56 protein-coding genes and 1 riboswitch (1 of these 57 running past the window's edge) are annotated in these 57,671 nt (G+C 48.0%); of the genes, 53 read left to right on the top strand and 3 right to left on the bottom strand.

Annotated features, from left to right (window positions below):
• Nucleotides 1-509, top strand: the 3' portion of a protein-coding gene (locus AAIH57_RS28230) for a tRNA1(Val) (adenine(37)-N6)-methyltransferase (protein WP_430023805.1). It extends 280 nt beyond the left edge of the window; only the last 509 of its 789 coding nucleotides appear in the window; the start codon falls outside the window, past its left edge; its stop codon occupies nt 507-509.
• On the top strand, nt 510-1,391 hold the full coding sequence (gene rsmI / locus AAIH57_RS28225) for a 16S rRNA (cytidine(1402)-2'-O)-methyltransferase (protein WP_430023804.1): 882 nt from the start codon (nt 510-512) through the stop codon (nt 1,389-1,391).
• 278 nt (nt 1,392-1,669) lie between these two features.
• Here rsmI and AAIH57_RS28220 read toward each other — a convergent pair whose 3' ends face one another.
• On the bottom strand, nt 1,670-1,924 hold the full coding sequence (locus AAIH57_RS28220) for an AbrB/MazE/SpoVT family DNA-binding domain-containing protein (RefSeq protein ID WP_024633700.1): 255 nt from the start codon (nt 1,922-1,924) through the stop codon (nt 1,670-1,672).
• 318 nt (nt 1,925-2,242) lie between these two features.
• Here AAIH57_RS28220 and AAIH57_RS28215 point away from each other — a divergent pair, with 318 nt between their 5' ends.
• The 13 genes from AAIH57_RS28215 to AAIH57_RS28155 all read left to right on the top strand — a co-directional run bounded on the left by AAIH57_RS28215 (nt 2,243) and on the right by AAIH57_RS28155 (nt 15,187).
• Complete coding sequence (locus tag AAIH57_RS28215) at nt 2,243-3,520, top strand: HD domain-containing protein (protein ID WP_430023803.1); 1,278 nt, start codon at nt 2,243-2,245, stop codon at nt 3,518-3,520.
• Nucleotides 3,521-3,818: 298 nt separating this feature from the next.
• Nucleotides 3,819-4,589, top strand: a complete 771-nt coding sequence (locus AAIH57_RS28210) for a TatD family hydrolase (RefSeq protein WP_175394631.1) — start codon at nt 3,819-3,821, stop codon at nt 4,587-4,589.
• 241 nt (nt 4,590-4,830) lie between these two features.
• Nucleotides 4,831-5,084, top strand: a riboswitch (cyclic di-AMP (ydaO/yuaA leader).
• A 272-nt stretch (nt 5,085-5,356) separates the two neighbouring features.
• On the top strand, nt 5,357-6,541 hold the full coding sequence (locus AAIH57_RS28205; RefSeq protein WP_430023802.1) for a ubiquitin-like domain-containing protein: 1,185 nt from the start codon (nt 5,357-5,359) through the stop codon (nt 6,539-6,541).
• A 152-nt stretch (nt 6,542-6,693) separates the two neighbouring features.
• The gene (gene rnmV, locus AAIH57_RS28200) at nt 6,694-7,239 is read left to right on the top strand and encodes a ribonuclease M5 (protein ID WP_175394629.1); all 546 of its coding nucleotides are present in this window, start codon (nt 6,694-6,696) and stop codon (nt 7,237-7,239) included.
• A 4-nt stretch (nt 7,240-7,243) separates the two neighbouring features.
• Nucleotides 7,244-8,146 carry a 16S rRNA (adenine(1518)-N(6)/adenine(1519)-N(6))-dimethyltransferase RsmA gene (gene rsmA, locus AAIH57_RS28195; protein WP_430023801.1) on the top strand — a complete coding sequence of 301 codons (903 nt, stop codon included), beginning with the start codon at nt 7,244-7,246 and terminating at the stop codon, nt 8,144-8,146.
• Nucleotides 8,147-8,207: 61 nt separating this feature from the next.
• The gene (gene yabG, locus AAIH57_RS28190; RefSeq protein ID WP_175394628.1) at nt 8,208-9,104 is read left to right on the top strand and encodes a sporulation peptidase YabG; all 897 of its coding nucleotides are present in this window, start codon (nt 8,208-8,210) and stop codon (nt 9,102-9,104) included.
• 153 nt (nt 9,105-9,257) lie between these two features.
• Nucleotides 9,258-9,533, top strand: a complete 276-nt coding sequence (gene veg, locus AAIH57_RS28185) for a biofilm formation stimulator Veg (protein ID WP_175394627.1) — start codon at nt 9,258-9,260, stop codon at nt 9,531-9,533.
• 230 nt (nt 9,534-9,763) lie between these two features.
• Nucleotides 9,764-9,940, top strand: a complete 177-nt coding sequence (locus tag AAIH57_RS28180; RefSeq protein ID WP_175394626.1) for a small, acid-soluble spore protein, alpha/beta type — start codon at nt 9,764-9,766, stop codon at nt 9,938-9,940.
• Between the two features lie 147 nt (nt 9,941-10,087).
• Nucleotides 10,088-10,942 carry a 4-(cytidine 5'-diphospho)-2-C-methyl-D-erythritol kinase gene (gene ispE, locus AAIH57_RS28175; protein WP_430023812.1) on the top strand — a complete coding sequence of 285 codons (855 nt, stop codon included), beginning with the start codon at nt 10,088-10,090 and terminating at the stop codon, nt 10,940-10,942.
• A 98-nt stretch (nt 10,943-11,040) separates the two neighbouring features.
• On the top strand, nt 11,041-11,868 hold the full coding sequence (gene purR / locus AAIH57_RS28170) for a pur operon repressor (protein ID WP_095293352.1): 828 nt from the start codon (nt 11,041-11,043) through the stop codon (nt 11,866-11,868).
• A 188-nt stretch (nt 11,869-12,056) separates the two neighbouring features.
• Nucleotides 12,057-12,341, top strand: coding sequence for a septation regulator SpoVG (spoVG, locus tag AAIH57_RS28165; protein WP_017691372.1), 285 nt, complete (start codon nt 12,057-12,059; stop codon nt 12,339-12,341).
• A 397-nt stretch (nt 12,342-12,738) separates the two neighbouring features.
• Nucleotides 12,739-14,130, top strand: a complete 1,392-nt coding sequence (gene glmU, locus AAIH57_RS28160) for a bifunctional UDP-N-acetylglucosamine diphosphorylase/glucosamine-1-phosphate N-acetyltransferase GlmU (protein ID WP_217506329.1) — start codon at nt 12,739-12,741, stop codon at nt 14,128-14,130.
• Between the two features lie 103 nt (nt 14,131-14,233).
• Nucleotides 14,234-15,187, top strand: coding sequence for a ribose-phosphate diphosphokinase (locus AAIH57_RS28155; protein WP_017691370.1), 954 nt, complete (start codon nt 14,234-14,236; stop codon nt 15,185-15,187).
• 111 nt (nt 15,188-15,298) lie between these two features.
• Here the strand turns inward: AAIH57_RS28155 and AAIH57_RS28150 are convergent, their stop codons facing one another.
• The gene (locus tag AAIH57_RS28150) at nt 15,299-15,499 is read right to left on the bottom strand and encodes a hypothetical protein (RefSeq protein ID WP_024633712.1); all 201 of its coding nucleotides are present in this window, start codon (nt 15,497-15,499) and stop codon (nt 15,299-15,301) included.
• A gap of 140 nt (nt 15,500-15,639) precedes the next feature.
• Between AAIH57_RS28150 and pth the strand changes: the two genes are divergently transcribed.
• The 37 genes from pth (at nt 15,640) to AAIH57_RS27965 (ending at nt 56,009) form a co-directional block, all read left to right on the top strand.
• The gene (pth, locus tag AAIH57_RS28145) at nt 15,640-16,200 is read left to right on the top strand and encodes an aminoacyl-tRNA hydrolase (protein ID WP_175394625.1); all 561 of its coding nucleotides are present in this window, start codon (nt 15,640-15,642) and stop codon (nt 16,198-16,200) included.
• A 101-nt stretch (nt 16,201-16,301) separates the two neighbouring features.
• Nucleotides 16,302-16,532, top strand: coding sequence for an anti-sigma-F factor Fin family protein (locus tag AAIH57_RS28140; RefSeq protein ID WP_175394624.1), 231 nt, complete (start codon nt 16,302-16,304; stop codon nt 16,530-16,532).
• A gap of 276 nt (nt 16,533-16,808) precedes the next feature.
• Nucleotides 16,809-20,336, top strand: coding sequence for a transcription-repair coupling factor (gene mfd / locus AAIH57_RS28135; protein ID WP_175394623.1), 3,528 nt, complete (start codon nt 16,809-16,811; stop codon nt 20,334-20,336).
• Complete coding sequence (locus AAIH57_RS28130) at nt 20,320-21,495, top strand: peptidylprolyl isomerase (protein ID WP_430023800.1); 1,176 nt, start codon at nt 20,320-20,322, stop codon at nt 21,493-21,495. Before mfd ends, AAIH57_RS28130 begins: the two co-directional genes overlap by 17 nt.
• A 283-nt stretch (nt 21,496-21,778) precedes the next feature.
• Nucleotides 21,779-22,321, top strand: coding sequence for a stage V sporulation protein T (gene spoVT, locus AAIH57_RS28125; RefSeq protein ID WP_175394621.1), 543 nt, complete (start codon nt 21,779-21,781; stop codon nt 22,319-22,321).
• A 189-nt stretch (nt 22,322-22,510) separates the two neighbouring features.
• Complete coding sequence (locus AAIH57_RS28120) at nt 22,511-24,223, top strand: putative polysaccharide biosynthesis protein (protein ID WP_430023799.1); 1,713 nt, start codon at nt 22,511-22,513, stop codon at nt 24,221-24,223.
• A gap of 154 nt (nt 24,224-24,377) precedes the next feature.
• Nucleotides 24,378-25,871 carry a nucleoside triphosphate pyrophosphohydrolase gene (gene mazG / locus AAIH57_RS28115; RefSeq protein ID WP_430023798.1) on the top strand — a complete coding sequence of 498 codons (1,494 nt, stop codon included), beginning with the start codon at nt 24,378-24,380 and terminating at the stop codon, nt 25,869-25,871.
• A 306-nt stretch (nt 25,872-26,177) separates the two neighbouring features.
• Nucleotides 26,178-26,450 (top strand): HU family DNA-binding protein, encoded by a 273-nt coding sequence (locus AAIH57_RS28110; RefSeq protein ID WP_017691362.1) that lies wholly within the window; start codon nt 26,178-26,180, stop codon nt 26,448-26,450.
• A complete protein-coding gene (locus AAIH57_RS28105; protein WP_095293361.1) occupies nt 26,450-26,728 on the top strand; it encodes an RNA-binding S4 domain-containing protein in 279 nt (92 codons plus the stop codon). The genes AAIH57_RS28110 and AAIH57_RS28105 overlap by 1 nt, the downstream gene beginning before the upstream one ends.
• A 175-nt stretch (nt 26,729-26,903) precedes the next feature.
• Entirely contained in the window at nt 26,904-27,188 is a 285-nt protein-coding gene (gene yabP / locus AAIH57_RS28100; protein ID WP_175394619.1) for a sporulation protein YabP, read from the top strand.
• Nucleotides 27,185-27,754 carry a spore cortex biosynthesis protein YabQ gene (yabQ, locus tag AAIH57_RS28095; RefSeq protein ID WP_175394618.1) on the top strand — a complete coding sequence of 190 codons (570 nt, stop codon included), beginning with the start codon at nt 27,185-27,187 and terminating at the stop codon, nt 27,752-27,754. Before yabP ends, yabQ begins: the two co-directional genes overlap by 4 nt.
• Nucleotides 27,755-27,766: 12 nt before the next feature.
• Nucleotides 27,767-28,102 (top strand): FtsB family cell division protein, encoded by a 336-nt coding sequence (locus AAIH57_RS28090; protein ID WP_175394617.1) that lies wholly within the window; start codon nt 27,767-27,769, stop codon nt 28,100-28,102.
• Between the two features lie 199 nt (nt 28,103-28,301).
• Complete coding sequence (locus AAIH57_RS28085; RefSeq protein WP_095293365.1) at nt 28,302-28,826, top strand: S1 domain-containing RNA-binding protein; 525 nt, start codon at nt 28,302-28,304, stop codon at nt 28,824-28,826.
• Nucleotides 28,827-29,352: 526 nt separating this feature from the next.
• Entirely contained in the window at nt 29,353-31,860 is a 2,508-nt protein-coding gene (gene spoIIE / locus AAIH57_RS28080; RefSeq protein ID WP_430023797.1) for a stage II sporulation protein E, read from the top strand.
• Nucleotides 31,861-31,944: 84 nt separating this feature from the next.
• Nucleotides 31,945-32,697: a VWA domain-containing protein gene (locus AAIH57_RS28075; protein WP_175394614.1), complete on the top strand. Its 753-nt coding sequence runs from the start codon at nt 31,945-31,947 to the stop codon at nt 32,695-32,697.
• A complete protein-coding gene (locus AAIH57_RS28070; protein ID WP_175394613.1) occupies nt 32,681-33,628 on the top strand; it encodes a serine/threonine protein kinase in 948 nt (315 codons plus the stop codon). Before AAIH57_RS28075 ends, AAIH57_RS28070 begins: the two co-directional genes overlap by 17 nt.
• A 44-nt stretch (nt 33,629-33,672) precedes the next feature.
• On the top strand, nt 33,673-35,112 hold the full coding sequence (gene tilS, locus AAIH57_RS28065) for a tRNA lysidine(34) synthetase TilS (protein WP_430023796.1): 1,440 nt from the start codon (nt 33,673-33,675) through the stop codon (nt 35,110-35,112).
• Between the two features lie 52 nt (nt 35,113-35,164).
• Nucleotides 35,165-35,704, top strand: a complete 540-nt coding sequence (gene hpt / locus AAIH57_RS28060; RefSeq protein ID WP_430023795.1) for a hypoxanthine phosphoribosyltransferase — start codon at nt 35,165-35,167, stop codon at nt 35,702-35,704.
• Nucleotides 35,705-35,805: 101 nt separating this feature from the next.
• Nucleotides 35,806-37,851, top strand: a complete 2,046-nt coding sequence (gene ftsH, locus AAIH57_RS28055) for an ATP-dependent zinc metalloprotease FtsH (protein WP_175394610.1) — start codon at nt 35,806-35,808, stop codon at nt 37,849-37,851.
• Nucleotides 37,852-38,151: 300 nt separating this feature from the next.
• Complete coding sequence (gene nadA, locus AAIH57_RS28050) at nt 38,152-39,090, top strand: quinolinate synthase NadA (protein ID WP_175394609.1); 939 nt, start codon at nt 38,152-38,154, stop codon at nt 39,088-39,090.
• Nucleotides 39,091-39,125: 35 nt separating this feature from the next.
• Entirely contained in the window at nt 39,126-40,745 is a 1,620-nt protein-coding gene (gene nadB / locus AAIH57_RS28045; RefSeq protein WP_175394608.1) for an L-aspartate oxidase, read from the top strand.
• On the top strand, nt 40,742-41,608 hold the full coding sequence (gene nadC / locus AAIH57_RS28040; RefSeq protein WP_430023794.1) for a carboxylating nicotinate-nucleotide diphosphorylase: 867 nt from the start codon (nt 40,742-40,744) through the stop codon (nt 41,606-41,608). The genes nadB and nadC overlap by 4 nt, the downstream gene beginning before the upstream one ends.
• A 6-nt stretch (nt 41,609-41,614) precedes the next feature.
• Nucleotides 41,615-42,385 (top strand): type III pantothenate kinase, encoded by a 771-nt coding sequence (locus tag AAIH57_RS28035; protein WP_175394606.1) that lies wholly within the window; start codon nt 41,615-41,617, stop codon nt 42,383-42,385.
• 181 nt (nt 42,386-42,566) lie between these two features.
• Complete coding sequence (hslO, locus tag AAIH57_RS28030; protein WP_281366010.1) at nt 42,567-43,457, top strand: Hsp33 family molecular chaperone HslO; 891 nt, start codon at nt 42,567-42,569, stop codon at nt 43,455-43,457.
• A gap of 23 nt (nt 43,458-43,480) precedes the next feature.
• Nucleotides 43,481-44,431, top strand: coding sequence for a peptidyl-prolyl cis-trans isomerase (locus AAIH57_RS28025; RefSeq protein ID WP_175394604.1), 951 nt, complete (start codon nt 43,481-43,483; stop codon nt 44,429-44,431).
• 347 nt (nt 44,432-44,778) lie between these two features.
• The gene (gene cysK / locus AAIH57_RS28020; protein WP_175394603.1) at nt 44,779-45,717 is read left to right on the top strand and encodes a cysteine synthase A; all 939 of its coding nucleotides are present in this window, start codon (nt 44,779-44,781) and stop codon (nt 45,715-45,717) included.
• 140 nt (nt 45,718-45,857) lie between these two features.
• Complete coding sequence (locus AAIH57_RS28015; RefSeq protein ID WP_430023811.1) at nt 45,858-47,438, top strand: anthranilate synthase component I family protein; 1,581 nt, start codon at nt 45,858-45,860, stop codon at nt 47,436-47,438.
• Between the two features lie 48 nt (nt 47,439-47,486).
• A complete protein-coding gene (gene pabA / locus AAIH57_RS28010; RefSeq protein WP_175394602.1) occupies nt 47,487-48,062 on the top strand; it encodes an aminodeoxychorismate/anthranilate synthase component II in 576 nt (191 codons plus the stop codon).
• Nucleotides 48,063-48,064: 2 nt separating this feature from the next.
• The gene (gene pabC / locus AAIH57_RS28005) at nt 48,065-48,949 is read left to right on the top strand and encodes an aminodeoxychorismate lyase (RefSeq protein WP_430023793.1); all 885 of its coding nucleotides are present in this window, start codon (nt 48,065-48,067) and stop codon (nt 48,947-48,949) included.
• Nucleotides 48,946-49,809, top strand: coding sequence for a dihydropteroate synthase (gene folP / locus AAIH57_RS28000; protein ID WP_430023792.1), 864 nt, complete (start codon nt 48,946-48,948; stop codon nt 49,807-49,809). The genes pabC and folP overlap by 4 nt, the downstream gene beginning before the upstream one ends.
• A gap of 109 nt (nt 49,810-49,918) precedes the next feature.
• Nucleotides 49,919-50,281, top strand: a complete 363-nt coding sequence (gene folB / locus AAIH57_RS27995; RefSeq protein WP_095362233.1) for a dihydroneopterin aldolase — start codon at nt 49,919-49,921, stop codon at nt 50,279-50,281.
• Between the two features lie 9 nt (nt 50,282-50,290).
• Complete coding sequence (gene folK / locus AAIH57_RS27990) at nt 50,291-50,839, top strand: 2-amino-4-hydroxy-6-hydroxymethyldihydropteridine diphosphokinase (protein ID WP_430023791.1); 549 nt, start codon at nt 50,291-50,293, stop codon at nt 50,837-50,839.
• Nucleotides 50,791-50,994 carry a helix-turn-helix domain-containing protein gene (locus AAIH57_RS27985; protein WP_175394598.1) on the top strand — a complete coding sequence of 68 codons (204 nt, stop codon included), beginning with the start codon at nt 50,791-50,793 and terminating at the stop codon, nt 50,992-50,994. Before folK ends, AAIH57_RS27985 begins: the two co-directional genes overlap by 49 nt.
• 138 nt (nt 50,995-51,132) lie before the next feature.
• The gene (gene dusB / locus AAIH57_RS27980) at nt 51,133-52,152 is read left to right on the top strand and encodes a tRNA dihydrouridine synthase DusB (protein ID WP_175394597.1); all 1,020 of its coding nucleotides are present in this window, start codon (nt 51,133-51,135) and stop codon (nt 52,150-52,152) included.
• 244 nt (nt 52,153-52,396) lie between these two features.
• Nucleotides 52,397-52,876, top strand: coding sequence for a transcription elongation factor GreA (greA, locus tag AAIH57_RS27975; protein ID WP_095293395.1), 480 nt, complete (start codon nt 52,397-52,399; stop codon nt 52,874-52,876).
• A 126-nt stretch (nt 52,877-53,002) separates the two neighbouring features.
• The gene (lysS, locus tag AAIH57_RS27970; protein ID WP_430023790.1) at nt 53,003-54,514 is read left to right on the top strand and encodes a lysine--tRNA ligase; all 1,512 of its coding nucleotides are present in this window, start codon (nt 53,003-53,005) and stop codon (nt 54,512-54,514) included.
• 157 nt (nt 54,515-54,671) lie between these two features.
• The gene (locus AAIH57_RS27965; RefSeq protein ID WP_430023789.1) at nt 54,672-56,009 is read left to right on the top strand and encodes a TrkH family potassium uptake protein; all 1,338 of its coding nucleotides are present in this window, start codon (nt 54,672-54,674) and stop codon (nt 56,007-56,009) included.
• A 139-nt stretch (nt 56,010-56,148) separates the two neighbouring features.
• Here the strand turns inward: AAIH57_RS27965 and AAIH57_RS27960 are convergent, their stop codons facing one another.
• On the bottom strand, nt 56,149-56,748 hold the full coding sequence (locus AAIH57_RS27960; protein ID WP_430023788.1) for a TetR/AcrR family transcriptional regulator: 600 nt from the start codon (nt 56,746-56,748) through the stop codon (nt 56,149-56,151).
• Nucleotides 56,749-56,834: 86 nt separating this feature from the next.
• Between AAIH57_RS27960 and AAIH57_RS27955 the strand changes: the two genes are divergently transcribed.
• On the top strand, nt 56,835-57,383 hold the full coding sequence (locus AAIH57_RS27955; RefSeq protein WP_430023787.1) for a 2TM domain-containing protein: 549 nt from the start codon (nt 56,835-56,837) through the stop codon (nt 57,381-57,383).
• Nucleotides 57,384-57,671: the final 288 nt, after the last annotated feature.

Below are 57,671 nucleotides of genomic sequence, written 5' to 3'. Positions count from 1 at the left end.
TACAGCTGAATGCTCTGGATCAATCCATTACCATTCATGAGGGTGATCTGCGGGAACTGGTGAAAGAAACAGGACATGCTGTGTACGATGCAATAACAGTGAATCCACCTTATATGCCGCTGAACGGAAGTGACCTCAAGATGAATACACACCAAGCCATGGCCCGTCACGAGTTAGGCTGTACATTGGAGGAAGTCATTCAAGCCTGCAATCGTCTGGTACGTAATGGAGGTAAAGTATCCATGGTTCACCGTCCACAGCGTTTGGGTGAGATTATCTCTCTGATGAGAGAGTACAAGCTTGAGCCGAAGCGGATTCGAATGGTGCACCCACGTGCTCACCTCGAAGCCAATATGGTGTTAATCGAAGCCTTGAAGGATGGTAAACCAGAAGTACGAATGCTTCCACCACTCATTGTCTACAATGAAGAGGGAACCTATTGCGATGAGATTATGGATATTTATTACGGCTCACAACATACAACACCAATGTCGAAAGGAGGAGCGTAAATGACACTGCACATTCAAAAAAGCTATGCTGAAGCACATGATGGCATGGGGAAGTTATATTTGGTTGGGACACCGATTGGAAATCTGGATGATATGACATTTCGAGCAATTAAGACATTACAGAGCTGCGACATAATTGCTGCAGAGGACACAAGGCAAACCCGAAAGCTGCTGACCCATTATGAGATTACACCATCCATGTTATTTAGTTATCACGAGCATAATAAGGGGGCAAGTGGTCCTGAACTGATACGCTATATAATAGAAGGAAAAAATCTGGCGCTGGTCAGTGATGCTGGTTTGCCGGCCATTTCCGACCCGGGTTCTGATCTGGTACAACTAGCTATAGAAGCCGGAATTACGGTCATTCCAATTCCTGGTGCCAATGCAGCATTGTCTGCCTTGATCGTATCCGGACTACCGACGGAACGCTTCACGTTCGGCGGCTTTTTGCCGCGCGAGAAAAAGGATATGCGAAAAGTGCTGGAGGCTTTTGACGAATCCAATGGTACATTGTTGTTTTATGAGTCTCCCCATCGCATTCGCAAAACGTTAGCGTATCTGGAAGAGATTCTTGGCGATCGTTCCGTTGTACTGGCCCGAGAGCTGACGAAGCGACATGAGGAGTTTGCACGAGGCAGTGTACGGGAATGTATGGACTGGCTGGAGGAACATCCACCACTAGGTGAGTACTGTCTGCTTGTGGAAGGCATCAAAGAGGAGGAGCGGAAGGCAGAACGTGAAGCTTGGTGGCAATTAATGTCCTTGGAGGCGCATGTAAGTCATTATGAGAATGAAGGGCTCAACCGTAAAGATGCAATGAAGAAAACCGCGACAGACCGTGGATTAACAAAGCGTGATGTATATAATGCGTTGATCTGATCCTTATGATTACACCAAACAACTCTTGAATAGGGGAACATAACCTGAAAAGTACCTTATTGGAAAGCTTAATGAAATATTAAATGTCATAGGGCGGTGCAAAATATTTTTTGAATTTTTCACCGCTTTCCGATTTAAGGTGAACTGCTCCATGATGAGTCGGATAGGGGTAATAAAAAAAAGACCTTCCAACGGTGGGGTTCACACCGGGAAGGCAAGTAAGGAATATAAAAAGGTTAGAATTAACAATTGAATAAGTCCATTATACCTGATTTTTTTTATTTTGTCACAGGTGCAGGGATTTCGGAAATACATTCGTTACAAACAATTTTACCTTTGAAGTATGTCACGTTCTCAGCGTTGCCACAGAAGATACAAGCTGGCTCGTATTTTTTCAACATGATGCGCTCACCGTCAACATAGATTTCCAGAGCATCTTTTTCACCGATACCCAGTGTACGGCGCAATTCGATTGGAATAACTACCCGTCCCAGTTCATCTACTTTTCTAACAATACCTGTTGATTTCATCATTATAATCAGTGCTCCTCTCAGCTAACTATCATTGTCATTATTCGACATTATTTTATGTTTTATGATACTCATCATACCAACGATTCCCAAAACAGTCAACCTTAAAATTAGCTTAAAATTAAGGCTGTTTTTGATAAGATTACGGGTGGTAAGGGATTGGGAGCGATTTTTCACATTTAAACATCAATGGCAGGTTTGTCGATTTGGAAAACGTTAAAAGTGCTTTATTCGACAAAATTCGTCATTCTATGTCGAATTATCGGGCGGAATAAGGCTGGAAGCGACAAATAGAGATTAAATATAAGGGAGCGAAGCGACATGGAACAGCGATTAACGGAAGAAAAAGTGTTTAAAGATCCGGTACATAATTATATTCATGTGCAAGATCCGATTATATGGCAGTTGATCAATACACCAGAGTTTCAGCGATTGCGGCGGATTCGCCAGTTGGGCACTTCATACCTGACTTTTCACGGTGCAGAACACAGCCGATTCTCACACTCGCTTGGTGTTTATGAAATTACACGGAAGATCATCTCCCAATTTGAAAGAAGTCACTATTCCGATTGGCCTAAGGAGGAGAAAGCAGTCGCCCTCTGTGCAGCCTTGTTGCATGATCTAGGCCATGGACCGTTCTCTCATTCCATCGAAGAAGCCTTCGACATGAATCATGAAGACTGGACCTGCCGGATTATTCTGGGTGATACCGAGGTTGGGGCGATCCTGAGAAGGTATGCTCCCGATTTCCCAGAGAAGGTAGCCTCTGTTATTCAAAAAACATATGAGCAGCCCATTGTCGTAAATCTGGTCACTAGTCCACTTGATGCAGATCGGATGGACTATTTACTGCGGGATGCTTATTTTACAGGTGTGAACTATGGAACCATCGACCTTGACCGCATCCTGCGGATGCTTCGTCCATATCACGGAAGAATTGTGGTCAAGGAATCGGGAATGCATGCGGTGGAAGATTATCTGATGTCGCGCTATCAGATGTATTGGCAGATCTACTTCCATCCGGTAACCCGAAGTTCCGAGATCATCTTACGACAAATTTTTAAGCGGACCAAAGAGCTGGTGAAGCAGGGTTTCAATTTCCGCTTTATGCTTGAGCCATTGCCGCAGCTTTTTGAGGGTACACTCTCAGTTGATGAATATTTGCAATTGGATGAAGCACTAGTACAGACAGCATTCATGCAGTGGCGCAAAGAAAACGACCCTGTTCTGAGTGAGTTGTGCGAACGTTTTATGGATCGCAGGTTGTATAAGTATGTAGAGGTTGAACAGATCGATGTGGAGACGATTGAAGAAATTCGGACTGCCTTTGCCAAAGCAGGTCTGAATCCTGAATATGATCTGGAAATTGATTTTCCGACGGATCTTCCGTATGATGTTTTTCGTCCGGATGAATCAACAGACAAACAGATTTTGCTGCTTGATCGACAAGACAAGTTACATGAATTGTCCGAGGTGTCAGACATTGTTCGTTCAATCAGCGGAATACATCGTGGAAAGCATCATCTGTACTATCCACAAAATAAGGTGGATGCGATCATTCAAGAGCTGCCGTCTCATATACGTCCCTATTTCTCATGATCATGAGGTGCAAATTTTTTACAATTTAGCTATGAGAGAAAGAGTTTCTAATTAGAGATGTTCTCATGATACAGTAATCTGCTTTAATGGAGAGTATATGTAGATCGACATAATTTTGTAATGTACACTTTTTTTGAAATGTTGGACTTATGAAGTCTCCTATATATAGTAGAAAGTTATGCTTTTGTAGTCCATATATGGTACTTCCAGAAAATCAAATGAGAAGAACAACATTTGCGGATTTTAAATATTTGTTTGGGACAATAAACAGTTATTCGACAGGAAGGGAGAAATAAACATGATGTTATTCGACACACATACACACCTGGATGCACCGCAATTCGACGAGGACCGCGAGGAGATGATACAACGTGCAGTGGATGCTGGGGTTGGCCGCATGATCAATGTCGGTTTCAATCGGGAGACCATTCCTTCTACGATGAAACTTGCCGAAACGTATGATTTTATATATGCTGCTGTAGGCTGGCACCCACAGGATGCCATTACGATGCAGGACGGTGACCTCGAGTGGATTGCGTCTCTGTGCAAACATGAGAAAGTAGTTGCCATTGGTGAGATTGGCCTGGATTATTATTGGGACACTTCACCAAAGGATGTACAGCATCGTGTATTAAGACAACAGATCGGACTAGCTCGTGAGCTTAATATGCCGATTGTCATTCATAACCGGGATGCACATGAGGACATTGTGAAAATTTTACGCGAAGAGAAAGCCGGGGAAGTCGGAGGTGTGATGCACTCTTTCTCAGGAAGCTGGGAAACAGCAAAACTATGCCTGGATCTGGGGTTTCATCTATCCTTTGGCGGGCCGATTACGTTCAAAAATGCGAAACAGCCCAAAGAGGTACTGGCGAAGGTGCCAATGGACCGTTTTTTTATCGAAACAGACTCCCCATATCTAACACCACATCCTTATCGTGGAAAACGAAATGAAACAGCGCATGTACGTCTGGTTGCAGAAGCAGCTGCGGAAATTAAAGGCATTTCGGTAGAGGAAATTGCTGCAATAACAACCAAAAATGCCATGGAACGATTTGGGATTCGTTAAAAAACGAAGCAAAACCGGTGAAAAAGAGAGGTAGACGGAGCGAATTTGCTTTTTGATCCAAATAAATGAAGAATATTACAATATTTTAACCAAATATTTAGAAAAACGTACTTGAACAACGCTTTACAACATGCATCGAAACAGGATATCATCTTTTCAGTGAATTGTTGTGCGGAAAATTGGACAGATGTTCGGGGGATGAACAAAGGGACACTTTCCGATGACACAACAATACTTTCATGAACCGATCTCGCTGAGTCTCCGTTAACGGAGAGCGGGGGAACCAATAGGGCTTAAACATCAGCGAAAGCAGCTGATGCGCATCGTTCGCTGACCCAAAAGCAGTGAATGCATTTGCGAAGCGCTATTTGATTTCTTCTTTGGGTCTCGGGGTGAATTCAAGGGCATCCGCCATGAGCGGGTGACCGGAGATAGGGCGGCTCTCTTTCGCCCGAACCCGACAGCTAACCTCGCAAGCGGAAAAAGAGAGGCAACCTCGTGCATGAATTTCCGATATTCAAAATCATTCGGAAGCCACGAAAGAGTTCCTCTTACACTCTTTCTTTGGCTTTTTTGTTTTTGAATAAAAGAAATAGGGTCGTCATACGGTAAGTATTCAGGTGATGACATCATGTTGCGAAGAGCGGTTCATGGTGCAGAACCGGTCAATGAGATATCGACCTGTGTTCTGTAGAAAATTTGGTATAGTCGCGTCAAAGACATCATGCATTACTTTAGACGGCGAGGCTATGAAGGAGGACGGAGAAGTGGGCACATTCCAACCAGAAGAGACCCATGAGTCACGATCATCCAGTAAGTCTTACGCGTTGCGGTGGAAGCATGAGAACTTGCGTCAAATGGCACTGATCGCTATTTTCTCAATCGCACTTACAATCATGATCTTGTTAGTCGTTTACGGTCAAGCCGGAAAACAAATTTCACTGGTTATTGATGGCAAAGCTCAAGCGGTAGAGACTCGTACAGGAATGCTTCAAGAAATGCTGGAGGAGCAGTCAATCACAGTCAGCCCCCATGATGAGGTATCGATGCCTTTGAACGGAGCAATCGCAGATGGAGACCGCATTGTTATTGAGCGGGCCGTTCCAGTCAACATTACGGCAGACGGAGACACCAAGACTCTGTATACAACCGATTCATCGGTAGAAGATGCAATTCAGAAATCGGGAATTGAAGTTGCCAGTGAGGATAAAGTCTATCCTTCGCTCACAACACCAATCAAAGCAGATATGAAAATTCGTGTAGTGCGTGTAACAAAGCGTACAGTGGATGTGGAACAGCCGATTGCCTACAAAGTGATCAAAACGGCTGACCCCAGCTTGTACACAGGCGATAATCGTGTCATCGTAAATGGTAAAGAAGGTACACTTGTACAGCATATCGAAAAGGTGTTTCAGGATGGAGAATTGGTCTCCAAAAAGATGGTGGGCAAGTCGGTCTCGACCAATCGTGTCGATAAAGTGATTGCTGTCGGAACCAAAGCCAAACCTGTTGTGAAAGAGCCGGAGATTCAGACGGTATCGGCACAAACTTCCACAACCAAAAAAACAGCAACAACGAACTCGAAGAAAACCGCTGCATCAGGCAGCAAAGTGATTACCGTCTCAGGCAATTCTTTTAAATATTCCAAAGTACTTAAAAATGTATCGATGACTGCTTACTCCTCTGAGGAGCCTGGCATTGGTACAAAAACAGCTTCCGGTACCCGGGTGACCGAAGGACGGACCATTGCGGTCGATCCAAAGGTGATTCCGATTGGCTGGTGGGTGTATATCGAAGGCCTCGGCTTCCGTCGTGCGGAAGATACAGGCGGTGCCATTAAAGGCAACAAAATCGATGTGTATTATGACAGTGTGAAGCATGCCCTGAATTTCGGACGTAAGAAAGGCAAAACGGTATATGTAATTGGTCCGGTGAAGCCGGAAGCGAACTAAAATCGTTTTACTTTGAATGGGGAATGCTATAAAATAGTTGCATGAATGATTCATGCGGAATATGCGGCGGCGGAGTCTGAAGAGGCTCGCCGCCGTTTGGCAGAGAAGAGGATATTCCTCTTCTTTTTGCGTTAGAAAGGAAGAAATGGAACATGATAAAAGAAGTCATCGTGGTAGAAGGCCGCGACGATACCGTAGCCATCCGAAGAGCCGTTGAGGCTGATACAATAGAGACTGGCGGATCTGCCATCAACCAGCGTATCCTGAAGCGAATTGCACTTGCACAGGAGAGACGAGGCGTGATTGTACTTACCGATCCGGATCATGCAGGTGAGCGGATTCGCAAAATCATTGCGAATAAGGTCCCTGGCTGCAAACATGCTTTCATTCCGGAGGCTGATGCAACCCGCAAAGGAGACATTGGGGTCGAGAACGCCTCGCCTGAGGCAATTCGTCATGCACTGGCTCGTGTCCATACCTCGTATGAAGGTGCACCGAGCCTGATCGATTGGGAGGACTTGATTGCAGCAGGACTGATCGTACACCCACAGGCAGCCGCAAGGCGCATGGAAATGGGGAATCTGCTGGGCATAGGCTATTGTAACGGCAAACAGTTTTACAAGCGGCTGAGTGTATTCCAGATTACTCGGGAAGAGTTCTCTGCAGCATTATCGCAAATTGAACGTGAAGGATTGTGAGCGTATGAAAGGCATGGACGAGACTTTGGAAATTGCAACACCCAAGCGGACGAAAGAGATTATTCAAAGACATGGATTCTCATTCAAAAAAAGTCTGGGTCAGAACTTTCTGATTGATCAGAATATATTGAATAAAATTGTGAATGCAGCCGATCTGGACGAGTCCAAGGGCGCACTGGAAATCGGTCCGGGTATTGGAGCACTTACAGAGCGGCTGGCTCGGGTGGCCGGCCCTGTAACAGCTGTGGAAATTGATCAGCGCTTACTGCCGATCCTGGGCGAAGTGATGGAACCTTATTCTAACGTCAGAGTGCAGCACGGAGATGTGCTGAAGCTGGACTTGGCAGAGCTCTTCCGTACGGACTTTGCCAGTGTAGACAAAGTGAGTGTTGTAGCTAACCTGCCCTATTATGTGACAACTCCAATTATGATGAAGCTGCTGGAAGAGAAACTGCCGGTAGACAGTATTGTCGTCATGATTCAGAAGGAAGTGGCGGAACGTATGGCAGCAGCACCTGGCTCGAAGGACTATGGCAGTCTGAGCATTGCAGTCCAGTATTATAGTGTGCCGGAGTTGGTCTGCGTTGTGCCGCCAACGGTATTCATTCCGCAGCCTAATGTGGAATCTGCGGTCATCAAGCTCAAAGTGCGGGAACAGCCGCCTGTCGAAGTTCCAGATGAAGCGCATTTCTTTGAAGTGGTACAAGCTTCTTTTGCCCAGCGGAGGAAAACAATCTCGAACAACCTGAAAGCTCGCTTCTTCACCAAGGAAAATCGGGAGCAGGCAGACCAGTTGCTGGAGCAGGCTGGCATACAGCCATCCAGACGCGGGGAGACGCTCAGTCTGCAGGAGTATGCGACCCTCAGCACGGTGATGTGGGAAGCAGGCGTCCGTGCCGGCCTGTAAATAAATTCGGATGAACCAATCCGGGTCCCTGCCCATACGATGGGGTAGAGGTGATTATGTTATGAATATCGGAGACTTGGTCGTTCGGAAGTCATACGGCGGAGATGTGACTTTTCGGGTGGAAGGCCTCCAGTTGGATAGTGCGGTCATTAAAGGGACCGAATTCCGGCTGCTTGCCGACGCCCCGGTGGATGATTTGATACAGGTTCCTTACGAACCACAGAGTGCCAAGACCAGGCAGGCACATGTAAAGGCGCATCAAACACTGTCAAGGCTGCAGCAAAACAGAATGGAGCAGGCAGAACGCAATCGCGAAGGTCTGGCTCAGGATTGGTCTGTACAGCGGGAGCCGGCTTATTTTGAAATGCCAGGCAAGGTACTGCATTTGGATGGGGACCCAAATTATCTGAAGAAGAGCATGAATCTCTATGAACAGCTCCGTGTCCCGGCAGAGGGGCAATATGTACATGAGTCGGCTATGGCTGATACGCTATATCGTCTTCTCCCCAAGGTGCGGCCTGACATTGTAGTCATTACGGGCCATGATGGGGTGCTGAAGACCCGTCAGCCTTATGACTTATACAGTCTCGGGAGTTATAAAAATTCGCAAAATTTTGTAGCCGCAATTCAGGTGGCGAGGCAATATGAACGTCATCTGGATGCACTCACGATTGTTGCAGGTGCATGTCAGTCCCATTTTGAAGCCCTTCTGCGGGCAGGTGCGAACTTTGCGAGCTCACCCGGCCGTATTTTGATTCATGCACTTGATCCGGTATATGTGGCCGCCAAGGCAGCCTTTACTTCAGTAAGGGAAACGGTGAACATGAATGATATTCTGCATAACACCATTAGTGGCAGCCAGGGAGTCGGTGGTGTCGAAACACGCGGTAGCTACCGCGTTGGTTTGCCTGGTTTGAATGATTTATCCACGCTAAAAGTGAACCCATCGGCAGTTTGATGCCGACCAATGAAAGTCCCAATGCGGGGCTTTTTTTGTTTGCAAAAAAATTCATTGACAGCAACTTTTCCATGCTGATATAATATTTAGTTTTGATTTGACAGTGACTGTAAATTCAGGTATAATGGACAAGAAAAGAGGTGGTCGTCGACAATGGCTAAAAATACGCTGTTGGATATCAAACGCAATCTCGATGCTCATATAGGTCAAAAAATTATGTTGCGGGCTAATGGTGGCCGCCGTAAGACTATTGAGCGTACGGGTGTATTGGAAGAAACGTACCCTTCTGTTTTTATCGTCAAGCTTGATGAGGAGCAAGAAACCTTCAAGCGAGTATCTTACAGTTATGCAGATATACTTACGGAGTCGGTGGAAGTCATGGTATTTGATCCAGGCAGCCAGACGCCTAACTCCTATATGGAGACGTAAGCATTGTTTTACAGGCGGTCCGCTCTTATGGCGGATCGCCTTTTTATTTTATACAAAACTGCCCAGGTGGGCTTGTTCAGGAATGAGGTTTAACCAGAAACGGCATACTACTTGAACAGGCCGCTAACGATATGCTGAAACAGTTTATCGGAAAAGTGTGTCTGTCGTCGTCAAGTATCGATCCGGTTGATTGGACTTATCAGAACAGCTACTTCAAGGAGGATGGTTTCATGAGCCGCAGAAGAAGAAGTGTGATGTCGGATGAACTCAAGAATGAGCTGGCAAAAGACCTGGGCTTTTATGATACCGTACAGCAGGAAGGCTGGGGTGGCATTAAAGCAAAGGATGCGGGCAATATGGTGAAGCGGGCCATTCAGCTTGCTGAACAGGCAGCACGCAAATCCTAATTCGTTCTAACGGTTTGGAGAGCGGGGCCTTCCACTGGGTTGACCTCGCTTTTTCCCCATGGATTCGGAATAAAAATGACTTGACAGTCCCATTTTGATATAATATGTTAAGTTGTCTTAGGGAAAAGGTGAGGACGGGTGAACGCCTTGAAAATTTACGAAAAAGCGCCTGCTAAAATTAATTTGATGCTGGACGTTTTACATAAAAGAAGCGATGGCTTCCATGAGGTCGAGATGATCATGACCATGGTCGATCTGGCTGACCGACTTGAAATGTCGGAACTGCCTCGAGATACCATATTTATCTCCAGTCAGGCTGGGTATATTCCACTTGATGAGAAGAACTTGGCATTTCAGGCGGCCAGATTGATTAAAGAGCGTTACAATGTGCGTACAGGGGTGCATATTCATCTGGACAAAAAGATTCCGGTGGCTGCCGGACTGGCGGGAGGCAGCAGTGATGCCGCAGCTACGCTGCGTGGATTGAACCGGCTCTGGCGTCTGAATATCCCGGATCATGAGCTGCAGGAGCTTGGAGCGGAACTTGGGTCGGATGTACCCTTCTGTATAACGGGTGGAACAGCACTCGCTACAGGTCGTGGAGAGAAGCTGACACCGATGCCTAATCCACCACAATGCTGGGTGATTCTGGCCAAGCCTCCGATCAATGTGTCGACAGCAGACGTGTACGGACGGTTCCGCAGTGATAAGATCGTTCGGCATCCGAGCGCTGCCAAAATGGAGCAGGCCATACGCAACCAATCATTTGCAGACGTATGTGGACAGATGGGCAATGTGCTTGAGGATGTTACGCTTAAGCTGTACCCGGAAGTGCAGCATTTGAAAGATGCCATGGTTAAACTGGGTGCAGATGGAGTACTTATGTCTGGTAGCGGTCCAACCGTTTTCGGACTGGTCTCCAAGGAATCCAAGGTGGCACGGATCTATAATGGGCTGCGTGGCTTCTGCAAAGAAGTGTATGCAGTACGCATGTTGACTTAGAATTCGCTTTTATAATGTACAAACACGTATAAAGGTGGTATATTTTTAAATAATTATTCGGATTTGGATGTTTTCCGTGATCGTGAGGATGGATCTCTGTGAAGAAATTAAAACGAAGCGCTAGGCTGGTTGAAATGACGCAGTATTTATTGTCAAGACCGCATACGGTTATTCCGCTGACCACTTTTGCCGAACGTTATGGTGCCGCGAAGTCGTCAATCAGTGAAGATTTGGCGATTATCAAGGAAGTGTTCGAAGAAGGTGGGTCGGGAGAACTGCAAACACTGGCAGGGGCTGCGGGGGGAGTTAAATGGATTCCGAAGGTATCCAGAGAGCATGCTCTGGCTTTTGCTGAACGACTCAGCAACCAGCTGGAACAGCCCGACCGTATTCTGCCTGGCGGATATCTCTACATGTCTGACTTGCTTGGACAGCCTGCATTGATGAATGAGGCAGGCAAAATATTTGCGACTGCTTTTGGCAACATGGATATCGATGTAGTCATGACAGTAGAAACGAAGGGGATCCCCCTCGCATATGCGACCGGAGCCCAACTTAACCTGCCTGTTGTGCTCGTTCGCAGGGACCATCAGGCTACGGAAGGATCAGCCGTAAGTATCAATTATGTGTCCGGGTCCCATAAAAGTCTGCACACGATGTCCCTGTCCCGCAGAGCAATGCGTGAACATTCCCGGGTGCTGATCGTGGATGATTTCATGAAAGCTGGAGGAACGGTACAGGGCATGATCGATTTGCTGGCCGAGTTTAATGCAACGGTAGCTGGCGTAGGGGTATTGGTGGAATCCGGTTCGGTTGATTCGGAAGAGCGCTTGCTGACCGATTACGTATCCCTCGCCCAGCTGACAGCGGTGGATGCAAAGAGCAGACACATTTCGGTGAAGCCTGGAAACTATTTTGACTTGTAGAAAGTTGACGAATGACATGTCGGGAAAGGTTCTATTCCATCGACCCGGCTCTAACGTTGTCGAATTGTGTATTAAATAAAAAAATTCCTGAAATTAGGACATTTTTGTGGTTATAAAAAGAAGGAGTTCGTATAGGCTGTGTGGAATTATACACCAAGTTCTGATGGAAAAAGGTGGTGAACACACACATGCAAATTACGGATGTCAGACTCCGCCGTGTTAACTCGGAGGGGAGAATGAAGGCTATCGCATCCATTACCATCGATAACGAATTCGTCGTTCATGACATTCGCGTCATTGATGGGAACAACGGAATGTTTGTTGCTATGCCGAGCAAGCGGACTCCTGACGGAGAATTCCGTGATATCGCCCACCCGATCTCTTCCGGTACTCGTGAGAAGATTCAGGCTGCTGTTTTGACTGAGTATGATCGCGCTGCAACTGAGGAAGAAGTCATTGAAGAAGGTGCCTGAGAACATTATTGGGGTTCGAAGGAAAAGAGAGCCATGTCTTATGGCTCTCTTTTCTTTTTGACCGGAATAAGATATATTCAGTATTGAGTTTATTCAAAGAGGAACATTTTGCAGCTTCATTGCTGGAAAATGTTGAGGAAAACAATAGCGCAGCGTGCGCTTGGTGACAGGGCGGCATCTTAAGAGTCATTGGGATTCGGTTAAGGCTCGCAGGTACACGGCGTATACATATAGGTCACGATTGCTCGTGTCCGCGTTGTTACGTGTGATTACAGAGACAGCAGGCGATGAACAAGACCGGCTTCAGGCCGGCTGAACGATACTCATTGAGAATGATCCATGAAGATGGGCATTTCGATGGGGTTTTCAGAACAGGAGGTCGTGAATTTTGAAACGAATGGCAATTGTACTTGCTGCAGGGCAAGGTAAACGAATGAAATCGAAATTGTACAAAGTGCTGCATCCCGTATGTGGTAAACCTATGGTGGGTCACGTGCTGGATGCGGCTCTTCGCGCAGGCGTTGAACGCAGTGTAGTCGTGGTCGGTCATGGGGCTGAAGCGGTACAGTCATTTTTGGGTTCCAAGGCAGAGTATGCACTTCAGGCTGAACAGCTCGGGACAGGTCACGCAGTGAAGCAGGTTAAGTCTCTGCTTGGCAGTGAGGAAGGGTCTACCATCGTTGTTTGTGGGGATACACCTCTGGTAACCAGTGAAACACTGGAAGGACTGATGAAGCTTCATGAGAGTCGCGGTGCTGCTGCCACAGTGTTGACGGCTCAATTGGACAACCCTAAAGGCTACGGCCGCGTCATTCGCGGAGAAGACGGTTCTGTACAACGCATTGTGGAGCAGAAGGACTGCACGGAGCAGGAAGATGCTGTGAATGAGATTAACACAGGGACATACTGCTTTGATAATGCAAAATTGTTTGCTGCACTGGAGAAAGTGACGAACCAGAACGCCCAGGGTGAATATTACCTGACAGATGTTGTTGGGATTTTCCGCAACGATGGAGAAGTGGTTGAAGCTTACATGTCAGATGATATCGCGGAATCCATTGGGGTCAATGATCGACTCGCCCTTTCCCAAGCCGAAGCATATATGCGTGAACGTTTGGCAGTGAAACATATGTTGAACGGTGTTACAATCATTGATCCGACATCGACATATATCGGAGCGGATGTTACGATTGGATCAGACACGGTATTGTACCCGGGAACTATTTTGAAAGGGACAACTTCCATTGGCGAAGCTTGCCATATTGGTCCTCAGGCCGATATTGAAGATAGTATCATTCAGAATGGTGTTACCATTAAACATTCCGTGTTGTCCCAAGCCGAAGTTGGCGAAGAGACAACGATAGGACCTTTTGCTTACCTGCGTCCAGGTACTAAGCTGGGCCGTAAAGTAAAAATTGGTGACTTTGTCGAAGTGAAAAATGCTACAATTGATGAAGGATCCAAAGTATCACATCTCAGCTATATTGGGGATGCTAAAGTAGGTAAGAACGTAAATGTTGGATGCGGGGCAATAACGGTTAATTATGATGGATATAATAAAGCTGTAACGACAATCGAAGATGATGCGTTCGTAGGCAGCAATGTCAATCTGATTGCACCCATCACGGTAGGAAAAGGCGCATATGTGGTAGCCGGCTCCACCGTTACACATTCCGTTCCGGAGAACGATCTGGCTATTGCTCGTCCTCGCCAGGAGAACAAACCTGGGTACGCGGAGAAGATTCGCGGACGTGCCAAAGCTAAGAAACAAAATGCCAAACCCGAATAAGGGGTTTTGATAACAAGATTTTGCCTCCTGATCTATCGGGAGGTGCCGACATGTCGCAGACGCTTATAGATTCCAATGAACCAGCACGGAGGGTTTTTATTTTATGACTTATTTTGATTCGAAATTAAAAATATTTACTTGCAATTCTAACCCCAAGCTTGCCCATCAAATTGCTGATTATATCGGAATTCCTATGGGCGAATCTCACACAACCAGCTTCAGCGATGGTGAGATTCAAGTGAAGCTCTCCGAGAGCGTTCGGGGCTGTCACGTTTATATCGTGCAGTCCACTTGCTTGCCGGTTAATGACAACCTGATGGAAATGCTCGTCATGATTGATGCACTGAAACGGGCATCAGCCAAGACAATTAACGTTGTAATTCCGTATTACGGCTACGCAAGACAGGATCGTAAGGCACGTTCGCGTGACCCAATTACGGCAAAACTGGTAGCGAATCTGATCGAAAAAGCAGGGGCAACCCGTGTTATCGCAATGGACTTGCACGCCATGCAAATCCAGGGATTTTTCGATATTCCAGTGGATCATCTGCTTGGGGTGCCTATTCTGGCTCAATATTTCCGTTCCAAACAGATCGAAAATCCCGTTGTTGTATCGCCTGACCACGGTGGTGTAGTTCGTGCACGGAAGCTGGCTGATTTCCTGAACGCACCTCTGGCGATTATTGACAAGCGTCGTCCGGAGCCGAATGTAAGTGAAGTTATGAACATTATCGGTAACATTGAAGGCAAAACGGCGATTTTGATCGATGATATCATCGATACGGCGGGGACGATTGTGCTGGGTGCAAACGCACTGATGGAAGGCGGCGTGAAGGAAGTATACGCATGCTGTACGCACCCGGTTTTGTCCGGACCAGCGATGGAACGTTTGGAGAATGCACCGCTTAAGGAAGTTATCGTAACAGATACCATTCCAATTACGCATGCCAATCCGACAAGCAAACTCAAAGTGTTGTCTGTAGCACCTTTGCTCGGAGAAGCCATTATCCGGGTTCATGAGGAATTGTCAATCAGCAAGCTGTTTGAAATTGAATAAGGATGTCTGCACAAAGTAGTAGAGGGGTTACGTTTTCCGGTAGAACGGAAAATGTAACCCCTGTCGGCGTGCCATTTTAATGCAAAGCATGAAGAGCCGGATGGATTGATGTTAATATCCCGGCCGTGAAATGAAGCGGAAGCGCCGCCGATGAAAAAGAGTGTCGGCAATTTCGACAAATTGATTATCGAAACGTGTAATTAATCCGATCTCAATATGGGTGTCGCGGTCATATACCTGTACAGGTACATGGTATTCGAGATGATAGATAAAATCGCTATGTTGAGTCAGTTGTCCGTTATCTTCGCGCAAAACCCGCTCACCTTCCTGGGTTAATGAAATAATAATCGTGAAAATTACAGTAAATAGGAAGTTCACTTTCTTGATATTATATGAAATATAACATTCGAAGTCTATGCCTCACCTCATGGTGATCCGAAGGAGGGAATAAGATGAAGTGGATTGTAGGCCTGGGGAATCCCGGCCCAAACTATGCCAAAACACGACATAATATCGGATTTATGGCACTGGATCAACTGGCCAGTCGTCATGGAATTTCAATTACCCAGAGCAAGTGCAAGGCGTTAATTGGGGAAGGGAATATTGGCGGTGTCAAAACCGTACTGATCAAACCCATGACGTTCATGAATCTGTCCGGTGAATCGGTACGGGCATATATGGATTTTTATAAAGTTAGTCTGGAAGACCTGATTGTCGTTTATGACGATATGGACACTGAAATTGGCAAAGTTAGACTGCGCTATCAAGGCAGTGCCGGAGGTCATAATGGAATCAAATCCATTATTCAGCATACAGGCACACAGCAGTTTAACCGGGTACGCATGGGTATATCCCGTCCAGAGCCAGGACATGCCATTGTGGATTATGTGCTGTCGACATTTATGAAGAAAGAGAAGGAAGCACTTGAGCATACTATTGAGCAAACCTGTGATGCACTGGAGCACAGTCTGAACCATACGTTTGAGCAGACAATGGCCAAGTTCAACGGGTAGGACTTGTAAGGAGAAGACACTGGAAAAATTGATCAAAGTCGGGTTCAATTCAGTCATAATGGGCATACTGGACGTATAAACCGTGTTCAGGAGGCATAGACATGTCAGTGAATTATGTATGCAGGCATTGCCGTACTTTTATTGGACGAATCGATTCTACCCGAATATCAGAAGCCCAGTTAGGCTTTCATTTCTTGACCCCCGACGAGCGGAGGGATATAATAGCGTATAATTCCGGTGGCGATATTACCGTTCGGATTACTTGCGATTACTGCAAGGAAGCAATTGAACTCAATCCTGAGCTCAGCCTGCTTGCGAGCCCGCTTCAATAATAAGCCTGGTTCGCAGCGAAGTATTGATAACAGATGATGGCGGGTGCGGAATACCGCTCCACCTTTATAGCCTTGGCAGCCTGCTGAGGCTTCTTTTCAGTTTTGAAATGAAAATGACCATCATGAAATCAGTTAATCGGTTCAACCTGTTGTGGCAATGAAGCGAGTAATCCTATATGATGAAACAGGACAAAAAGGAATTTGTATCCAATTTAAAATGATGATGCTGCGCCTAGGCGTAAGGTAATCAAGTAAGTTATAAGAGAGGTGCCCCTTTTGTTACAAGCACTTATACAGGCTTTTTCCAAAGATCCCGATTTTGGATCCATTACTGCCGGTATTACGTCCGGTATGAAGGAGCAGCTGGTTTCAGGATTGTCCGGATCGGCGCGCCAGATCATGTTGGCAGCTCTGCATCAAGAGATGAACCGACCACTGCTTGTCGTTACACACAATATGTTTTCCGCACAAAAAATTGCAGAAGATTTACAGGAAGCGCTTTCACCAGATCAGGTTCTGCTCTATCCTGCCAATGAACTTGTTGCCGCTGAAGCCGCTGTTTCCAGTCCGGAAACATTGGGTCAGCGTATTGATGTGTTGGTCCGCTGCGCCCAGGGTTTTAGGGGCGTTGTTGTTATTCCATTTTCCGGCGTGCGGCGTTATGTCCCTCTTCCGGAAGTGATGGCGAGTGCCCAAATTACAATTAAACAAGGCAGTACACTAGACTTGGATTCGTTCCTTCTGGAGATGGTGAAGCTTGGATATGAACGTGTAGAGCGGGTTGAATCTCGCGGCGAGATGAGCGTACGCGGCGGAATTATCGACTTTTATCCTGTGACTTCATCCATTGCCTATCGGGTGGAACTGTTTGATGATGAGATTGATTCCATACGAACGTTTGATCCGGCGGATCAGCGCTCCATTGAACGAATTGAAGAAGTTACAGTGCTGCCATGCAAAGAGTTAATTGCTGACCGTGAACGCATGGAGAAGGCTGCAGATGCGGCTGTTGTCCTGCTGGATCAGCAGCTCGAGAAAATGACTGACCGACAAGCCAAGCTGCGTCTTCGTGAAGAGATTCACCGGGAGATTGAGCTGCTGAGGGAGCATGTATATTTCTCTGAAATGTACAAATATATATCACCTCTATATCCGGAACATAAGACAATCTACGACTACATGCCAGAGGACACGCTGCTTGTTCTTGATGAGCCTGCACGACTGGCCGAAACCTCCAAGCAGCTCGACAGGGATGAGTCGGAGTGGAACCTGCATTTGATGCAAAACGGGAAAACTCTTCCTGATCTTCATTTATCGGCAGACGGGGATGAACTGCTGTATGAACGTCCATTCCAGACACTGTTTATGTCGATCTTTTTGCGTCAGGTTCCGCATACACAGCCTCAGAACATTCTGAATTTTATCAGTCGTGGCATGCAGGATTTCCACGGTCAGATGAATGTGCTTAAGGCAGAGATGGAACGTTGGCAGAAGGCCGGAGTGCATGTACTCATGCTGGCAAGCGGGGAAGAAAGACTCGACCGCATGCGGCGCGTGCTTATGGATTACGATATACCGGAACCGGAAATGCTCATCGGTAACTTGCAGACTGGATTCGAGATGCCGTCCATACATCTGGCAGTTGTAACCGAAGGTGAGATGTTCTCCCAGAAGCAGCGCAAAGCGCGCAAACCAAGCCGTAATGTCGATAATGCTGAACGGATTAAATCATATAGTGAGCTGAAAGTGGGCGATTATGTCGTCCATCAAAATCACGGGATTGGTAAATATCTTGGCATCGGTACGCTCGAGGTTGGCGGCATTCATAAGGACTATATGCATATTCTCTACGCCGGTGGGGATAAACTGTCGGTACCGATCGAGCAGATCGATCTGATTCAGAAATATGTCGGGTCAGAAGAGAAAGAACCCAAAATCTACAAGTTGGGCGGTAATGAATGGACACGGGTCAAAAATAAAGTTCGTACATCCGTACAGGATATCGCTGACGATCTGATCAAGCTCTATGCGGAACGTCAGACTTCGAAAGGTTTTGGCTTCGAGAAGGATTCTGCCGAGCAGCAGGAATTCGAAGCGATGTTCCCTTATGATGAGACCCGTGATCAGGTGCGTGCGATCGAGGAAATTAAAAAGGACATGGAACAAAATCGTCCCATGGACCGTCTGCTATGCGGAGATGTCGGTTACGGGAAAACCGAGGTCGCCATTCGTGCTGCCTTTAAAGCGGCAATTGAGGGCAAACAGGTTGCTGTACTCGTTCCTACCACAATTCTGGCACAGCAGCATTATGAAACATTCCGCGAGCGCTTCTCGGGTTATCCATTCAATATTCATGTCCTTAGCCGTTTCCGTTCACGGAAGGAACAGAATGAGACGGCCAAAGGCATTAAAAGTGGTACGGTTGACATCGTCATCGGTACACACCGGTTGTTGTCGCAAGATCTGGTATTCAAGGATCTTGGACTGCTCATCGTCGATGAAGAGCAGCGCTTCGGTGTAACACATAAAGAAAAACTGAAGAAGCTGAAAACAAACGTGGACGTGCTCACGCTGACGGCTACACCGATTCCGCGTACGCTCCACATGTCCATGCTGGGTGTCCGTGATCTGTCGGTTATCGAGACACCGCCAGAGAACCGTTTCCCGGTGCAGACCTATGTTGTGGAACACAGTCAGGCCCTTGTTCGGGAAGCGATTGAGCGGGAACTGGCTCGTGGGGGTCAGGTTTATTATTTGTACAACCGTGTCCAAGGAATTCAGGAGATGGCGGCTGAAATCTCGGAATTGGTTCCGGGCGCCAAAGTTGGCGTAGGACATGGTCAGATGTCGGAGACTGAGCTGGAGAAAACCATTCTGGACTTCCTGGATGGTGAATATGACGTGCTTGTCAGCACAAGTATCATCGAGACAGGGGTTGATATTCCGAACGTGAATACCCTGATTGTCCATGATGCGGACAAAATGGGCCTTTCCCAGCTGTACCAGCTCCGTGGGCGCGTAGGCCGGTCCAATCGAATTGCATATGCTTACTTTACCTACCAACGGGACAAGGTGCTGACCGAAGTCGCAGAGAAACGACTGCAATCGATCAAGGAATTTACCGAGCTCGGGTCAGGTTTCAAAATTGCAATGCGCGATCTGTCGATCCGTGGTGCAGGGAACCTGCTGGGTGCAGAGCAGCACGGCTTCATTGCTTCGGTTGGATTCGATCTGTACTCTCAGATGCTGGCTGAGGAAATTAACAAACGCAAAGTCACCATGCTTGGTGAAGAGCCGGTACCGTCTGATCAATGGAACACCACGCTTGATCTCAGTATCGATGCCTATTTGCCGTCGGATTATATCTATGACAGTATACAGAAGATTGAAATTTACAAAAAAGTGGCGGTTATTGCCTCTTTCGACGATGCCATGGAACTGGAAGACGAACTGGTTGACCGATTCGGAGATCTTCCGGAAGCCGTTATTAATCTCATGGCCGTTGCCAGGTTAAAGGTTTACGGTAAAATCTACGGAATTGAGTCCATTACTCAGCGTGGTGATGATCTTACCGTGAAGTTCTATGAAGGCCGTGAACATGCATTTGAGCTCTCGAAAATTGCGCACATTGGAAATCAGTTCGAAAGACGTGTACAATTTGAACAAGGACCCCATATGCTTATACATGTCAAAGGCAAAGGGCTTGGGGACAAGCAACTGATGGAACTGGTAGAGAAATTCCTGGAGTCCATGAAGAGTGCTTTTAAATCAAAGGGGGAACTAAAGGATGTTACCAAAGTATAAAAAAGTAGGGAAAGTACTCTCCGTGAGTATGGTCGCAGTATTATCCCTATCATTGCTTGCTGCATGCGGCAAGAAGGAAGAAGCAGCTACACCGGAAACGAATGATACAAGTGCTGTTGTGGCTACTTACGATGGTGGTACAATTACAGCCAATGAATTCGACATGGAGCAACGGGTCATGAAATTCCTCTATCCGGAATATGCACAAATGATGGAGATGGATGATTTCAAGGACTACCTGGTGCGCCAGGAAGTTGCTTATGAATATTTGAGTGGCAAGGCGAGCAAGGAAGCTAAAACAGAAGGTGCAAAAACAGCAACTGAACAATTCGATAAAATGAAAGCTTCTGTTCAAGCTGATCAATGGACTGAAATGTTGAAAGCCCAAAACCTGACAGATCAAAACATCAAGGATTACATGACTCGCATCATGACCGTAATTAAGGACAAAGAGACTGGCGTTACGGAAGATGCCATCAAAAAGGAATTTGAAACGAATAAGGATCAGTTCACAACGGCTTCGGTTCGTCACGTCCTGATTAATTTCACCGATCCGGATACACAAAAAGAACGTAAAAAAGAAGATGCATTGAAAATTGCAAAAGAAGTTAAAACCAAACTGGATGCGGGTGAGGACTTTGCAAAAATCGCAAAAGAATACTCCGAAGATCCAGGTTCTGCGGAAAAAGGCGGATTGTACGAAAATACCCCTGTATCCAACTGGGTAGACGCGTTCAAGGAAGCTGCAAAAACATTGCCTCTCAACAAAATCAGTGATCCGGTTGAGACCGAATACGGATATCACGTGATGAAGGTGGAATCCCGTACGGAAGCGGATTACAGCAAATTGACGGATGAACAGAAAGAAACACTCAAAAGTCAATTGGCAGCTGCAGAGATCGATACGTTCATGACGAACGAACTGGACAAGGTCGTCAAAGAAGTAAACCTGCCAAAAACAGACAAAGCTGAAGAAGGTACAACTGAAGGTACGGATGGTACATCGGGTACTGGCACGGGAACTGGAACCGAAGGTGATCAATCTACGGAAACCAAAACCGATGAATCCACTAGCACTGACAAGAAGACTGACCAAGGTAAAACTGGTACAGATGCAGATGCAACAACAGGTGATAGTGCAGATACAAGCAGCAAGTAAGAATCAAGACGGGGTAAAGGTACCTTTTGGACAAGCATAGAGAGAAGCAAGGGGAGGACTAATGGCCTGCCCCTTGCTTTTTTTTGTGTGTACTGCAGCGTACTGGGTACATGGTCACCTTCTGTGGAATGAACACAACTATATTCTTTAATGCATGTATAAGGAAATGGGAACAGATGAATACTATGGTCAAGATATCACACTAAACGTTCTGGGACTTTCCTCTACCCATTATGGAACAGTAGTTGAAAAATCTTCTCGAGAAAGTGGGGCAACATGTGAAATGAAAGCTACTGGTATTGTCCGCCGTATTGATGACCTCGGCCGTGTGGTCATTCCAAAAGAAATTCGTCGTACGTTACGGATTCGTGAAGGAGATCCACTTGAAATCTTTGTGGACCGTGACGGAGAAGTCATTCTGAAAAAATATTCGCCAATCGGCGAACTGGGCGATTTCGCCAAAGAATATGCTGAATCGTTGTACGAAAGTACAGGTCATGTAACCATGATCTCTGACCGTGATACCATTATTACGGTAGCTGGTGGCTCCAAGAAGGAATATTTGGACAAGCAGGTAGGTCAGCTGGTGGAGAGCTGCATGGAAAACCGGAAGACCATTGTGGAGACAGGCAGTGGCTCCTACGAGCTAAGCAAGGATCATGACGAAACGTTATCCTCTTTTGTCATTGCACCCATCATTTCGGGTGGAGATCCCATTGGAACCGTTATTCTGTTTAACAAGGATGAATCGGTGAAAATGTCCCAGATGGAAGTTAAAATGTCTGAGACGGCTGCCGGCTTCCTTGGCAAACAGATGGAACAATAAACAGCAGATCAACTCCTGGTGCCTTTCTGGCAGACAGGAGTTTTTTGCGTTTGGAGACATGTTTCCGAGCAAGAAGTGAGAACGGAAAAAGCTGATCTATGCAGAAGGTTAGTCTGTGCGGCTTCAGGCAGGTATAATAGCAAGGTATGCTTACAGGATATAATGCTTGGACAACCGCAGGAGGGACTTATGAAACAGCCGTCTACTGGCTCTAGATTGTTACAGGGTGCATTTATACTAGGGCTTGCTGCCATTATTTCCAAAATCATCGGTGCTTTTCAGAAGATTCCGTTACAGAATCTAGGGGGAGACGGTGTTTTTGGTATTTATAACACGGTATATCCGTTCTATATGCTTATCATTACGGTGGCTGCCGCAGGACTGCCTGTTGCAGTATCCAAGTTTGTTGCTGAGGAAAATGCGCTGGGAAGACCGGAGGAGGGCAGACGGATTATCCGTCTGTCTTCCATCCTTCTCGGAAGCATCGGACTAATTCTGGCATTATTGATGTACATGGGTGCACCCTTTATAGGTCATCTTATTGGTAATGGACATGTCATTCCTTCCCTACGGGCTGCTTCGCTCGCGCTGTTATTTGTCCCATTGATGATGGGTCTCCGCGGATATTTCCAGGGGTTACAGCAGATGGTGCCTACCGCTGTATCTCAAGTCGTGGAGCAGACGATCCGTGTTACGGTGATGATTGTGCTGCTGCTATGGCTTATGAGGCATGATGCATCACTGGAGACGATTGCTGCGGGAGCCATGCTTGGTTCCGTTGCAGGAGGGATTGTCGGTTTGGTAACCATGTTGGCATATCTATATGGTCATGGGCGAAAGAGCAAAAAAACTGGTTTATCAGAAAAAGAGATGGATCGCTTACAAGGATTAGAAACCAAGAAGGAACAACAGAGGCTTCAGACGGGAGGAGCGATTTCGAATGAGCGTGAGCAGGCTCGGACCAATGGTCAATGGATCAGGACTCTGTTGCTCTATGCCATTCCGGTCTGTCTGGGTTCGCTCGCTGTGCCCCTGATGAACCTGGTGGATACCTTCACGGTGCCCCGGCTCCTAAGGATTGAAGGGCTGGATGAAGTCGAATCCATGGTGTCGTTCGGAATTTACAATCGGGGCTTGCCGCTTGTGCAGCTGGTGACGATGCTTGCTACGTCACTATCCGTGCTATTCATTCCGGCGATGGCCGAAGCACGGCTGAAGGGCGGGCCGGAAGCCGTGAGGCAGCAGGCAGGCATTGCCCTGCGCTGGTTCTGGTTAATCGGCCTGGCAGCATCCGCTGGTCTGGCGGTGCTGGCAGAACCGATCAACCGCATGCTGTACGGTGATGCCGCAGGCACCGAAGCCCTGCGGTACATGGCGCTGACGGCAGCGGGCAGCACCGTCAGCATCATCGCGGCGGCGCTGCTGCAGGGCCTCGGCGCCGTACGCGCACCCGCGTTCAGCATGCTGGCCGCCGCAGGCGTCAAGGCGCTGCTGAACATGTTGCTTGTGCCGGCGCTGGGCATCAGCGGCGCGGCTCTGGCAGGCGCAGCCGCCTATATGCTGGCGGCTGGCCTGAATGTGGCGCTGCTGGCGCGGCGTGCCGCCCTGCGCCCTGCTCCTGGCGCCGTCCTGGCGAAGCCGGCGCTGGTGATCGCCGCCATGAGCGTGGCGGCAGCAGGCATGGCCTGGGCTGCCGGAGCGGTGCTCGGCGGCATGGGCATCGCGGCCGATCGCAGGCTGGCCGCGGTGGGCATAAGCCTGCTTGGCATTGCCGCAGGTGCAGCCGTGTTCTTGCTGGCGTCAGCCCGAATGGGGCTGCTGACCGCCACAGACCTGGCCGCGATCCCCAAGCTGGGACCGCGCCTGGCCAAATTACTGCGCAGACTGCGTGTCTTGCGCTAGCAGGATCTCGACCGCTTTTGAATGCAGGATTATAGGAAATCACCTGATTCTGGTATAATACGTGTAATTATAGAGCGCTGTTCTGCACAAGCTCCTTATTTTCATGGGGAAAAGGGAGGTGCGCGAACAGGATGGTTCGGATGGAGGTTGGAAGATGAGCGCAGCTTTGACAGTCGTTGGTCTCGGTTCAGGAGATGCAGACCAGCTGACAGTAGGTATTATCAAAAAAATGAAACAGGCGGCCACGCTTTATGTCCGCACACTGGATCATCCCGTGTTGAATGATCTGAAGCAGGAAGGGTTGGAGATGACATCATTTGATGCCATCTACGAGGCGAAGGCATCGTTCCCGGAAGTGTATGATGAAATCGCAAATCGTTTAATTGAAGCCGCTCGCCAGGGAGAGTCAGGAACTGAGATTGTATACGCTGTGCCAGGCCATCCAATGGTGGCAGAAGCAAGTGTACGTCTGCTGAAAGAGCGCTGCCCACAGATGGGTATTTCACTTCGTGTCATGGGGGGAGAGAGCTTTCTCGACGAAGCATTTATTCGCCTTGGATTTGACCCTATTGAAGGCTTTCAGCTTTTGGATGCCAGCAGCTTGAGTACGGAACTGGTGCAGCCTCAGTTACATACGCTGATTGGACAGGTTTACGACGTGTTTACAGCGTCTGACGTGAAGCTGTGTCTGATGGAAGTATATCCGGATGACTACCCGGTATTTGTTGGTCATGCCCTCGGTGTGAAGGACCAGGAGGTCATTCACAAGGTACCACTTCATGATCTGGACCGGATTGAAGGATACGGAAACCTGTCACTGATCTATGTGCCAAAGAATACGGAAGATGCACTGCGTCGCCGCTCCTTTGCACGTTTGCATGAGATTGTAAACATTCTTCGCAGCCCGGGCGGATGCCCATGGGATCAGGAGCAGACCCATCAGTCCATTCGCAAGAACCTGATTGAAGAGACCTACGAGGTCATCGAAACCATTGATGAGGACGATCCGGATCACATGAAGGAGGAGCTTGGGGACTTATTGCTGCAGATTTTGCTGCATTCCCAGATGGAAGAGGAAGTGGGCACATTTAATGTGTATGATGTCATCGAAGGACTCCATGACAAGCTCATATTCCGCCATCCCCATGTATTTGGCGAACATCAGGCGGAGAATGCGAATGAAGCACTGCAGAACTGGGAACAGATGAAGGCAGAGGAGAAGAAGCGCAAAGGGTTGGATCAACAGGACATTTCTGTGCTTGATGGGATTCCCCGCGATCTGCCTGCCTTGATGAAAGGGTACAAGTTGCAGAAGAAAGCAGCCAAGGTCGGTTTCGATTGGGATGATGTCGAGGGTGTATTTGCCAAGATTGAAGAAGAACTGGCTGAGCTGAAAGAAGCAGTGCAGAATAACCAATCTGCTGAAGAGCAGAAGCTGGAATTAGGCGACTTGCTGTTTGCCACTGCCAATGTGGCTCGGTTCATCGATACGGATCCGGAAGAGGCACTTGCAGCCACTAACCGCAAGTTTACAGGACGCTTCCGATATATTGAAGAACGCCTTCGTGAATTGGGACGGACACCTGCAGACAGTAATGTCGAAGAGATGGAGCAATTTTGGCAAGAAGCGAAGAAGGCAGGGTTATAACCACTTCCTACTTGCATCTTATTCCAATAAGCATGTTCCATGATTTCATCTGGTATGTTATGCTATACGAACATGTGTTCATGTGTGGTGCTGGATATTTCTGAGTAATCAGATACCGTTTGGGGTATTGGACTTAGACTATTCTTAGGCAATGGTATGTATTAAGTCAAAAAAAGTCGCGGTTCGAGGCAGGAATTCAGAACCAAAGCCAGAATACATGTGTAGTAAACCTTGTGCGGAACCGCAGCAATCAACGGATTGCAGGATTCGCAGATACTTTTTTTTCAATTTGGGAGGCTTTTAAAAATGAACAAAACAGATCTGATTAACAACATTTCCACCAAAAGCGGTTTGACTAAAAAAGATGTTGAATCCGTATTGAACGGTTTTTTGGGAGAAATTACAGATGCACTCGCAAGCGGAGACAAAGTACAACTGATCGGCTTTGGCACTTTTGAAACCCGCAAACGTTCCGGTCGTACCGGCCGTAACCCACAAACAGGGAATGAAATCGTAATTCCTGAGTCCACTGTTCCTGCATTCAAAGCAGGCAACAAACTTAAAGAAGCCGTAAAATAATGCGTCTTGATAAATTCCTGAAGGTCTCCCGGCTGATTAAACGCCGTACTGTGGCCAAAGACGTCTCTGAACAGGGACGTGTTCTGATAAACGGACGTGAAGCGAAGCCAAGCGCTGCTGTCAAAGTGGGCGATGAGCTGACGGTTCAGTTCGGTCAGAAGCTGGTCACCGTAAAGGTAGAACGTCTTGCCGAGAGTACCAAGAAGGATGAGGCGAGCAGCCTCTATACCTTGGTTAAGGAAGAGCCGATCGCCAAGGATAACGGGCTGAACTGGTAATGTTCTGCCCGATATGCTCCTTTTTCAAATGAAAGCAAGTGATATAGAAGCGCCTTTCCCTATACAGGAAGGGCGCTTTTGTGTCTGGACAAGACGGATCATTCCGTTCATCATCGATGGTTCTATTCCTGCCTTCCGTTCCATAAGCTAGGTGTAAGAAGGAGGGGTACATGCCATGGTTGAGCACGGTAAACCGAAACAGCATCATTTGAGCATGCAAAATCGCAAACTGCTGGATCTGACAGGCGTCTCGAATGTGGAGAGCTTCGACAGTGAGGAATTTTTGCTGCAGACTGAACTTGGGCATCTGACCATCCGGGGGCACAATTTACATATCAAAAACCTGAGCCTGGAGGAAGGTTTACTGTCCATTGAAGGCACAGTCAGTTCGCTTCAATATCTGGACCCCGGTTCCCAGAACAAGAACGGTAAAGGCCTGTTCGGCAAGATGTTCCGATGAGTCCGGACACGCAGTGGATCACATTAACGTGGATGCTGTTATCGGGAATCGTGATGGGAATGGCCTACGACAGTTACCGGGTGCTGTCTGGTCAGCTGCGGTTCCCGAGATGGAGCATGCATACACTCGACCTGTTGTACTGGGTTGCTTCCGCGCTGTTCGTTTTCCGGATGCTGTACGCCGGAAACCACGGACAGCTGCGGTTTTATGTCTTTTTGGGGCTAATTATAGGGGTTTGCTTCTATTTTTGGCTTTTAAGTGTTACAACCCAGCGTTTTGTGGTAATGTTAATTAAACTCGCAAGAACACTGATTCATTGGTGTGGACATATCCTTAACATCCTGTTCGTTATGCCAGTTAAGGGATTATACAAGCTAGTACGCTTGTTATTGGGTTTTGTACTCGCGATCCTGCTATTCCTGGGCAAGCTGGTATTGCAATGTTTGGTACCTTTCGGCAAGTTGTTCCGCTGGATGTTTAGGCCGCTCCTGAAACATTGGGTAACGCCCCGTTGGATGATCCGTGCGGGTTCAAGTATTGCAGCGATATGGAAACGCTGGTTTTAAGGAGGTCCGATAATGGGTAAAACACCTGTGGGGAGATCTGCAGCCCCAACAGGCCAAGGGAAATCTGCTGGCGCACGAAGACGCCTCATGCTCTGGATGACATTCATGGTTGTGTTTGTCATTTGGGCAGGATATACGTTCCTGGTGCAGAATGCACAGATTTCGGACAAGAGTTCGCACTTGGCCGCACAGCAGGCTTCTAAGGAAGAGACGCAGAAAAAGCTGGATCAGTTGAAGTATGAAGTCAGCCGGTTGAAGGACCCTGAATACATAGGACAGCTGGCGCGGAAAAAAGGATATTATTTGCCTGAAGAGACGCCAATCCAGGTTGAAGAGTCAGGGAACTGATGGAATTGTGCTCATGACAGAGCAAGGGTTATTATCCATATATCTGAAGCCGTCATACTGTTAAAAATAGGCTCCCTTACGGGGTAGAGCTCTGTTGACCTTGGTTTACGGCATAAGGTATAATTACATTTAGCACAGCATTGATTTTGGCATTTCAAAAATCGGGTTGTATATTTTTAAGGGAGGATCATTTTATTCTATGGCAATTGAAGTGGGCACCAAGTTAGAGGGCAAGGTGACAGGCATCACGCATTTTGGAGCATTTGTGGATCTGTCAGGAGGTGTCACGGGTCTCGTTCACATCTCGGAAATCGCCGACAATTATGTCAAAGATGTCAACGACCACCTGAAACTTAATGACGTCGTTACAGTGAAGGTCATCAATGTTGACAAGGATGGCAAAATCGGACTTTCCATTAAGCAAGCTGTTGACAAACCGGTTGAGCAACAAACACAATCCAGACCCCCAAGAGCTCCAAGACCGGAACGCAGTGGAGGAGATCGCGAACGATTCAGCGGTGGAGGCCCAAGTGGCGGCCAAGGCCGTGGCGGCGGCGGTGGATTTAACCGTGACCGTGGAGGCCGTTCTTTCAAGCCCGCAGCAGGCAAACCTTCATTTGAGGATAAAATGTCACGCTTCCTGAAAGATAGCGAAGAACGCATCTCTTCGCTCAAGAAGAACACAGAGGGCAAACGCGGAGGCCGTGGAGCCAAGCGCGTGTAATCTGTCTCAACCTGATTTAAAATATAAGAAAAGCCGTTAGCCCGTTAGGGTCGACGGCTTTTTTGCGTTTTATCGGTTATTCCTTCACTCGACTTCCTATTTAAACTTTTTGGGGATTACCGTCGGCTCTGCCCATTGGAACGGATTTGTAGCCTTTTTTGTAAAGTATCGCCCCACATTGCGTTTTTTTCGCGCAGGATTCAAAGGAAATAAGAACATTTGTCGTCTTCCATTTTTTACCGACACATTTCCATGCCATTCCGCAGTTATCCCGCCCAATTCATGTTTCTCCCAGAACAAAACCGGTTCAAAATCAGACAACCCTATCTCCAGTGGATCATGACGTAAAGGAGGGAATAGCAATAAGGCCGGGGGTTTTGCTCCTCCGCGCCAGGCCTGTTTCTTTTGTCGTAAACTTTTTCAACCCTGTCCACCTATTGTGACAAACTACGTCTTCTAATCTATCTATAATCAGAACCATCGAGAATGAAACACGAAAACAATTAATCGAATGGGGTGCCTTGGGATGATGGAAAAGTGGAATGTCATTCAATTTCCGGGAATGAAAGCTGGCAAAGGGGGTACCGAAGCTCGGGAGGAGCTGTCTGTACGTCTCAAACAGTGGATTAGCTCCCGCAAGGCTGTCCAGGTCGTTGCTGCACGCAAATGGGTGCTGCTCCTCACGTTCATGGGATTCTTATTGGGAAAAGCCATGATATTGAATGAATTATCGCCCTTTGCGATTGCCTACTTTGCGGTTATTGCCTTTATGCGCAGGGATTACATTATCCCCGTTGGGGCTGCTTTGTTGGCAGGAAGTTTGTTTGCCCCGTTCCCAGTTCCTCTGATTGTAGCATCCGAGATGGCCATCTTCTATCTGCTCTTCCGCGGACTGGAGTCTTACGATCGTGCTGAATTATCTTATGCACCAACGATGGTGTTTACGACAACTTTTATGGTCAAGTTATTCGCCGTTGTGATTGGGCCGTCTTTCAGCTGGTACGCCATGTTGATGCTCACGATGGACTCTGTACTCAGCTTCGTACTTACCCTGGTTTTTATACAAGCCATACCGATTTTTACGTATCGCAAAAAGAAATTCAACCTAAAGAGCGAGGAGATCCTCTGTCTAATCATATTGCTGGCCTCGGTCATGACAGGAGCGGTAGGCTGGACCATTCAGTCCCTTTCCGTGGAGCATATGCTCTCTCGTTATTTGATACTGATCTTCGCGCTGGTGGGCGGAGCCCCCCTTGGTGCATCGGTCGGGGTCATTACGGGCCTTATCCTAAGTCTGGCCGATATGTCGGCCGTCTACCAGATGAGTTTGCTTGCTTTTGCCGGGATGCTGGCGGGTATGTTGAAGGAAGGCAAACGTGCGGGGGTTGCACTGGGCATGCTGCTGGGCTCCTCCATTCTGTCCATTTATCTGGGCGGTCCAGGCGACGTGATGAATTCATTGTGGGAAACATGTGCAGCCATCGTTCTGTTCATGATTACACCAAAAAGCATGATGACGGCCATATCCAAATATGTGCCGGGCACCCAGGACCATACCAAATCGCAGCATGAATATGCGAAACGGATTCGGGATATTACGGCAGAACGGGTAACCCGTTTCTCGCAGGTGTTCCGTCAGCTCTCACGCAGCTTTGATCAGATGTCAGGCACCGGGGAACCGGTACAGAACGAAGGCGGGATGGAACACTTTATGAATGCGGTAGCCGAAGGAACATGCGCAGGCTGCTTCAAACGAACCCAGTGCTGGGATGCAAAGTTTATTCAAACCTATAAATATATGACGGATGTCATGAGTTCCATTGAGGCCAATCCGGAGATGTCTGGGAAACAGATTCCGGTAGAGTGGAACAGGGTATGTGCCAAACCGGAGGAGGTGCTCGAGGTTATGCGTGCCCAGTATGGGCTGTACCAGCATAATATGCAATGGAAGCGTCAGATCGTGGATAGCCGGCAGCTGGTTGCCGAGCAATTGTCTGGAGTATCTCAGGTAATGGAGGACCTGGCCAAAGAAATTCAACGGGAAAGCGAGGAAATGGTACAGCAGGAGGAACAGATTCGGGATGCACTGGAATCGCTGGGCCTGTCCATTCATTCAATTGAAATCATCAATTTGGAGGCAGGCAACGTGGAGATTGAGATTGTTCATGCCTACACACGGGGATTCGATGAATGCCGGAAAATGATTGCACCGCTGATCTCGGATGTCCTGGACGAGCATATTGCCGTCTTGCATGAAACGATGACAGATCATCGTCAGGGCCTGGCTACCGTAACATTCGGCTCAGCCAAAACCTATGAAGTGACTACCGGGGTAGCTGCAGCTGCCAAAGGGGGAGATATGCTGTCCGGAGACAGCTTCAGTACAGTTGAATTGGGAAACGGTACATTTGCGGTAGCCCTCAGTGATGGTATGGGCAACGGAGAACGGGCACGCATGGAGAGCAGTGCGGCGTTAAATATACTGGAACAGCTGCTTCAATCCGGCATGGACGAGAAGCTGGCGATCAAATCCGTGAATTCCGTGCTTATGCTGCGCTCTCCCGAAGAGATGTATGCCACAGTGGACATGGCTCTGATCGATGAATATACAGCAGAGACCACCTTTATGAAAATCGGCTCGACACCGAGCTTTATTAAACGCGGACAGGAGGTTATTCAGGTATCAGCCAGCAACTTGCCGATTGGCATTATCAAAGATATCGAAGTGGACCTGGTCACCGTACAGCTTCAACCAGGCGATATACTGATCATGATGACAGATGGCATCTATGATGCACCGGGGTATGCCGTCAACAAGGAATTATGGATGAAACGTCTCATTCAGGAGATTGATAGTGATGACCCACAGGAGGTGGCCGACTGCCTGCTCGAGAGTGTAATTCGATATCAACAGCATGAGATTATGGATGACATGACCGTCGTTGTAGGAAAAGTTGAACATTATCGCCCGGAATGGGCCACGCTGCGAGTACCTGGCATTAGCCGGATGGAGCGCCCACGTACCGTCAGTTAATTGTATCTTTCTCTGTTTGAAGTCTCTTCATTCTGGCAATGCTAGTCATAGAGTTGGAGAGTAACGAAAAACGGAGGGATTCGGATGAAACAGATCTTGTTGATCACCGACGGTTGTTCTAATGTAGGTACAAGTCCAGTGCTGGCGGCAGCAGAAGCCCGTGAAGAGGGGATCACCGTCAATGTGGTTGGGGTTATAGATTACGGAACGATTGGCGAGCTGGGCAGCCGGGAGATTGAGGATATTGCCAAAGCCGGAGGTGGAATCAGCCAGATTGTTGGTACAAGGCAGCTTGCCCATACGATGCAGATGATGACGAGAAAAACAGTGGTTCAGACCATTCAGCAGGCGGTTAATAAAGAGCTAACACAAATTCTGGGAGATAAGACTTCCAAAACCGTAACCGACCTTGAACCTGCTCAGCGTGCACAAGTGGTGGAAGTGATGGATCATTTGGCTGAAACCACCCCTCTGCAGGTCATCCTTTTAATTGATGTAAGTGCAAGCATGAAGCCAAAGCTCGCCGCTGTGGAAGAAGGAATCCGGGATCTGATGCTGAGTTTGCAGGCGCGTGTAGGGCAAAGCCGGATCTCGGTGTTTCATTTCCCGGGTCGTCATAGTGGAGAAGAAGCGGTGATGGACATCAACTGGACATCTGATCTGGGCAGTGTTCGTTCCCTGTTTGGACGTCTGCAGATGAAGGGTGCAACGCCGACAGGTCCTGCGATTCAGAAGGTGATTGATTTTTACCGTTATGGTACACTGGAGGGACAGCAGGAAATAGAAGGGAACTATCGCATTGAAAGAGAAGGGATGCTCGGTGACAACGTTGTCTGATGCCTCTTTCCCCCCAGGAACAGTAATCACGGGGAAATGGAATCGCAGCCGTTATACGATTCGCAAGCTGCTGGGCAAAGGCGCCAACGGCATCGTTTTTCTTGTCCAGCGGGGTGAGAATGGCAAGCACTATGCACTAAAGATGGGATTTGATCCGGTTGATCTGCAATCGGAGGTGAATGTGCTCAAATCGTTTCAGCTGCAGCGTAATCATGAGGCCCTTAAGCAAAGTGGTATTCCATCCTATCTTAAGGATGTGGACGACTATGCCATACAGGGAAGGGACATTCCTTTTTATGTGATGCGTTATGTTCGGGGTGAGGCTCTGCATCACTTCATTCGGCGTCAAGGGACAGACTGGACACTTTTGGTGGGGCTTAGACTTCTGCAGAAGCTGGCACAATTGCATCAGGCGGGCTGGGTATTTGGTGATCTTAAACCTCAGAACGTACTGGTGTCCGATTTTGGTCAGGTGGAGCTTATTGATTATGGTGGTGTAACATCAATTGGACGAAGTGTGAAACAGTTTACCGAATGGTATGACAGGGGATTCTGGAATGGTGGAAGTCGGACAGCAGATGGTACCTACGATGTTTTCGCTTTCGCATTGTTATTGATTCATGTACTGGAGGGGGATGCGCTCAAGGCACTGGCTGCCGAAGGATTGCCACAATTGCGGAGTGTTAACCAGCTCACGGCTCTGGTGGAGCGCAGCGAACGGATGCGACCGTTTCGAAACTGGACGATTCAGGCGCTTCGGGGACAGTTCCGCGATGCCGGACATGCAGCTAAAGTTTGGAAAGACATGATGGCCCGGCCTGCACCTCTTCGCCGGCGATCATCAAGCTCGACACCACGCTGGCTGAAAAATGCATTCGCTATATCCGTTATATTACTTATTGGGGTACTCATCTATGCACTGCGATTCTAATCTATACAAGTGCATATACATAACGCTAGGAATGAGGAACAGGTATGGAGGCTTTACGCTGGAACAAGCTGGTGAATCACGTGCTGGAGGCAGCGGAAGAGCATCAGTTATGGGTTCCCGGGGATCGGATCATCGTCGCTGTATCGGGCGGACCGGACTCGGTGGCTTTTTTGCATATTATGCATGAGATCAGCACAACACATGTTCCACTGGAACTGGTCTGTGCTCATGTGCATCATGGGTTTCGCATTGAATCTGATGATGAGGCTGAAATGGTCGGGAAACTGGCAGATCAGCTAAATATCCCGTTTGAGTGCGCAAAGGTTGATATACCTTCTTATATGAAGCTTACCGGTCAGGGACCGCAGGAAGCAGCACGCGATAGGAGATATGCATTTCTGCATGAAGTGGCTGAGAAATACGGTGCGGCAAGCATCGCTCTTGCACATCATGCGGATGATCAGGCAGAGACAGTCATGCTTCATTTATTGCGTGGCAGCGGACTATCGGGGCTGGCGGGAATGAAGTTTAAACGGCACGAAAAAAATGTGGAACTTATTCGTCCATGTCTTCGTATAAACAAGACAGACCTTGTAGAAGCTTGTAATACTCAGGGATTTCTGTACTTTATGGATGAAAGCAATGCCCTGCGTAAATATCGGCGCAACGCCATTCGCTTGGATGTGCTTCCTTTTTTGGGGCAGTATAATGGACAGCTCACGCCGTCTTTGAACCGGCTTGCCGAAATTGTGGGCGATGAAGACGATTTCATGGAGCAAGGTGCATATGACGCATACAGGTGTCTAGTGCAGGTGAACGGCGGAAGGCAAACCTTTGAGGTGCCTTCCTTTTTGAAGTTACATGTCGCTTTACAACGAAGGTTGATTAAACTAATATTGAATTATCTGCCTTTGGACAGTGATTTTGTCGACTTTACCCGTATCGAAACCATTCGCCGCAAGGTGACCCAGCCTTATGCGAAGACCTGGAGCCTAGATATAGGACAGACACTCGCTTGTACCCGGGAGTATGATCTGGTATCCTTCGGCAAACGGACGGACGTACAGGATCAATCTTTCGAGTATCGTCTCGTGCAATGGAACGGAACTTATGAGCTTTCACTCAGGGAGATTGACCGATATCTTCGGATCATTCCTATGAGTCCCGAGGACTATATTGTACCGGAATCGGCGGATCAGGCCGCATTTGATGCGGATAAACTGTTCATGCCGCTGGTTGTGCGTTCACGGTTACCTGGAGATACCATGAAAGTCATGGGATTAAACGGAAGCAAAAAGGTGAAAAATATTTTCATCGATGAAAAAATCCCCCCCTCTGTCCGTCCACGTATTCCCGTGGTTTGTGATGGAGCAGGCAACATTGTCTGGTTGCCGGGTGTTCGCCGATCAAGTATTGCACCGGTGAAGGAGGATACTTCCGCCATCCTGTACATGACTGTAGGCAATTCAGCGATTCAGGGGTAGTGGTTATGGTTCAGGTAAGGCTTTCATAGTATAACTTAGGAGGTTCGCACAGTTGCAGAACGACATTCAGGAAGTATTGATCAGTGAAGAAGAAATTCAAAGTAAAGTCAAGGAATTAGGCGCAACACTAAGTGCCGAATATGCAGGTCGCAATCCTTTGGTCATTTGTGTGCTCAAGGGTGCGTTTATATTTATGGCTGATTTGGTTAAAAACATAACGGTACCTGTTGAGATGGATTTCATGGCAGTATCCAGTTATGGAGCATCCACCAAAACGTCGGGCGTTGTTAAGATCATCAAAGATCTCGACGTTTCGGTTGAAGGACGTGAGGTGCTCATTGTGGAGGATATTATCGACAGTGGACTGACGCTCAGTTACTTAATTGAACTGCTCCAAAATCGCGGCGCCAAATCCGTGCGCGTGGTTACGCTTTTTGACAAGCCTTCAGGCCGCAAGGTTGAGCTTGAAGCTCATTACACCGGCTTTGACATTCCTGACGCGTTTATCGTTGGATATGGTCTGGATTATGCCGAGAAGTACCGGAACCTCCCTTACATCGGGATTTTGAAACCGGAAGTATACAGCAGTTAATGCAAATGCTAGCTCCAAGCCCTGATCTGCTTGTGGCTTCTGTTGAGAAGCCATGTCGGGCTATGTTAAAATAATTAAAGTGTCTCGAGAGGAGGTAGGGGATGAATCGGTTCATCCGGAATTCTGGTTTTTATTTGATTCTTTTTTTAGTCGTGGTGGGCATAGTGCAGTTCGTCAGCAATGGCGGCGAAGCCACAGATAATCCTAGATATGATCAGTTGCGCACGGCGGTTAAGGCGAACAACATCTCGGAATTGACGGTTCAATTCGACGGTCAGTCTTTTCTTGTGACCGGTCAATATAGAGAGAAGCCTAGCGAAGCCAAATCAGAAAATTTCTCAACGTACATTCCTCCTACGGATGAAGCGATTAGTGAACTTGTAGCGGCAAGTGAAGCTAATAATTTCAAGTTAAATCAGGAGCCAATGAGAGGTGACAGCATCTGGCTGACACTTCTGACATCCTTTATTCCTTTGATCATTATGTTCCTGCTGTTCTTCTTCCTGTTCAATCAGGCGCAAGGCGGCGGCGGCAAAGTAATGAACTTTGGTAAAAGCCGTGCCCGTCTCTACAACGAAGAGAAGAAGCGGGTTACATTTGAAGACGTCGCAGGTGCGGATGAAGAGAAGCAGGAATTGGTTGAGGTCGTTGACTTCCTCAAGGATCCTCGCAAATTCGCAGCTGTAGGTGCACGGATTCCTAAGGGCGTACTGCTCGTGGGGCCTCCGGGTACTGGTAAAACGTTGCTCGCTCGTGCCGTTGCCGGTGAAGCGGGTGTACCTTTCTTCAGTATCTCGGGTTCCGACTTCGTCGAAATGTTTGTCGGTGTCGGTGCATCCCGTGTACGTGACTTGTTTGAAAATGCGAAGAAAAATGCCCCATGTATCATCTTTATTGACGAGATTGATGCAGTAGGCCGTCAGCGTGGAGCTGGCCTTGGCGGTGGTCACGATGAACGTGAACAAACGCTTAACCAGTTGCTCGTTGAAATGGACGGATTTGGAGCCAATGAGGGAATTATCATTGTTGCTGCAACCAACCGTGCAGACATTCTGGACCCTGCCTTGCTGCGTCCGGGACGTTTTGACCGTCAAATTACGGTTGACCGCCCTGATGTAAAAGGCCGTGAAGCTGTACTGAAAGTACACTCCCGCAACAAACCACTCACCAAAGATGTGAAGCTGGACATTATTGCGAAGCGTACGACAGGCTTCTCTGGTGCGGATCTTGAAAATCTCTTGAACGAAGCGGCATTGCTTGCAGCACGCCGTAACCGCAGAGACATTTCCATGAAAGAAGTTGACGAGGCAATTGACCGTGTCATCGTAGGTACGGAGAAGAAAAGCCGTGTCATCAGCGATCGCGAGAAACGGATCGTTGCTTATCACGAGGCAGGTCATACCATCGTAGGATACTTCCTGGAACATGCCGATATGGTACATAAAGTGACCATTATTCCGCGCGGACGTGCGGGTGGATATGTAATCATGTTGCCAAAAGAAGATCGCATGCTGGTTACCAAGCAAGAACTTCTGGACAAAGTTACGGGACTCCTCGGAGGTCGCGTGGCAGAAGAACTGTTCATTGGTGAAATTGGTACTGGCGCATACAGTGACTTCCAACAAGCGACAGGTATTGTTCGCAGCATGGTTATGGAGTACGGTATGAGTGAGAAATTGGGACCTATGCAATTCGGAAGTTCACAAGGACAGGTATTCCTTGGACGGGATATCGGACATGAACAGAATTACTCGGATTCCATTGCCTATGAGATTGATCAGGAAATGCAGCGCTTTATCAATGAATGTTACGAGAAATGTAAAGACTTGCTCGTAAAACATACAAAAGAAATGCATCTGATCGCTCAAACGTTGCTTGAAGTGGAGACACTGGAAATGGATCAGATCAAACAATTGATCGAGACAGGTTCCCTTTCTCCAAAAGCGGAGAGCGATAATGATAATGAAGGTACGCCAAATGAAGGCGGAGAGCCAATCGTCGACAACATCGGTGATGTGCGCGTTCGTATTCAAGGCAAAGATGAAACACCTGAGCCTCCAGCAGGAGATATCCCTAACGATGCTCCGAATCTGGATAAAGGCAACAGCAATGATCCGGATGATGGCGGGACGAAGCCAACATCTTAATCTAAATGCTACACAATCTGTTTCTTGGAACAGATAAGAGGAGAGCCGAAAGGCTCTCTTTTTTTGTCCACATTATTCAAATTGCAGAGATAATGATAACTGCGAGCTAGAGCGCGAACTACGCAGGAAATGGATGATTAGAGCGTTGTTCTGTATCCTTTTCATTTATTGACAGAGTCGTGAACGTTGTGTACATTAGTTGTTAAACCGCTTGTGATTCGTTTCTCAAGCGAAAATAACGACGCAGATAGTCACAGGAAACAGCGCATGGCGCTGTCCCGTTAAAGGAGAGGATCACAGGTGGAAGCTCTGGCTTTAGAGCGCAAGGCTGAGATGAACCGGGAGCTGCGAGAGCGGCTGATGGAGTTGAAGAAGGAACGTAACGCTATTATTCTTGCTCATTATTACCAACGTGACGAAGTACAGGAAGTCGCCGACTTTCGCGGAGATTCATTCCTGCTTGCCCAGAAGGCCGCACAAACTGACGCGGATGTCATTGTGTTCTGTGGGGTTCATTTTATGGGTGAAAGCGCTAAAATTCTTGCCCCGAACAAAACGGTTATTATTCCGGATGAACGCGCAGGATGCCCGATGGCAGACATGGTGAATGTTGAAGGATTACGCAAACTGAAAGCGCAGCATCCAAATGCAAAAGTAGTGACTTACATCAATTCCTCAGCGGAGATCAAGGCTGAGACCGACATCTGTTGTACATCGGCCAATGCGGTCCGAGTTATTCAATCTGTTGATTCCGATGAGATTATCTGGGTGCCGGATAAAAACCTGGGGCATTATGTCCAGCAGCACACAGACAAAAAAATGATCATCTGGGAAGGGTACTGCAACACTCACGATATGCTGACCGTAAAAGACGTCGTCGAGATGAGAGCAAAATATCCAAATGCCGAGTTTGTCGTGCATCCGGAATGCCGCCCGGAAGTAGTGGAGATGGGGGATTTTGTAGGCAGCACGACAGCCATCCTTGAATATTGTAAAAATTCTTCGACCAAGGAATTTATCGTAGGAACAGAAGATGGCACGGGCTATCAGCTGCGTCTCGATAGCCCGGATAAAGAGTTCCATTTTGCCACCAAGTTTCTTGTGTGTCCAAATATGAAGGTCAACAACCTGAAGAAGCTGGTTAAATGCCTGGAAACGATGAAGCCGCAAATCTACGTACCACCGGCCGTTGCCGACAAAGCCAGAGAATCGCTAGAGCGCATGTTACTGGTGAAGTAGCATGCGCTACTCTTGCTCCGAGACAGGTGAATAGGATGATACCGCAATATTTAGTGGATTTTGATCTGTCCGCACTGCCCATGGTAGAGACGGATGTACTGGTTATTGGTTCCGGCATCGCTGGGTTGTTTACAGCAATCAGGGCGAGTGAACATAACCGGGTGTTGATGATCACGAAGAAGTCATTATTGGAGAGCAATACCCGTTATGCACAGGGAGGCATCGCTGCGGTAATCGCTGAAGATGACTCTCCTGCATACCATCTGCAGGATACACTTGTGGCTGGAGCGGGACTATGTCGCCCAGAGGCAGTAGAAGCATTGGTAAATGAAGGCCCGGATGGAGTGAAGGAACTGATTCGTCTGGGCACGTTATTTGATGTGGAGAACGGCGAGCTGGCGTTGACGCAGGAAGGTGCGCACAGCCACCGCCGTATTTTGCATGCGAATGGAGATGCGACTGGATATGAGATCGTGAGGGCTCTTGCAGCTCAAGCAAGTGAACATCCTGGCATAGAGGTATGGGATGAGCATTTTGTAATCGATCTGATCACGGATCACGGAGAATGCGTGGGGGCTCTGGTTCAGAAGCCGGATGACTCACAGGTATTCGTTAAGGCACGGGCTACCGTGCTCTGCTCCGGCGGGGCTGGGCAGTTGTATCGCTACACAACCAATCCGGAGGTGGCTACCGCCGATGGTGTTGCCATGGCCTATCGTGCGGGTGCAGTCATTCGGGATATGGAATTCATCCAATTCCATCCGACCTCCTTATGTTATCCAGGAGCCCCACGTTTCCTGGTTTCTGAAGCGGTACGGGGTGAAGGTGCTTATTTGCGCAATATAAAAGGCGAGCGGTTTATGGAACGTTACCATGCACAGCTTGAACTGGCACCGCGTGATATTGTAGCGAGAGCAATTGTCAGTGAGATGGAGACGACAAACAGCACATTTGTGTATCTGGATATAACTCATGAGCCAGCTGAGATGATCAAGCATCGATTCCCTACCATATATGAAACCTGTATGCGGTACGGACTGGATATGACCACAGACTGGATTCCGGTCGCTCCTGCAGCTCACTATATGATGGGCGGCGTTAAGACGGACTTAAACGGGGAGAGCAGTATCGGCAGGTTGTTCGCTTGTGGAGAGGTATCGTCCACTGGGGTACACGGAGCCAATCGATTAGCGAGCAACTCTTTGTCCGAAGCGATTGTGTTTGGGCATCGAATTGTTGAGCGTATTCAATCACTGCCTATGCTTAACTCAACTCAGGTAGGAAGCCCCCTACAGCGTAGCAGAGAGAATGAAATAATGTCCGGACAACAACCTATTTCCGAACGGCGATTGCGTCTGCAGAAGATGATGGTTCGTCAGGTGGGTCTGCGACGTAACGGTGTCCATCTGCAAGAAGCCATGGATAAGCTAAGAAGCGAAATGAACATTTTCGACCACGTGCTTACGCACAAGGAAGAGATGGAATACGCCAACCTTTTGACCTGTGCCTGGCTGGTAACCAGTGGAGCGTTACACCGACAGGAAAGTAGAGGGGCACACTACCGTGAGGATTTCCCCCTGCGTGACGATGCCGTTTGGCAGAAGCATAGTTTGCAGCAACGAGAACAAGCGATTGTGGAGGAATTGATGTCATGATACTGAACGGATATAATGAAGGACTCATTGAATCCATTAGAAACTGGCTTCGTGAGGATGTTGGATCAGGGGATGTTACCACAAGTGTGACTATTCCGGCAGGCCACCAATCCAAGGCAGTCATTCACGCCAAAGACAATGGAATCATTGCAGGCGTACCGGTAGCTGAACTGGTATTTCAGGTGGTAGACCCTACGCTTGTTTTTAAGCCAATGGTGCAGGACGGAGACCGGGTTACACGGGGAACAACACTGGTGGAAGTGGAGGGAAGTACCCACAGTCTGCTGACGGGTGAACGGCTGGCTCTGAATCTGCTGCAGCGCATGTCCGGCATTGCTACCCGCACACGTTCGTATGTAGATGCATTAGAGGGTCTTTCCACGCGATTGGTCGATACTCGCAAAACAACACCAGGCCATCGCATGCTTGAGAAGTATGCTGTCCGCATTGGTGGAGGGGCCAATCATCGATTCGGACTATACGATGCGGTTATGATCAAGGATAACCACATTAAGGGTGCAGGCGGCATCACAGAAGCTGTGCAACGGGCACGGGCCGTCATTCCGCATACGATGACCATTGAGGTGGAGACGGAAAATCTTACACAGGTACAGGAAGCCTTGCAGGCAGGCGCAGATATCATTATGCTGGACAATATGCACCCGGATCAGATGCGTGAAGCCGTTGCGGTTATTCACGAACAGGCTCCGCATGTGAAGGTGGAAGCATCGGGCAATGTCTCTCTGGATACCATCCGGGGGATTGCCGAGAGTGGTGTGGATGTAATTTCCGTTGGAAGGTTAACCTATTCTTTCGAGAGCCTCGACATCAGCCTGGATTTAAACGAAAAGAAAGAGGGGTGAACCTCTTTGATTCTTGTTGTAGACGTGGGCAACAGCAATATCGTACTCGGCGTGTATCAAGGCCGGGCGTTGCTCCATCATTTTCGCTTGAGTACATCCCGTCAGTCGACAGTGGATGAATACGGCGTATTGATTTATAATTTATTTCATATGTCGGATATATCAACCCGCGACATTGAAGGAGTAATCATCTCATCGGTGGTTCCTCCGCTGGTACATGTCATGGAAGCGATGTGTGAAAAATATGTTGGTAAAAAGCCCATGGTTGTAGGACCTGGTATCAAAACGGGTCTGAACCTGAGGTATGAGAATCCGCGCGAGGTAGGCGCAGATCGTATTGTGAATGCCGTGGCAGCCGTTGAAAAATACGGTGGTCCACTTGTGGTCGTTGATTTCGGTACAGCTACGACATTTGACTGCATTGATGAAAAAGGCCACTATCTGGGCGGAGCCATCGTACCGGGGATTCATATTGCCACCGAAGCGCTCTATGAGCGGGCATCCAAGCTGCCTCGCATTGAATTGGAGAAGCCGAAGAAGGTCATAGGACGCAATACCGTACATGCCATGCAGGCAGGCATTATTTATGGCTATGCTGGACAGGTCGACGGGATTGTTGAGCGCATTCGGGAAGAGATGGGCGCACAGCCCAAAGTCATTGCAACCGGGGGACTTGCACCACTGATTGCAGAGGAAACCCGCAGCATCGAGGAAGTCGATCCGCTGCTTACGCTTGAAGGGCTGCGTATCATTTATGAGCGGAACCGGGAAAGGTAAGGAAAGAGACGGCATACAGCGGGCTGACTTTTAACAGTCTTATGTAATGTGCCGTTTTTTCTGTAAATTGAACGAAGTTATAAGTTAAACGAATGATTCACACAGTTCAACGTATAAAAATTCAATTTATATATCGTGTGTCAGAAATAATATGGTGATACGCCAAAGGAGGCTGAATGACTTGGAAAACAACAACAAACAGGACCGCTTGATTCGCGGAACAGCAATGGAAGGACGGGTTAGAGCCTTTGCTGTCCAAACGACGGAGTTGGTTGAAGAACTGCGCAGAAGACATGATACGTTTCCCACGGCTACAGCTGCCATGGGGCGTACGGTTACAACTGCAGCCATTATGGGTGCAATGCTTAAAGGTAAAGAGAAATTGACCATTCAAGTCAAGGGAGATGGCCCCATTGGACAGATCGTTGCCGATGCCAATGCCAAAGGCGAGGTTCGTGGCTATGTGACGAATCCGCATGTACATTTGCCGAGCAACAGCATGGGTAAGCTTGACGTTAGAGGAGCGGTTGGCACAGAGGGGTTTGTCAACGTAACGAAGGATCTTGGTTTGAAGGAACCTTATCGTGGCAGTGTACCGATCATATCGGGAGAGCTCGGCGAAGACTTTACGTACTATTTTGCCAAATCGGAGCAGACGCCTTCAGCCGTAGGAGTTGGTGTACTTGTAGATACTGATAATTCTGTCATTGTTTCGGGCGGATTCATTATACAACTGCTGCCAGGGTTAACGGATGATGAAATTACCGTAATCGAGAACGCGATTGGTACATTGCCTCCTGTGACAACGTTGCTGGAACAAGGGCTTGAACTGGAAGAGCTGCTTAAACGCGTACTGCCTGATGTACAGGTCATGGATGGAATGGACATTCATTTCCAATGTGAGTGTTCCAGGGAACGGGTCGAGAAAACATTGATCAGCCTCGGCCAACACGAAATGGAACAACTGATTGAAGAAGAAGGCAGAGCCGAAGTAGTGTGCCAGTTCTGTAATGAAGCCTATGAATTCAACAAGGAACAACTCGAGACCATTCTAGAGCAAGCCAAGAACTGATATAAGCGGGGACGGGACGCGGAATGACGAGACAGGAAAAAGGGCTGTGGACGGCTGTAATTGTCTTGACGCTCGGCATGTTGGTTATGGGTACGGTTATGGTGGTGCAGGGGATCAGACCGGGACGTGACGAAGCAGACGCACCCCATGATGCCGGTCAGGAAGAAGGAAGCACAATTGCCACGATTAATGGAGAGGTCATTACGGACAAGGAATGGACCGATGCACTGAAAAGACGTTATGGCAGCGATATGCTCCTTCAGATGCTGAACCGTAAAGCTGTTTATGCGGAGGCTGTGGTTCGAGACCTGACAGTCACTCCGGAAGAGATCGCAAAGGAACTGGCTGCAGCGATGGATGGCTATGATTCGGAACAGGCCTATTATGACGAGATGAAGTCCCAGCTCGGCCTGACGCGACAGGAACTTGAACTGGAAGCTGGTTATCGGCTTTTGCTAGAGAAGATTGCTACGAGCGGCATTCAGGTCAAGGATGCAGATATTGAGCGTTACTGGAATGATCACCGCGAGGATTTCGTTTCTCCCGAGAAATACGATCTGTCCATGATTTTGGTGGAGAAGGAAGCAAAAGCCAATGCGTTACTGGATGATTTGGAGCAGGGTGCAAACTTTGAAGATATGGCGAGAGCTGAATCGACGGATAGCTTCACCCGTGACTCCGGTGGGCGACTTGGCTGGATTGAACAGAATGATCCGTTTCAGTCCGAAGACATCATGAATTTGGCCGAAGAACTCGATATTGGCGATATTGCTGGGCCGGTACAGGTCGAAGAAGGATATGCCATTATTAAACTAAATGACAAACAGGATGCTCAGGCTCAGTCCGCAGAAGAGGTACGTGAAGATATCCGGATGCAGCTGGCTCTCAGTGAGGCTGATCCACTTCCCCAAGTGGAAGAGAGGCTTCGTAACAAGTATGAGGCCGTGATCATTGCCGAGATTCCAGCTTCCTGATTGATTTGACCGATCGATGGATTGTGACGCTGCATCGTGATAAAAATACTCTGTCTACAGCCTTAGGGCCCAGGACAGAGTATTTTTTTGAGTACTCATATTGACAATAAGGTGCAAGGTTGATAAGATAAAAATAATAAATACCTACTCGTTTACTCGGAATAAAGGCAGTATATATACCTAAGAAACCTTCGGAAACCTCAGATCCAGTCTATGGGTAAGTTATTAGGCCGGCTGGAGTTAAGGGATTTCCGCAGTTCTTCTATAAACATCAAGAGGCTGCCCCGGCCGCACAATATAAGTAACAGGACTTAAGTATTATTCATCCCACTAAGGAGGGCATTCATATGGCTAAAGTTGTTAATAACGTAACAGAACTCATCGGAGGTACTCCGCTTGTTCGTCTGAACCGTATCGTACCTGAAGGCAGTGCTGAAGTATTCGTGAAACTTGAGTATCAGAATCCGGGTTCGAGCGTTAAGGACCGTATTGCGATTAGCATCGTGGAAGAAGCGGAAAAAGAAGGCAAGCTGAAACCAGGTGATACCATCATCGAGGCAACCAGTGGCAATACGGGAATCGGACTTGCAATGGTAGCTGCAGCTAAAGGCTATAAGTCTGTCATTGTAATGCCTGAAACGATGAGCTTGGAGCGTCGCAACTTGCTTCGTGCCTATGGTTCTGAGCTTGTGCTCACGCCGGGATCCGAGGGAATGAACGGCGCAGTCAAAAAAGCGGAAGAATTGCTCAAGGAAAATCCAAGTTACTTTATGGCTGAGCAGTTCAAAAATAAAGCGAACGTAAAAATTCACCGTGAGACAACAGGTCCTGAGATCGTTGAAGCGATTCAATCTGTTGGCGGTACATTGGATGCTTTTGTTGCAGGAATCGGTACAGGCGGAACAATCACGGGTACAGGTGAAGTACTGAAGGAAGCCTTCCCGTCGATCAAAATCGTTGCTGTAGAGCCAGCTGCATCACCGATTCTGGCAGGCGGCAAACCTGGTCCTCACAAAATCCAGGGAATCGGAGCCAACTTTATCCCTGAGATTCTCGACCAAGAAATCTATGATGAAATCATTCACATTGAGAATGATGATGCATTCGAAACGGCTCGCCAGGTAGCGAAGGAAGAGGGCATTCTGTCGGGTATTTCTTCCGGTGCAGCAATTCGTGCAGGTTTGCAAGTAGCCAAACAGCTGGGTGCAGGCAAACGTGTCGTTGTCATCGTGCCAAGTAACGGCGAACGTTACCTAAGCACACCACTTTACAACTTCGAAGGTTAAGAGTAACCATGATGAAACTGATCCTCCTTGCCCACATGATGGGTAGGGAGGATTTTTTGCTGAATGCTTTTAAAAGGGGCGGCGCTTTAGTATACTATCAGACAACAGAACTAGCGACAGATGGAGGGCGGCTAACCGCGATGACACACCTGATGACAACATACGCCGACTGGACAGAGTGGGCCGGACAAGGATGGACCATGATGCCTTATATGATCAAGTCGGATAAAGGGCCGGTTCATGGCGGTTTACCGTTAACATGGGAAGCGGCTTGGCACGAGGCTTCGCCTTATGCAATGGTGCTGGAGAATGGCAAGGGTGGAAGATATACCTTTCTGGGGTTGCACCCGGTATCCGTTATTTCAGGCAAGGGTTATGAAGCGGTCATTCATGATTTGAAAGAGGGATCAACATCGACGGATACGGGTAAGCCGCTGGACGTGTTACAAAGGTGGTTAGCTCCGTACACCGCTCCCAAAGTGAACGGTGCTCCGGACTTTGGTGGGGGAAGCACAGGCTATCTAAGCTATGACGTAGCCAGGTCACTGGAGAAGCTGCCAACCTTGGCTGAAGATAACCCGGCCCTGCCGGATTATTGGTGGATGCGCTTTGAGGAGATTTGGGCATATGATCATGAACAAGAAGCGCTGTACTGCATGGTGCATCTGCCGTTAGGAGCTGAACCGGACGAGGCCTATCTTCAAAGCTTATATGCAGAGGCTCAAGTACGTGCAGAGGCCATGCGGCAGCGCTGGTTGCATATTCTGGGCTTTGCACAGGCGGAAGAGCAGCAGCAGGCATTGGAGCATCGCAGCATGCAGATGCATCTGGCTCAGCAGCAGGAAGACGCTGATAAGGAAACAGAGGGCTGGCAGACCTCTTTTCCTCAACAGGACTTTGAACAGGCTGTACGCACAGTGCAAGAGTATATCCGGCAGGGTGATGTGTTTCAGGTGAACCTTTCCCTGCGGCAGGAGAAGCCAATTCAATCCAGTGCAGAGCACATTTACGAATGGCTGCGCCTTGTGAACCCATCGCCTTATATGGGCATGCTTCGCAGCCCGGACTTCCAGCTCGTGAGCGGTTCGCCGGAGCTGCTTGTCAAAGTAAACAATGGCAAGGTCAGTGCACGTCCAATCGCAGGTACACGGAGAAGAGGCCGTAATGAGGCAGAGGATGAGGCAATGGCGGCTGAGCTGCTGAACAGTGAGAAGGAACGGGCCGAGCATATTATGCTGGTTGATCTGGAACGGAATGATATTGGAAGAATCGCAGCCTATGGTTCGGTTCATGTACCCGAATTAATGACCATCGAGAAATATTCGCATGTGATGCATTTGGTTTCCCAAGTGGAAGGCAGACTGGCAGAGGGTTTATCTGTATTTGATGTCATTGCGGCCACGTTTCCTGGTGGAACGATTACCGGTGCACCCAAAGTGCGAACGATGGAAATTATCGAGGAACTTGAGCCCGTCCGCCGAGGTCCGTATACAGGATCGATCGGGTGGATCGACTATAGTGGGAATATGGAGCTGAATATCGTCATTCGGACACTGGCCATCAAGGACGGTACTGGTTATGTACAAGCTGGAGCGGGTATTGTCATTGATTCCGATCCGTATCGGGAGTACAGGGAGTGCCGGAACAAGGCGAGAGCCATGATGAGGGCCGTGAATTATAGTGAGGAAGCGGAAGCAGCAGTAGCGGTCAAACAAAAATAAACAATGCAACCGTCTCTGTATAGACGGAAGAAGAGGAGGAACAAGGATATGATACTGGTCATCGACAATTACGATTCCTTCACGTACAACCTGGTTCAATACCTGGGTGAACTGGGGGAGACGGTGGAGGTCCGCCGGAATGATGAGATTGATCTGGCAGGCATTGAGGCAATGGCACCTGAACATATTTTGATCTCCCCTGGACCATGTACTCCGAATGAAGCGGGCATCAGTCTGGCTGTCATCGATCACTTCAAGGGCAGTATTCCGATCTTTGGCGTTTGCCTGGGACATCAGGCTATCGGACAAGCCTTTGGAGGTAACGTCATTCGTGCCGATCGTATGATGCATGGCAAGACATCGGAGATGCATCATAACGGAACATCCGTATTTGCCGGACTGCCTTCTCCATTCACAGCAACCCGCTATCACTCTCTCATTGTGGAGCGCAGCAGTCTGCCGGATTGCCTGGAGATTACAGCTGAGACGGCAGAAGGCGAAATTATGGGACTGCGTCATAAGGAGTTCGCCATCGAAGGTGTGCAGTTCCATCCGGAATCGATCATTACGGACCATGGTCATCAGATGCTGCGCAACTTCCTGTCTCAGAAGGTGAAGGTATAGGCATGCAATACGCCGCGATAAACGGAAATGTAGTCCATATGGCGGCAGCCGTGGTTCCGGTGACGGATCACGGCTTTTTGTACGGACTTGGGTTGTTCGAGACATTTCGGACGTACCAGGGTGTTCCCTTTTTACTGGAGCATCATTTGGAACGAATGGCTGCAGGGTGTGCGGAGCTTGGTATTCCATTTACTACAACAACAGAAGAAGTGATGGACTGGGTCAACCGTCTGCTGCAGGCAAACGAGCTTCAGGATGCATATGTGCGCTACACAATTTCGGCAGGTGAAGCTGCGCTTGGCCTGCCCTCCGGGGATTATGAGAGCCCTAATCATATCGTATTTGCAAAAGCATTACCTGAGCCCTCACCATCTCTATACGAGAGAGGCAAATTGCTTCAGTGCCTATCCACGGTGCGCAACACACCTGAAGGAAATATACGATTCAAATCACTGCATTACATGAACAGCATCCTTGCCAAGCGGGAGTTGAACGGTTACGGGGAGAGGGTCCAGGGAGCAGAAGGCCTGCAATTGACCCGGGACGGACATGTAGCTGAAGGTATTGTCAGCAATATATTCTGGGTTCGGCATGGCATCCTCTATACGCCCTCCATTGAGACGGGAATATTACCGGGCATCACGCGAGCGGTAGTCATGGAACTTGCAGCTCATATGGGAGTTACCTGTAATGAAGGGTTGTACTTTTGGGATGAGCTGCAGGAAGCAGATGAGATATTTTTGACAGGATCGGTTGCAGAGCTTGTCCCGGTTACCACTTTGCGAGGGCAGGACGGAAACGAAACGATAATCAGTAACGGACATATCGGCCCGGTTACAGCAGCACTTCTGAGTATGTACCGGCAGAAAGCGGGGTATACTTCATGACACTTACACCAGTCATATATGAACGGAACTATTCATGGGGGCCAGCAGAACTGAAGCTTGGCACACGGACACAGATTATGGGCATTCTGAATGTCACACCCGATTCTTTCTCTGATGGAGGACGGTATACCCAGGTAGAACAGGCAGTTGCCCATGCGATACAGATGATGGAGGATGGTGCCGATCTGATTGATATCGGCGGTGAATCTACACGGCCAGGTTCCGAAGCCGTCGGTGCCGAGGAGGAGCTCAGCCGAATCATTCCTGTAATCGAAGCGTTGCGGCAGGAAGCTCCGCACATTCCGATATCGGTAGATACCTATAAGGCGGAAGTTGCCCGCCAGGCCATTCTTTCGGGTGCCCACATTATTAATGATGTATGGGGAGCCAAGGCAGACCCGGATATGGCACGCACTGCCGCAGAACTGGGATGCCCCCTCATTTTAATGCACAATCGACCAGAACGGGATTACACAGATTATCTGAAAGATGTGGTTCGAGACCTGCAGGAAAGTATCCAAATTGCATTGCAGGCTGGAGTACACCAGGATCAGATTATTCTTGACCCTGGTATTGGCTTCGTGAAGGATCTTACGGAAAACCTGACGCTCATGTCATCCCTTGGTCTGCTTAACGAGATGGGGTACCCGGTCCTGCTGGCAACTTCACGGAAACGATTCATTCAGAACACCCTTCAGGTACAGGCCCATGATGCAGTGGAAGGGACGGCTGCAACGGTTGCATTCGGCATCGCCCAAGGCTGCCAGATGGTGCGGGTTCATGATGTGAAGCCGATCCGGCGGACGGCGGATATGTGTGATGCCATGCTGTATGCCTCTCCGGGTCTGCGGAGGAAATAAATCGAGCGGGTATGGATGACCCGTGAGGTGGAAGCGCAGCGTTTTGCATGAGGTAACGAACGATCTTAGTGATACACAATCCCAACATTATAGAAGGCGGGCGGATATTATGGACAGAATGGTATTGCATCGAATGGAGTATTACGGATATCATGGCGTTTTTGCAGAAGAACGGAAGCTGGGACAGCGCTACTACATCGATCTGGAGCTGGATATGGACTTGGGGGAAGCGGGACGTACCGATGATCTGACCAAGACGGTTAATTATGCGGAGATCCATGAACTTGTTAAACATATCGTTGAAAATAAATCATTCCAGTTAATTGAAGCTTTGGGCGAACATATTGCATCTTCTTTACTGGACACTTATACTATTATCAATGCACTGACAGTTAAGGTGACGAAGCCGCATCCGCCGTTTGATATTCATTTTGAGGGCGTAACTGTAGAGCTTCGCCGCACAAGAAAGTGAGAACCGATCATGATCGCACATTCGACCTCTGAATATTCAGAGGCTTATATTGCTTTAGGGGCCAATTTGGGTGACCGGGAACAGACGCTGCTTGAAGCGTTAACGTTACTGGATGCACACCCTAATATAGTAGTCCTGCGCTGTTCATCTCTATATGAAACAGAACCAGTAGGGTATATAGATCAGCCTTCGTTCCTGAATATGGCGGCTGCTGTACAGACGAATCTTACACCCGAGCAGCTGCTCACCGAATTGCTTGAAGTTGAGAACCGGCTTGGGCGAGTTCGCGATATTCGCTGGGGTCCTCGAACGGTAGATCTCGATTTGCTGTGGATGGCTGGAGAGAGCCGGGATACTGAATTGCTTCAACTACCGCATCCACGGATGGGAGAACGGGCTTTTGTGCTTGTTCCATTGTCAGATATCGTACCTGAAGGCGAGCTTTCAGGCTTGTATACCTATGTACACACATCGTTATCTGTACTGGATGGAAAGGATGGAATACAGCTTTGGAAAACGTGCAACTGGCGAACCGAATCCGGGCCTTTCGGAAGCTGAAGGGTATGACACAACAGGAACTTGCCGCGGAGACTGGCATATCGCTGGCCATTCTGGGTACGATTGAACGGGGGAACCGCAAGGTATCCGAACAAGAGCTGAATCGCATTGCGAGCGTGCTGAGCATCAGCATTGAAGAATTACAGGGCAAATAGAAAGACTTCACTGTCATCATGAATTACACAATTGGTTTCACGAAGACACTTACCGTTAATCGTTGATTGTATATAGCCAACATAACCCGGATTCGTGCAAGAAAAATCTGTGGTAATTAGAAGGAGCGAAACAATAAAATGCTGAAAATCGGTGGCATTGAAATGAAAAACCAGGTCGTACTTGCGCCGATGGCTGGCGTTTGTAATCCGGCTTTTCGTCTGATCGCAAAAGAATTCGGAACAGGCCTTGTATGTGCGGAGATGGTGAGTGGCAAGGCTATCGTGCATGGCAACAAGCGTACACGTGAGATGCTGTTTGTAGATGAGCGTGAGAAACCGCTGAGCCTGCAAATTTTTGGGGGCGACCGTCAAGCGCTTGTAGAAGCAGCCAAAATTGTGGACAAAGAAACCAACGCAGATATCATCGACATCAACATGGGCTGCCCTGTGCCAAAAGTGACGAACTGCGATGCAGGTGCACGTTGGTTGCTTGATCCAAACAAAATCTACGATATGGTATCCGCTGTAGTGGACGCGGTTGAGAAACCAGTGACAGTCAAGATGCGTATCGGCTGGGATAACGAGCACATCTACGTTGTGGAGAATGCACTTGCGGTTGAACGTGCTGGCGGACAGGCGGTAAGTGTGCACGGCCGTACACGTGAGCAGCTTTACACGGGTACTGCTGACTGGTCCCACATTAAAAATGTCAAAGAAGCTGTCTCCATCCCGGTTATCGGGAACGGAGATGTATCTTCACCGGAAGATGCCCGTCGCATGCTGGATGAAACGGGTTGTGACGGAGTCATGATCGGCCGAGCCGCACTGGGTAATCCCTGGATGCTGTATCGTACCATTCAATACCTGAGTTCCGGGGAATTGCTTCCCGATCCGAGCGCAGAAGAGAAAATCCGTGTAGCCATTCTCCATATGGACCGCCTGATTGCTCTGAAGAATGAGGCAGTAGCAGTGAAGGAGATGCGTAAACATCTGGCTTGGTACCTGAAAGGATTAAAAGGTTCTGCGCGCATCAAGGACGTTATCATGGAAGGAACGAGACGTGATGAGATGGTGCAAATTCTGGAGAACTTTGTAGGCCAGCTTCATAATGAAGAGTACAATGATGCAGAATCGGCTGTAGTCGAAAATGCATCCTAATCCTGTCCTGTAAAACGTTTACAGATACAAGGGGTGTAACATTGACTTTTCGAGACCGTTCCCCTATAATTTCACAGTATAAATTCGCCATGTGCGTTATAAGGCTAGTGCATCAGGAGGAACGTTCTGTTTCTCCGGAGAACTTCATATAGTTTTGAAGATATATGCGGTCGGAGCTCTGTAATCAGCATGGGTTCCGTTGCCGTGCAATCAAATTATTCCCATGACAGGAGAATCGGTTGAGATGAGCGATAAGGAAGTTATCCTTACACAAGAGGGACTCAAGAAGCTGGAAGAAGAACTGGAAACACTGAAATCGGTTAAGCGCCGCGAAGTGGCTGAACGGATCAAAGTAGCCATCGGGTATGGGGATATTAGTGAAAACTCCGAATACGAAGACGCGAAGAATGAGCAGGCCTTCATTGAGGGTCGTATCATCACTCTGGAGAAAATGCTCCGGAATGCGCGGATTATCAACAGCGATGAGATTGATACCGATGCGGTGAGCGTAGGTGCAACCGTTACTGTAGAAGATCTGGAATTCGGAGACATTACAGAGTACACGATCGTAGGTACCGCGGAATCCAATCCGCTTCAGAACAAAATATCGAATGAAAGCCCTGTTGGAAAAGCCATTTTGGGTAAGAAAAAAGGTACTGTTGTTGACGTAAGCGTACCAGCTGGCGTAATTCAATATAAAATTGTAGATATTAAGAAGCAATAGTTATTGTATTGTAATGAAGCAGTCGGGCACTGAGACAAAAGCTTCCTTAGGGAAGCTTTTTTCAACATTTGAGGAAGAACACATCTGAGGATGTCTGCAATGTAAATAAGGAGATGAATATAGATCATGACGGATGAAGTCTTGAATCAGGAAACCGAACTTAGCGAGCTTTTGCAAATTCGCCGCGACAAATTGGACGAGCTCCGCAAATTGGGAATCGACCCTTTTGGCCAAAAATACGTACGTACCGAAGAAGCCGGTTCTATTCTGAAGAAGTATGAAACACTGACCAAGGAAGAGCTGGAAGAGAAGCAGATCGAAGTCAGTATTGCCGGACGGATTATGGCGAAGCGGGGAATGGGTAAGGCAAGCTTTGCACATATTCAGGACCTGAGCGGCAGAATCCAGATCTATGTTCGTCAGGATACCGTTGCAGAAGACAAGTTTGCAGCATTTAGCCTGCTCGATCTTGGTGATATTGTAGGTGTTAGCGGGGTAGTGTTCAAGACCAAAACCGGCGAGACATCTGTAAAAGTCAAAGATCTGGAAGTACTGTCCAAGTCGCTCTACCCGCTTCCAGATAAATATCATGGTCTCACAGATGTAGAGCTGCGCTATCGTCAGCGCTATGTGGACCTGATTATGAATCCAGAAGTACAGCAAACTTTTATTACACGTTCCAAAATCATTCAGTCGATGCGCCGTTATCTGGACTCCCTTGGCTATCTTGAAGTGGAAACTCCTACACTGCACAGCATCGCTGGTGGAGCCGCTGCCCGTCCATTCATTACGCATCATAATGCGCTCGATATGGAACTGTACATGCGCATTGCGATTGAGCTTCACTTGAAACGTCTGATCGTAGGCGGCTTGGAAAAGGTATATGAAATCGGCCGTGTATACCGGAATGAGGGGATGTCGACTCGTCATAACCCTGAGTTCACCATGATTGAGTTGTATGAGGCTTATGCTGATTATAAAGATATCATGCAGTTGACTGAGAATCTGGTTGCCCATATTGCACAGGAAGTGCTGGGTACGCAGGTTATCCAATATGCGGATTACCAAGTGGACCTTACACCACAATGGCGTAGAGTAACTATGGTAGACGCAGTTAAAGAAGTTGTCGGTGTGGACTTCTCCGTGCATATGACAAATGAAGAAGCTCACCGTCTTGCAAAAGAACACAAGGTTCCGGTTGAACCGCACATGACGTTTGGACATATTCTGAATGCATTCTTCGAACAGTTTGTTGAAGAAACACTGATCCAACCGACGTTCATTATGGGTCATCCGGTTGAGATCTCTCCACTGGCGAAGAAAAGTGATGCAGATCCGCGCTTCACAGACCGCTTCGAGCTGTTTATCGTTGGACGCGAGCACGCCAATGCCTTTACCGAGCTGAACGATCCAATTGATCAGCGTCAACGCTTTGAGGCACAGCTGCTTGAGAAAGAGCATGGAAACGATGAAGCACATGAAATGGATGACGACTTCATCCGTGCTCTAGAATACGGTATGCCACCAACAGGTGGACTGGGCATCGGGATTGATCGCCTGATCATGCTGCTGACCAATTCGCCTTCGATTCGTGACGTACTGCTCTTCCCACACATGCGTCCACGTACGCAAGAATAATAAGGAACGTATTACACGTTCATAATAGAAGAGGAACCTGCCGTTCAGTATCATGCTGGGGCAAGTTCCTCTTTAGGTTTACATAGGATGCTTTACATGGTTTCTTGGTTCGTTTGATCTGATTACAGATTGTATTATGTTAAAAGAGGTGCCCTTCATGAAATTCAGGCTTCACATTGCCAAATTTCTGTCACCCCCGCTTATCCTGGTTGGCGGTTTCCTGCTGATTATTGCCATTGGCACCGTTTTGCTGATGCTGCCCATTTCAAACCGAAGCGGTGAGCATTTGGCATTTATTGATGCGTTATTTACGTCGACTTCAGCAGCATGTGTGACTGGACTCGTCGTAGTAGATGTAGGAACTACCTTCAACCTGTTTGGTCAGATCGTCATCATGGTGCTCATGCAGCTCGGTGGACTGGGCTTCATGACCATTGCAACGCTGTTTGCGCTAGTGTTGGGTAAACGGATCTCCCTGAAGGACAGGCTGCTTCTGAAAGAGGCGATTAATGCAGACAGCATGGAAGGCATTGTGCGCATTATCCGGAAGGTGTTGATCTTTTCTTTTACCATTGAGGGTGTGGCTGCTGTGATTCTGGCGCTGCGCTGGGCAACGGAGATGCCTTTGGGACAAGCCGCATACTACGGCATATTCCACTCGGTTTCCCTATTTAATAACGGAGGATTTGACCTATTTGGCAACAGCTTCCAGTATTATACGGGAGATTGGCTATTTAACCTGACTGCATCCGTGCTTGTTATATCAGGCGGACTCGGCTTTGTGGTGTTGAATGATCTGTTTGAGTATCGCAAACGCCGCCGTTTATCCTTGCAGTCGAAGCTTGTGCTCTCCGTGTCAGGCGGGCTCATTGGAATTGGGGCAGTGGTGCTCTTTATCTTTGAATTCACCAATGGACATACCCTGGCCTCGCTTAGCTGGCCTGAAAAGATCTATGCCTCCATCTTCCAGTCTGTTTCTACACGTTCGTCCGGAACAAGCTCGATTGATATCACCCAGATGAGACAAGCTACTCAGTTTTTCTTCATTTTGCTGATGTTTATCGGTGCTTCACCGGGCTCAACCGGCGGTGGGATTAAGACAACAACGTTCCTGATCATGATTGGAGCTGTATACGCCATGATTCGCGGTAATAAGGATATCGTATTTTTCCGTCATCGTGTTCCGAAGGAACTCCTTATGAGAGCGTTGACCATCATAATGGTCTCGTTAATTATTTTCATGGTGGTGGTGATGCTCCTGCTTACGACAGAGGATTCGCCATTCCTGCCACTGATGTTTGAAGCCGCTTCTGCAATCGGCACGGTGGGTTTGTCGGTAGGAGTGACTCCTGAGCTGACGGATGTGGGGAAAACCATTATCTCCTTTACCATGTTTATTGGACGGATCGGACCATTAACCATTGCATATGCGCTTCGTCCGCGCAAAGAGAAGAAGTTGTATCGTCATCCGGAGGGTCGCATTATCATCGGATAAACAAAAAACCGTCAGACATTCGAGCTAACTCCTGTTATCAAAAGGGATCAGCTTCAGAGTGACTGTCGGTTTTTTGTGTTTTTGCAGGACTAACACTCAACTTATGCAATAATCTACTGCAAAGAGACTGCTGGAGATGCTATTCATGCCCTCGACATAATGAAGCAAGATGTAAAGAGAGAATATCCTCCATGACCTTGGCAGTCACCTGATCAGGTCGAAGAACGGCATGAATGGCCAAACCATCCACCAGGGCATACAAACGTTCTATTTCAAGTTCTCTATCGAGATCAACCCTAGAGAGATCAAGTTTAACGAGGTACATTATTACGGTAGCCACAGCTTGTCTGAGTTCATCATATACCTTATCGGCAAGCTCTTTGAGAGCTGGGTCAGTTTTGGACTTGGCTGTAAAAGCATACCACACCTCCATTTCAGCCAATTTTTCGTCCGTGGTAGGCATGAATTCAAGCAGCAAACGTTTCATGTTGTCCATGGGAGAACCGTTGAATGACATCTGCTGAATTCGGCTTGATACCCGCTCGGATACCAGATTCATTGCATATAGGAGTAATTCGGATTGGGTTGAGAAATAGTGACGCATAGAACCGGCGGATATTCCCGCTTCTTCAGCAATATTCCGTACAGATGCCTGCTCCATCCCATCTCTTCGGATGATGCGCCAAGCTGCTTCAGCAACGAGCAGACGTTGTTTATCATGATCTACTATTTTAGGCATACACGAATTATATCATGGTTGCTTAATATAATACAAATGTGCTAAATTGTATTTAATACATTCGTGTTATTAAAGGAGGAGTTAATTTGATCGCCTATTTTATTATAGGGTGTGAGATTGCCTTTTGGGTTTTCGTTGCTGCTGGATTAAGCGTAAGGTATTTGCTCGGAATGAAGCGCTTGGGAGTGACGTTGCTGATGGCAACGCCCATTATCGATCTATTGTTATTAGTGGCTACCGTTATGGATCTGCAGCGAGGCGCTACGGCAAGTATGGTCCATGGAATAGCAGCCATATATATAGGAGTCAGTATCGCTTATGGTCACCAGATGATTGCATGGGCAGATCGATATTTTCTATTCTGGTTCAAGGATGGGGAGAGTCCACGCAGCAGGAAGGCGTATGGAAGCGAACATGCAAGTAAGGAACGGAGAGGATGGTTTCGACACCTGGCGGCCTATATCATAGGAACTGCATTCTTACTGGGTATGACTTGGTGGATTGGTGATGCTACTCGCACAGAATCGTTCATGAATATCGTTAGAGTTTGGGGGATTGTGCTGGTCATCGATTTTGTAATTAGCTTCAGCTATACCTTGTGGCCACGAAAGGTGCCTGCGAAGAAAGTAAAGTGAAATGAGATAAAGATTAAGTAGAAACTTGAGTAAAAGAAGAGCAGTTATGAGGCATGCGTATGTTGTGGGAATTTAATTCAAGTATATGCATGCCGTTGATGTAGGGATTGATGTAAGTGTGAGAATGGAGGGACGTATAGAGATGTTGGAGAATGGAGGGACGTATAGAGATGTTGATTTGTTATAAACACCTTAGTATAAGGTTTATAACTTTTTTCGAAAAAAGACTTGCATAAAAAATCTGTACATGGTATATTCTAATTCCGGCCAAGAAAACACGAGAAACAC

The organism is Paenibacillus sp. MABNR03, assembly GCF_050455445.1.
Taxonomy (GTDB): domain Bacteria; phylum Bacillota; class Bacilli; order Paenibacillales; family Paenibacillaceae; genus Paenibacillus; species Paenibacillus xylanilyticus.
Note: the sequence above shows the minus strand (reverse complement) of the source record. Positions and strands in the feature narration are given on the sequence as shown.

Coding starts and splice junctions, on each gene's coding strand:
- rsmI (WP_430023804.1), top strand. CDS start 510: ATGACACTGCACATTCAAAAAAGCTATGCTGAAGCACATGATGGCATG.
- AAIH57_RS28220 (WP_024633700.1), bottom strand. CDS start 1,924: ATGATGAAATCAACAGGTATTGTTAGAAAAGTAGATGAACTGGGACGG.
- AAIH57_RS28215 (WP_430023803.1), top strand. CDS start 2,243: ATGGAACAGCGATTAACGGAAGAAAAAGTGTTTAAAGATCCGGTACAT.
- AAIH57_RS28210 (WP_175394631.1), top strand. CDS start 3,819: ATGATGTTATTCGACACACATACACACCTGGATGCACCGCAATTCGAC.
- rnmV (WP_175394629.1), top strand. CDS start 6,694: ATGATAAAAGAAGTCATCGTGGTAGAAGGCCGCGACGATACCGTAGCC.
- rsmA (WP_430023801.1), top strand. CDS start 7,244: ATGAAAGGCATGGACGAGACTTTGGAAATTGCAACACCCAAGCGGACG.
- yabG (WP_175394628.1), top strand. CDS start 8,208: ATGAATATCGGAGACTTGGTCGTTCGGAAGTCATACGGCGGAGATGTG.
- veg (WP_175394627.1), top strand. CDS start 9,258: ATGGCTAAAAATACGCTGTTGGATATCAAACGCAATCTCGATGCTCAT.
- AAIH57_RS28180 (WP_175394626.1), top strand. CDS start 9,764: ATGAGCCGCAGAAGAAGAAGTGTGATGTCGGATGAACTCAAGAATGAG.
- spoVG (WP_017691372.1), top strand. CDS start 12,057: ATGCAAATTACGGATGTCAGACTCCGCCGTGTTAACTCGGAGGGGAGA.
- glmU (WP_217506329.1), top strand. CDS start 12,739: ATGGCAATTGTACTTGCTGCAGGGCAAGGTAAACGAATGAAATCGAAA.
- AAIH57_RS28155 (WP_017691370.1), top strand. CDS start 14,234: ATGACTTATTTTGATTCGAAATTAAAAATATTTACTTGCAATTCTAAC.
- pth (WP_175394625.1), top strand. CDS start 15,640: ATGAAGTGGATTGTAGGCCTGGGGAATCCCGGCCCAAACTATGCCAAA.
- AAIH57_RS28140 (WP_175394624.1), top strand. CDS start 16,302: ATGTCAGTGAATTATGTATGCAGGCATTGCCGTACTTTTATTGGACGA.
- AAIH57_RS28130 (WP_430023800.1), top strand. CDS start 20,320: ATGTTACCAAAGTATAAAAAAGTAGGGAAAGTACTCTCCGTGAGTATG.
- spoVT (WP_175394621.1), top strand. CDS start 21,779: ATGAAAGCTACTGGTATTGTCCGCCGTATTGATGACCTCGGCCGTGTG.
- AAIH57_RS28120 (WP_430023799.1), top strand. CDS start 22,511: ATGAAACAGCCGTCTACTGGCTCTAGATTGTTACAGGGTGCATTTATA.
- mazG (WP_430023798.1), top strand. CDS start 24,378: ATGAGCGCAGCTTTGACAGTCGTTGGTCTCGGTTCAGGAGATGCAGAC.
- AAIH57_RS28110 (WP_017691362.1), top strand. CDS start 26,178: ATGAACAAAACAGATCTGATTAACAACATTTCCACCAAAAGCGGTTTG.
- AAIH57_RS28105 (WP_095293361.1), top strand. CDS start 26,450: ATGCGTCTTGATAAATTCCTGAAGGTCTCCCGGCTGATTAAACGCCGT.
- yabP (WP_175394619.1), top strand. CDS start 26,904: ATGGTTGAGCACGGTAAACCGAAACAGCATCATTTGAGCATGCAAAAT.
- yabQ (WP_175394618.1), top strand. CDS start 27,185: ATGAGTCCGGACACGCAGTGGATCACATTAACGTGGATGCTGTTATCG.
- AAIH57_RS28090 (WP_175394617.1), top strand. CDS start 27,767: ATGGGTAAAACACCTGTGGGGAGATCTGCAGCCCCAACAGGCCAAGGG.
- AAIH57_RS28085 (WP_095293365.1), top strand. CDS start 28,302: ATGGCAATTGAAGTGGGCACCAAGTTAGAGGGCAAGGTGACAGGCATC.
- spoIIE (WP_430023797.1), top strand. CDS start 29,353: ATGATGGAAAAGTGGAATGTCATTCAATTTCCGGGAATGAAAGCTGGC.
- AAIH57_RS28075 (WP_175394614.1), top strand. CDS start 31,945: ATGAAACAGATCTTGTTGATCACCGACGGTTGTTCTAATGTAGGTACA.
- tilS (WP_430023796.1), top strand. CDS start 33,673: ATGGAGGCTTTACGCTGGAACAAGCTGGTGAATCACGTGCTGGAGGCA.
- ftsH (WP_175394610.1), top strand. CDS start 35,806: ATGAATCGGTTCATCCGGAATTCTGGTTTTTATTTGATTCTTTTTTTA.
- nadB (WP_175394608.1), top strand. CDS start 39,126: ATGATACCGCAATATTTAGTGGATTTTGATCTGTCCGCACTGCCCATG.
- nadC (WP_430023794.1), top strand. CDS start 40,742: ATGATACTGAACGGATATAATGAAGGACTCATTGAATCCATTAGAAAC.
- AAIH57_RS28025 (WP_175394604.1), top strand. CDS start 43,481: ATGACGAGACAGGAAAAAGGGCTGTGGACGGCTGTAATTGTCTTGACG.
- cysK (WP_175394603.1), top strand. CDS start 44,779: ATGGCTAAAGTTGTTAATAACGTAACAGAACTCATCGGAGGTACTCCG.
- AAIH57_RS28015 (WP_430023811.1), top strand. CDS start 45,858: ATGACACACCTGATGACAACATACGCCGACTGGACAGAGTGGGCCGGA.
- pabA (WP_175394602.1), top strand. CDS start 47,487: ATGATACTGGTCATCGACAATTACGATTCCTTCACGTACAACCTGGTT.
- pabC (WP_430023793.1), top strand. CDS start 48,065: ATGCAATACGCCGCGATAAACGGAAATGTAGTCCATATGGCGGCAGCC.
- folP (WP_430023792.1), top strand. CDS start 48,946: ATGACACTTACACCAGTCATATATGAACGGAACTATTCATGGGGGCCA.
- folB (WP_095362233.1), top strand. CDS start 49,919: ATGGACAGAATGGTATTGCATCGAATGGAGTATTACGGATATCATGGC.
- folK (WP_430023791.1), top strand. CDS start 50,291: ATGATCGCACATTCGACCTCTGAATATTCAGAGGCTTATATTGCTTTA.
- dusB (WP_175394597.1), top strand. CDS start 51,133: ATGCTGAAAATCGGTGGCATTGAAATGAAAAACCAGGTCGTACTTGCG.
- greA (WP_095293395.1), top strand. CDS start 52,397: ATGAGCGATAAGGAAGTTATCCTTACACAAGAGGGACTCAAGAAGCTG.
- lysS (WP_430023790.1), top strand. CDS start 53,003: ATGACGGATGAAGTCTTGAATCAGGAAACCGAACTTAGCGAGCTTTTG.
- AAIH57_RS27965 (WP_430023789.1), top strand. CDS start 54,672: ATGAAATTCAGGCTTCACATTGCCAAATTTCTGTCACCCCCGCTTATC.
- AAIH57_RS27960 (WP_430023788.1), bottom strand. CDS start 56,748: ATGCCTAAAATAGTAGATCATGATAAACAACGTCTGCTCGTTGCTGAA.